31 protein-coding genes, 1 pseudogene and 2 CRISPR repeat arrays (1 of these 34 cut by a window edge) are annotated in these 40515 nt (G+C 70.0%); of the genes and pseudogenes, 29 read left to right on the top strand and 3 right to left on the bottom strand.

The genetic code is table 11. The features are described 5' to 3' along the window. Nucleotides 1-162 precede the first annotated feature (162 nt). The 14 genes and pseudogenes from ACIP98_RS29190 (at nt 163) to ACIP98_RS29125 (ending at nt 11889) form a co-directional block, all read left to right on the top strand. Nucleotides 163-1077, top strand: a complete 915-nt coding sequence (locus ACIP98_RS29190; protein WP_401978792.1) for a hypothetical protein — start codon at nt 163-165, stop codon at nt 1075-1077. Between the two features lie 19 nt (nt 1078-1096). Beyond that, the gene (locus tag ACIP98_RS29185) at nt 1097-1360 is read left to right on the top strand and encodes a hypothetical protein (RefSeq protein WP_401978791.1); all 264 of its coding nucleotides are present in this window, start codon (nt 1097-1099) and stop codon (nt 1358-1360) included. Nucleotides 1361-1474: 114 nt separating this feature from the next. Beyond that, nucleotides 1475-2488, top strand: coding sequence for a hypothetical protein (locus ACIP98_RS29180; protein ID WP_401978790.1), 1014 nt, complete (start codon nt 1475-1477; stop codon nt 2486-2488). Nucleotides 2489-2571: 83 nt separating this feature from the next. Beyond that, nucleotides 2572-3090, top strand: coding sequence for a hypothetical protein (locus ACIP98_RS29175; RefSeq protein ID WP_401978788.1), 519 nt, complete (start codon nt 2572-2574; stop codon nt 3088-3090). A 136-nt stretch (nt 3091-3226) separates the two neighbouring features. Beyond that, nucleotides 3227-3634: a hypothetical protein gene (locus ACIP98_RS29170; protein ID WP_401978787.1), complete on the top strand. Its 408-nt coding sequence runs from the start codon at nt 3227-3229 to the stop codon at nt 3632-3634. Between the two features lie 109 nt (nt 3635-3743). Next, nucleotides 3744-4505 (top strand): hypothetical protein, encoded by a 762-nt coding sequence (locus ACIP98_RS29165; protein ID WP_401978785.1) that lies wholly within the window; start codon nt 3744-3746, stop codon nt 4503-4505. 207 nt (nt 4506-4712) lie between these two features. Beyond that, on the top strand, nt 4713-5660 hold the full coding sequence (locus tag ACIP98_RS29160) for a phosphoadenosine phosphosulfate reductase (protein ID WP_401978784.1): 948 nt from the start codon (nt 4713-4715) through the stop codon (nt 5658-5660). Between the two features lie 142 nt (nt 5661-5802). After that, nucleotides 5803-6447 (top strand): hypothetical protein, encoded by a 645-nt coding sequence (locus tag ACIP98_RS29155; RefSeq protein ID WP_401978783.1) that lies wholly within the window; start codon nt 5803-5805, stop codon nt 6445-6447. A gap of 96 nt (nt 6448-6543) precedes the next feature. Continuing rightward, nucleotides 6544-7113 carry a hypothetical protein gene (locus ACIP98_RS29150; protein ID WP_401978781.1) on the top strand — a complete coding sequence of 190 codons (570 nt, stop codon included), beginning with the start codon at nt 6544-6546 and terminating at the stop codon, nt 7111-7113. 110 nt (nt 7114-7223) lie between these two features. Continuing rightward, nucleotides 7224-7868 (top strand): hypothetical protein, encoded by a 645-nt coding sequence (locus tag ACIP98_RS29145; protein ID WP_401978780.1) that lies wholly within the window; start codon nt 7224-7226, stop codon nt 7866-7868. Nucleotides 7869-8041: 173 nt separating this feature from the next. Next, nucleotides 8042-9170, top strand: a pseudogene (locus ACIP98_RS29140) (tyrosine-type recombinase/integrase). Further along, entirely contained in the window at nt 9167-9514 is a 348-nt protein-coding gene (locus ACIP98_RS29135; protein ID WP_401978778.1) for a helix-turn-helix domain-containing protein, read from the top strand. Before ACIP98_RS29140 ends, ACIP98_RS29135 begins: the two are co-directional and overlap by 4 nt. 200 nt (nt 9515-9714) lie before the next feature. Then, on the top strand, nt 9715-11178 hold the full coding sequence (locus ACIP98_RS29130; RefSeq protein WP_401978776.1) for a hypothetical protein: 1464 nt from the start codon (nt 9715-9717) through the stop codon (nt 11176-11178). A gap of 192 nt (nt 11179-11370) precedes the next feature. Further along, complete coding sequence (locus ACIP98_RS29125) at nt 11371-11889, top strand: hypothetical protein (protein ID WP_401978775.1); 519 nt, start codon at nt 11371-11373, stop codon at nt 11887-11889. Nucleotides 11890-12256: 367 nt separating this feature from the next. Here ACIP98_RS29125 and ACIP98_RS29120 read toward each other — a convergent pair whose 3' ends face one another. Further along, nucleotides 12257-16726 (bottom strand): AAA family ATPase, encoded by a 4470-nt coding sequence (locus ACIP98_RS29120; protein ID WP_401978773.1) that lies wholly within the window; start codon nt 16724-16726, stop codon nt 12257-12259. A gap of 74 nt (nt 16727-16800) precedes the next feature. After that, entirely contained in the window at nt 16801-17685 is an 885-nt protein-coding gene (locus ACIP98_RS29115; protein ID WP_401978772.1) for a hypothetical protein, read from the bottom strand. Between the two features lie 1142 nt (nt 17686-18827). Between ACIP98_RS29115 and ACIP98_RS29110 the strand changes: the two genes are divergently transcribed. The 13 genes from ACIP98_RS29110 to ACIP98_RS29050 all read left to right on the top strand — a co-directional run bounded on the left by ACIP98_RS29110 (nt 18828) and on the right by ACIP98_RS29050 (nt 34968). Continuing rightward, a complete protein-coding gene (locus tag ACIP98_RS29110) occupies nt 18828-19370 on the top strand; it encodes a hypothetical protein (RefSeq protein ID WP_401978770.1) in 543 nt (180 codons plus the stop codon). Between the two features lie 61 nt (nt 19371-19431). After that, nucleotides 19432-19704, top strand: a complete 273-nt coding sequence (locus ACIP98_RS29105; protein ID WP_401978768.1) for a hypothetical protein — start codon at nt 19432-19434, stop codon at nt 19702-19704. Between the two features lie 20 nt (nt 19705-19724). Next, the gene (locus ACIP98_RS29100) at nt 19725-20624 is read left to right on the top strand and encodes a hypothetical protein (RefSeq protein WP_401978767.1); all 900 of its coding nucleotides are present in this window, start codon (nt 19725-19727) and stop codon (nt 20622-20624) included. A gap of 275 nt (nt 20625-20899) precedes the next feature. Then, the gene (locus ACIP98_RS29095) at nt 20900-21601 is read left to right on the top strand and encodes a hypothetical protein (RefSeq protein ID WP_401978765.1); all 702 of its coding nucleotides are present in this window, start codon (nt 20900-20902) and stop codon (nt 21599-21601) included. 887 nt (nt 21602-22488) lie between these two features. After that, entirely contained in the window at nt 22489-23310 is an 822-nt protein-coding gene (locus ACIP98_RS29090) for a conjugal transfer protein (protein WP_401978764.1), read from the top strand. Continuing rightward, nucleotides 23307-23648 carry a hypothetical protein gene (locus ACIP98_RS29085; protein ID WP_401978763.1) on the top strand — a complete coding sequence of 114 codons (342 nt, stop codon included), beginning with the start codon at nt 23307-23309 and terminating at the stop codon, nt 23646-23648. The genes ACIP98_RS29090 and ACIP98_RS29085 overlap by 4 nt, the downstream gene beginning before the upstream one ends. Beyond that, nucleotides 23645-24166 (top strand): hypothetical protein, encoded by a 522-nt coding sequence (locus tag ACIP98_RS29080; protein ID WP_401978762.1) that lies wholly within the window; start codon nt 23645-23647, stop codon nt 24164-24166. The genes ACIP98_RS29085 and ACIP98_RS29080 overlap by 4 nt, the downstream gene beginning before the upstream one ends. Continuing rightward, nucleotides 24166-26796 (top strand): ATP-binding protein, encoded by a 2631-nt coding sequence (locus tag ACIP98_RS29075; protein WP_401978760.1) that lies wholly within the window; start codon nt 24166-24168, stop codon nt 26794-26796. The genes ACIP98_RS29080 and ACIP98_RS29075 overlap by 1 nt, the downstream gene beginning before the upstream one ends. Before the next feature lie 424 nt (nt 26797-27220). Then, complete coding sequence (locus ACIP98_RS29070) at nt 27221-29596, top strand: hypothetical protein (protein WP_401978758.1); 2376 nt, start codon at nt 27221-27223, stop codon at nt 29594-29596. Continuing rightward, complete coding sequence (locus tag ACIP98_RS29065) at nt 29566-30726, top strand: NlpC/P60 family protein (protein ID WP_401978756.1); 1161 nt, start codon at nt 29566-29568, stop codon at nt 30724-30726. Before ACIP98_RS29070 ends, ACIP98_RS29065 begins: the two co-directional genes overlap by 31 nt. After that, nucleotides 30723-31403: a hypothetical protein gene (locus tag ACIP98_RS29060; protein WP_401978755.1), complete on the top strand. Its 681-nt coding sequence runs from the start codon at nt 30723-30725 to the stop codon at nt 31401-31403. Before ACIP98_RS29065 ends, ACIP98_RS29060 begins: the two co-directional genes overlap by 4 nt. After that, nucleotides 31385-34021, top strand: coding sequence for an ATP/GTP-binding protein (locus ACIP98_RS29055; protein ID WP_401978753.1), 2637 nt, complete (start codon nt 31385-31387; stop codon nt 34019-34021). Before ACIP98_RS29060 ends, ACIP98_RS29055 begins: the two co-directional genes overlap by 19 nt. After that, nucleotides 34018-34968, top strand: a complete 951-nt coding sequence (locus ACIP98_RS29050) for a replication-relaxation family protein (protein ID WP_401978751.1) — start codon at nt 34018-34020, stop codon at nt 34966-34968. Before ACIP98_RS29055 ends, ACIP98_RS29050 begins: the two co-directional genes overlap by 4 nt. 124 nt (nt 34969-35092) lie before the next feature. Here the strand turns inward: ACIP98_RS29050 and ACIP98_RS29045 are convergent, their stop codons facing one another. Beyond that, nucleotides 35093-36337, bottom strand: coding sequence for an RNA-guided endonuclease InsQ/TnpB family protein (locus ACIP98_RS29045; RefSeq protein WP_401978750.1), 1245 nt, complete (start codon nt 36335-36337; stop codon nt 35093-35095). A 407-nt stretch (nt 36338-36744) separates the two neighbouring features. After that, nucleotides 36745-39230: direct repeats of the CRISPR family, unit length 29 nt; unit sequence GTCCTTCCCGCGCGAGCGGGGGTGGTCCG. An 80-nt stretch (nt 39231-39310) separates the two neighbouring features. Between ACIP98_RS29045 and ACIP98_RS29040 the strand changes: the two genes are divergently transcribed. Beyond that, the gene (locus tag ACIP98_RS29040) at nt 39311-39610 is read left to right on the top strand and encodes a hypothetical protein (RefSeq protein ID WP_401978749.1); all 300 of its coding nucleotides are present in this window, start codon (nt 39311-39313) and stop codon (nt 39608-39610) included. Beyond that, on the top strand, nt 39607-39996 hold the full coding sequence (locus tag ACIP98_RS29035; RefSeq protein WP_401978748.1) for a fic family toxin-antitoxin system, toxin component: 390 nt from the start codon (nt 39607-39609) through the stop codon (nt 39994-39996). Before ACIP98_RS29040 ends, ACIP98_RS29035 begins: the two co-directional genes overlap by 4 nt. Before the next feature lie 203 nt (nt 39997-40199). After that, nucleotides 40200-40515: a CRISPR direct-repeat array (repeat unit 26 nt; unit sequence CTTCCCGCGCGAGCGGGGGTGGTCCG); it runs 1053 nt beyond the window's last position.

The following is a 40515-nucleotide window of genomic DNA, read 5'->3' as shown; positions in this document are numbered from 1 at the left end:
ATGGGGCGGGGGCGCCCTAACCCCGCCGCGCCACACCCCCCCCCCGCCGCCCGCCCCGGGCCAACGCGCCACCCCCCCGCCGGGGCCCCCCCGGGGGGCGGGGGGGGGCCCCCCCCCGCCGGCCACCCCACCCCACCTCGCCGTATCTGTCAGGAGCCTGCCATGCTCGCCGCACTTGCCTGCGCCCCGATCGCCGAACTCGCCGACGCCGTCAGCGAGCACACCATCTTCGGCCGCCACACCAGCCGCTACGACCTGCCCGGCGGGCTCGGCCTGTCGCTGCGCACCACCGCCGCCGGGATGCTCACCGCCGCCCTGTTCGCGCCCACGCCGCGCGGCCCGGCCCGCGTCGCCGTCGCGCACTTCCGGGGCGCCTTCACCGGCGTCGTCCCCGCCCGCGTCCTGTCCCGCGTCCTGCGCTGGGCGCCGGCCCGACCGGACATGCCCGCCGCCCGCCCTCGCCCGGAAGCCGTCGCGTCCACCATGCTGCTCGGCGAACGCACCACCGCGAACCCCGACCTGCCCGGCCTCACCGCCACGTACGGCCCGGCGAGCCTGTGGCTGGACGGGAACCGCCTCAGCATCCTCACCGGAGCAGGGAACAGCATCACGCTGGTCCTGGAAGGCCCCTGGGACTTCCACGCCACCGCCGCCCTGGCCGACGCGACGCTGCGCGAGGCAACGTGGCTGCACCGCATCGACACCGGCGCCCTCACCGCCGCCCTCCCCCAGGAGCCTGCGGTCCGCGTCCACGAGGACATATGGCATCCGGCCGCCGCCGTGCTGATGCTCGCCGCACCGGTCGACCTCACCACTGACGGCCTCGGCCGGGCCGCATCCCGCCAGTACGGCGCCATCGCCGCCCACCTCACCGAACACCACGGCGGTGAGTTCGCCGTGCAGAAGCTGTACTCAAACGAGCGGTCCATCGTCGCGCTGCGCGTTCACCGCGCCGACACCGACGACGTCGTCCCTCTGTACGGCTACATCACCCACGTCACGCCGAAGAGCCCGTGGGCGCGCCCCGACGAGGGGCCGCCCCTGATCGTCACCGAGTACCGACCCCGCCGCCACTGACCTGCCCAGGAGTTCCCCGATGCTGCCCGTCTCCAACCGGCTTCGTGACCGCCTCCACCGCACCGCCCGCTGGTTCCCCTCCCGCCGCACCAGCGACGGCTGGACCCGACCCTGCCTGCTGCTCGCCGGAATCGACATCACCGCCGGCCTCAGCCCCGACGGCACCGAACTGTCCATCAGCATCGGCCTCGACACCGCCCACCGCGCCCTCCTGAACGACGACCCCGAACGAACCGTCCCCCTGCGCATCATCGTGGAGGGAAGGACCGTATTCCGTGGCTGACCAGCAACGTTACCCAGAAACGGAGTTGACACTTTCCCATTATCGAGTATGATTAAGACTGTTGGACAGCGGCAACCGGCCAACATCCGCCCACCAGAAACAGAGGAAGTGACCATGGGCCCTCTGCCCATCGACCAGGCCGCGCACAAGCTGCGCATGCTGCACGACGTCCAGGCCCCAGGATTCACCGGCCGGGTCTTCCGCGTCTGCTCCATCCCGAGCCCGCGCGGAGAACTCACCCAAGCCGAGTACGCGCCGTACCTGGCCGCAGCCGACGGCAAGCACGACTCGTACATGCGCCACGGGGCGCCCTGGGCGCCCGGTGACCTCGCCTATGAAGTCACCGTCAAGAACACCATGGTGGCCTGGCTCCCCTACGACGGGAAGCCCCGTTTCATCACCCGCGACTTCGACGACCGGGTCATGAACCAGGCCCGGGACCTGGCCATCCTGCACCTGGGCAACGACCCCGCCACGCAGCAGGAACTCGCCGACGAGCGCGGCGACATCGAGCGGCTGTCCTTCAACGGCTTCCGTCGTGTGATCTTCGAGCACCTGGAGCGCGCCGCCGGCGGCAGCAGGTACAACGACTTCCCCACCGGCATGAGCGTGCGCGCGTGGTTCGCCATGCGGCAGGAGGAAGAGCGGGCCAAGGAGCAGGCGCGGCCGGAGCAGTCGTGGCGAGCGAAGCAGGGCTATCCCCCGTACGTGCCGAACCCGACGGTGGACTACACCGACGAGCAGCGCCGCGGCTGGGCCCTGGAGGCGGCGCACTACCTCGCCGCGTTCCGTGACCGGTACCCGCAGGAGTACACGGCGTGGACGACCGATCAGCACTGGATGTCCCACGGCCACGGCAGGCCCGGCCCGCTCCAGGTCGCGCCCGGGGACCGGATCGGCATCAGCGATCACCGCGAATTGCTCCCCGCCGTCGTCCTGACCGCCCAGCCGTGCGAGGACCACCAGCGCGGCACAGTGCGCACGGAGACCAAGGTCATCACCAACCAGTGCATGCACCGTCGGAACACCGCCCCGGAGAACACGCTGCTCCCCGAGACCCGCGCCTTGTGGGCGCCGGTCTGGGACCAGCTGGCCGCGGCCGAACGTGACACGGCGCTGACCGTCTGACCTGACCACCCCCCGTTCCCGGCCGGGCGCGGCAACGCCCGGCCGGGAACCCCCAGCCCACCCACCGCAGGAAGAGAACCGCTGTGAGCACCACCGAACAGCCGACGGTCCCGGCCGCCTCCCAGGGCACCGACCGCACCGTGTATCTGGCCGAACACCTGGCCCCCACCCCGCGCAACATCGCCTCCGCGACCGCCGCCCTGGCCGTCATCACCGCCGCAGGCTGGCAGCCGGTGACCGGCTACCCCGGCGCCGATACGCACTGGAAGGTGCGCTGCCTGCTCTGCGGCTGGGAAGGGCTGCGGTTCTACAGCCACCTACGCCGCGGCCGCCCCGTCTTCCGTCATGACGGCTGCCTCCCCCTGGCAGATCAGACCGCCAAGCTGACCGAACTCACCGCCCAGCCCGCACCCACCACGTGCACGTGCGTCATCGCGCACCCCACCACGCCCGAACGGGCCGAGCAGGTCCTCAAGGCACTCGCCGAGGCGGCCCGGCAGGCCGGGGACCCCGTCGGCATCACGCTCGGCTTGGCCCAGCTGCTCAGCCCGTGCCCGGCCTACGCCGCCCGCCGCGCCGCACTGGACAAGACCACCGCGTAACCGCCGCCGACGCGGGCCGCATCCGCGGCGCGCGCTCCGGCCGCACTCTCTCCCAACCGGTGCGGCCGGAGCACCCGCCCGACTAATCCGGCAGGCCGGCACCCGCCCGACCACCACACCGACCGGGAGCTCCCCCGTGCAGCGCACCGTGCACCACCCGTCCGTCACCGCGCCCCTGCTGATCACCGACCGGCCCGAAGACGGCGGCTACACCCCGCTCCCCGGTGGGCTCACCGTCGACCAGGCCCACGTGGTGCTGGCCCACGAGGTGCGGGCAGGCGATCTGTGGATCGCCGACTTTCCCGAGGCCACAACCGAAGTCGACGTTCGGGAAGCCGACCACTTCGAGATCCCCGTCACCGCGCAGCCCCGTCCCTACGGCTCCTACTGCGACCGGAGTTGCAAAGGCTGCGAGGACGAGACCGGCGATGTGACGGACGCGGCCGTCCGGTACGTGATCCTCGGCCGCGACGAAAGCGGGACGTGCCTGGACGCGTTCCGCAACGAACCCGTCCTGATCATCCGTGCCGCCGAGAGCCCCTGACCCGGCGGCCCCCTTCCCCCCGAGGGCGGGCGCGGCAACGCCCGTCCCCGGGACCAGCCCACCACCGCCCGGCGCGCCCGCGCCGGCAGCACACCCGGAAGGCAATTTCATGCACCACCCGAAAATTGACATCACCACTCCCGAAGGCGAACGCATCGCCGCACTGCACACCCGGATCCGCGAGGAATTCGGTGAAAGCGACGGCTGGAACGGGGGCGACCTCGTAGAAATCGTCGAGGAGTGGTTCGGCGGTATGGGCATCGACCCCGACAGCGACGCCCCGATCCCGCCGCGCGACAACCTGCGCGAACTCGCGGCCGCTGCCCCGGACATCGCGCCCGATGCGACGCCGGTCGTGGACCGCACCGGCCTGTCCTGCGGCTCGTTCTATCTGGGCGGCCCCAACGGCCGCGGCGGCAGCTTCACCACGCCCGGGGCGGGGCGGCTGTACACGGCGCGGCCGGACGGGCACGGCAACTTCGTGATCCTCCAATGCGGGACTCCGGTCAGCAACGAGGACACCGCCGCACTGCTGGACTACCTCACCGGACCTCGCCGGGTCGTGGTCAGCATCTGGCGGCGCGGCACGACCGCACACGACGACCAGCAGATCACCGAGCACACCACCGTGGTCACCGACGGCCCCCACCCCGACGACTACAAGGCCTGGACCGGGTGGCTGACCGAGCACACCGCGATGTGGCTGGCCGAACACAGCGCCGAGCCCGGCCACTACCGGGTGTGCGCGGCGGACGCCCGCGCGGCCCAGTGCTCCGGCTGGCGAGGACTGTGGCCGCTCGGTCGCTCCATCGGCATCACGCGCGTCACCTCGACCGCGAGGCGCCCCCAGGACCACGACACCACCTCCTGACCTGCCCACGGCCTGGCCCGGGCGCGGCAACGCCCGGGTCAGGCCACCCGACCCACACAAGGAGCCCCGCCATGGAGATGCAGCCGGGCCTGTTCACCGCAGCTCCGCCCACTCCGCCCGGGACGGTGACCCGGGCGCCTCGGCCGGACCTCGCCGAGTACGACGTGATCGCCGTCAGCGACTCCGGCGGCAAGGACGTTCGCCGCTATGGCCACCACCGTCAGCGAAGCGCGCGCCGCCGGCGCGGCAGACTGCGTGTTCACCTTCCACGCCTCGCTGGGTCCGCTGGAGTGGCCGTCCGTCGACTTCGGCGGTCGCCGGTACCCGAGCACCGGTGAGCTCGCGGCCCTGCACAGTGCCGGCTACGGCATCCCGGCCGAGCGGCACATCGAGGTCCAGCGCACCGCGCGGGACGCCGCCGGTGAGCTCGTGCCCTATCACCTGCTAACGTTCGTGGCCGAACGCGGGATGTGGCCGGTGCGCAGTGATGCCCAGTTCTGCACCGGGGACTGGAAGACCAAGCGGATCTTTGCCGCCTGGACCCCGATCGTCCGTCAACTGCGGCCGCAACTGGGTCGCCCGGTGCGCATACTGAACGTGCTCGGACTGCGCGCCGAGGAGAGCCCCGACCGCGCCAAGCGCCCCGCCTACCGCAACGTGCTCACCAACAGCCAGCGCCACGTCGACGAATGGCTGCCGATCCGTCCCTGGACCACGAAGGCCGTGCGGGCGTTGTGCGACGACTCCGGCATCGCCCACCACTGGAGCTACGACTCGGTGCCCGGCGCGGGTGACTGGCGTGGTTCCACCCGGTGCAGCTGCTCGATCTGCATCATGGCCAATCGTGCGGACCTCATCCTCAACGCCCGCCGACGTCCCCGGCTGACCGCCCTGTATGCGGAGGTCGAGCAGGTACGCGGGCACCGGTTCCGTCAGGACCTGTCCATCGCCGAGCTGATCGCACTGGCCAAACGCCCAGGCGGGCCGGCACCCGGCGTCGTCCTGTCCGACGACGGGCCCGAGTTCGCGTCCATGGCCGCCGCGGTCAGGGCAGCGCTCACCGAGCCGCCACGGCGGAAGCTGGAAGCCGACCCCAACGCCCCCCAGCAGCTCAACCTCCTTGGCCTCGGTAACTGCGGAGCCTGCGGACCGTAGGGCATAACGCCTGGTCAGGTCCCGTCCGGCCAATGGGCCGGGTTGACTCCCACACATAAGGCGAGTATGATTAATACTGTTGATTCCGGACGGCAATCCGGTCCCAGCCCACCACCCCGTGCCCCCGAAGGAGAACCGCTCCATGTCCCAGGACCCCGGCCGCCCCGAGCTGTGCGTCGTCCAGGCGACCATCAACCGTCCCGAAGGGGACGGTGCCAGCCTGATCGCCTTCAGCACCAGCACCAGCCCCGACGCGCCGCCCAGCCCGTTCGCCCGCGCGCCGTGGCAGTTGTCCCTGATGGCCGGATACATCGCCAGCCTGCGCCGTGACGCGGTCCCAGCCGACGTGGAGTCCTTCAGCCGGTACCTCACCGGACGCGACAGCACCGCCGTTCCTGCGGCCGCCACGCCCTACACCTACGCACCGCTGCACGACCGCCGCGTCACCTGCCTGATCGATCTCGCCTTCACCCCCGGCGCGGGGACAACCGGTTGGCCGGGGGTCTCCCTGGTGGTCCTGGAGCAGGACGGGGACGGGCCGAACACCTGGGGTCGTGTCCAGCGCCGGCGCGGCTACCTCGGCGTCGTCTCCTACGCCCTTCTGGAGATCACCGCCGAGCAGCAGCACTTGGCCGACCTGATGCGCGGCGGTGACGAGGAGGCCGCGCGGTTGCACTCCCTGGCCGGTGAGGTGAGGACCTGGGTCGCCAAGATCCGCAAGGCGGCGAAGGCCGACGACACCCTCGCCCAGGCCGCCACCGTCCGCAGCGGTATCCGCCGCGCGTGACTCACCGACGCCGGTCCGGGGCCACGCTCCGGACCGGCAGTCCCTCAGCCGCATTCACCGCGCGGCACCGGTCGCGCGCGGGAGGACTCACCGCCCATGTATCCCTACGTCTCCGACCGGGACGCCCGGTATCTCCGCGCAGCTCACCGCGGCCACTTGACCGTCCTCACCGAGTTCGACGCCGTACGCGGCCTGGTCGACCGCTGCGACCCGATCCCTTCGTACTTCGCGCCGGCACCTGCCGCCCTGCTGGACAACGGATGGCTGACCTACCGGGGCGAGCGTGTGGCCCTCACGGCCGCCGGCCGCCGCGCGCTGGGCGCGTACGACCGCCGCCTCGCCGAGCTCGCCGCCCAGCCGTCGGTGGTGACCCGCAACCCGCTGAGTGGTGAGCTCCACGACCCGGCCGAACCCCTCCGCCGCCTGCGGCACGCCCGTACCGGTGCCGAGATCCACCCCGGCGCCACGGTGCCGGACTCCAGCGGCCTGCCGGTCACCTACCTCGGACCCACGATGTCCAGCCGGGACAAGGGCAGGACCTGGGTTCCCGGGTTCAACGCCCACGTGAGCTACGCCGACCACGGGTCCTGGCTGCTCCCGCCGTCCGAGCTCCGCGCCGTCTACGACCCGGAGCCCCCCAGCGTCCTCGACGGCTCCTTCACCTGACCGGCCTGCTCCCGGCCTCAGGCTGGACCACCAGTCCGTAGCGGCAACTACGAACCGCCATCCCAACCCACCACCCTTGCCGCGGCCACGCCGCGCCGGAAGGACCAGTCATGTCCCCCACGTTCGAACAGCTCAGCCTGGACGGCCTGTCCCAGCGCTGGAGGCACCGCCGGCACAGCTGGCGGCACACCTCCGACGGCGGCTTCGATCCCGCTCGCTACCAGACTCGGCCCCTGCCCGCCGCGCCCGCCCGCGCCTTCGTGACCGAGCATCATTACAGTAGTTCGTGGCCTGCCACCCGGCTTGCGTTCGGCTTGTACGATCGCGCGACCGGCCCGCGCGGCGGCGCGCTGGTGGGCGTCCTGGCCCTCGGTGTCCCGATGCACGCCACAGTCTTGACCGGCGTGTTCCCGCAACTGGCCCCGTACCGGTCCGCGCTGGAGCTGAGCCGGCTGGTCCTGCTCGACTCCTGCGAAGCCAACTCGGAGAGCTTTTTCATCTCCAAGGCACTCCACATGGCAGCCGCCGTCGGGATCCGCGGGATTCTCGCGCACAGCGACCCGCACGTCCGGCAGCGCACCACTCCTTCCGGGAACACTGAGCAGTACCTGCCCGGGCATTGGGGTGGCTGCTACCAGGCCAGCAACATGTCGTACCTGGGCAAGACCCGGCCCCGGACGCTGGTCATGCTGCCCGACGGGACGATCCTGTATAGCGGAGTACGCGCGGGTTCCGGAGGAGTGCCGACAGCCTGAGAACGCGCATCTCAGCAGGTCGATGAGGGTATCGTGCGCCTCAATCCCTCGTGTGGAATTTCTGCAGTAACTTGCAAAATCTGCGAGTGATCCCAGTAATATGTGTTTCTGTGTCAGATTCTGAAAGTCGCGTGCTGGCTCTCGTGCGCCCGACTCCGGATCCGACGGCCGTGATGGATCCGGCCGACGTATCGGTGGAGACTGGGCTTGCGGAAGTGGTCACGCTGCAACGGCGGCGCCAGGCACGGATCTCGGTGCACGACGAGGAGAGTTTCTTCCTCGACACGCTGTCCGAGTACCAGTGGGCGCGCGACGCGGCGGGTCTGGCGCCGACGACGCTGGACGGGCTGATCAAGCCGATGATCGAGGTCTGCGAGTTCTACGGCACCGTTCCGTGGCAGCTGACCTCCCGCGAGGTCGACCGGTACTTCGCCGGACCGGGCAAGCGGGCCCAGTCGACCCTGCGCGGCAAGATCAACAAGATCGACGCGTACTTCGCGTTCCTAGAGCAGCGCTACGCCGGCGAGATCATGCGCCGCTTCGGTGCCGCCGTCGAATCGCCGATCGACCCGTTCAACCGGCCCCGGCACCGCGGGGACTTCGGGCTGCGTATCCCGCCCTCCCAGACGGCGATGAAGGACTTCTTCGGCCGGTGGCGCGAGGACCTGCCGAACGCGCGGAAGTACGCGGTCGCCTGCCGCGACTACGTGATGACGAAGGTCGCCTACCTCTCCGGAGTCCGGGCGGCGGAGCTGTGCGGGGTGTGCCTGGGCGACATCCCACTGGGAGCACGGCCAGTGGGGCCGCTTCGTCGTCCTGGGCAAGGGCGCCCGAGGCTCCGGTCCCCGCCCGCGGGAGGCGTACCTCTTCCAGGAGGGCCGTGCCCTTCTGTGGTGGTACATCGAGGAGATCCGGGGCGAGTTCGGCGACGATGCGGAGCACCCGCGGGCGCCGCTGTGGCCTTCGGAGCGCAAGTCGAAGGCGATCGCCGACCTGAACGTGCCGATCGCGCCGGCGATCGTGCCCTCGACGTTCCGCAAGGCGTTGCACACCGCGGCTGTGCACTACCTGACGGGCCCGGTCACCGACCTGTTTCCGCACCTGCTGCGGCATGCCTGCGCGACCCACAACTACGAGCGTGGGATGACACTTTGGGAGGTCCAGAAGGTCCTCGGACACGACTGGGCAACGACGACTCTTCGATATATGGCGACTGCGCACGCTGACCCGGAGCTCGCGAATCTGGCGGCCAGCTCTCGGGCGGCCCAGCGACTGGTGATGGACAGGGGGAATCTTCGGTGAAGTGGAATCTGCGGATGGTGGCCGCCCAGCGGGACCTGTGGCGGCCGACGGAGGTGCTCACTGCCTTTCAGCAGGTCGGGTTCAACCCGTCGCTCAGCAAGGTGGCCGCACTGTGGAGCGGCACGCCGGTCACTGTGCGCCTCGATGACCTGGACAAGATGTGCGCCGCGCTGAACTGCACGGTCGCCGACCTGCTCCAAGCCGAGCCGCTCGTGGCGGGCCAGGCCGCGCCGGAGTTCGGCCAGCGCGCGGTCGGCGCGGAGGAACGGCCGTCTGCGGCCCCGGTGCGGCCGGTGCCGCGCGGCCGTCGTGGTGCCGGTCCTCGCTCGCTTCCGCCGAGCTGAGGGCCCGGCCGGTGGCGGGGGATCGAGGGGAGGGGCTGGCGCGGAGCTGCCCGGTGTGCCTGGGGTGGCTGGTGGTGCACTGGTACCGGGTGTGCGACGGGTGCCGGCCCTGGGCAAGGAAGTACCCCGAGCGCGGGGTGTGCCCGCGGTGCCGACACGAGGCACACCTCAACACGGACGGGCTGTGCAAGCCGTGCCTCATGGCGATCAGACTCGATGAAGACGCCGAGTGGGCGCTGGGCCTGGAGGAGGCGCGGCCGCGGCCGGTCCAGCTCACGGTCGGCGGCACGTACGGCGACCGGTCGGTGTCGTCCCGACCGCTGCGCCGGCCCACCAAGAACGGTTCGAAGGTGGGGGTGGAGTGGTGGAGCAAGCTCCGGAAGCAGCAGGCCGCTCCCGCCGGCCCGCCGGTGCTTGAGGCACAGGTCCGCGGTCAGATCCCGCTCTTCACCGTGCCCCGAGTGCTGGGCGACGCCACGGTCAGTGCGATCGTCGGCCGGCCAGTCGACGGATGGGAGGAGGCCCGCCCGGTGATCGAGGCGATGGAGGCCGAGCACGGGATGACCGCGGCCTGGCGCCGCAAGATCGCCGAGATGGTCCGCCTCGCCCTGGCCGTGCGCGAGGCCGAGGGTGCCGAGCGGCTGCCCGAGGCGATGCTGCGGGACCTACCGGCCAATGGCGACGCGGTCCGCCTGGTCCTGCTGCGGGCCGGGCTCCTTGACGAGGCTGACAAGCCCATGCGGTTCTCCATCTCCGACCAGCCGACCCGCACTCCGTATATCTCCGCTCCGGCGCCGCTGCCGCCTCGGGCACCGCGCCACTGCGCGGACTGCTACGCCTGGATTCCCGCCGGTCGGCGGGCAGGTTTCGTCTGTGATCCGTGCCGTCACTGGCGGGAGCGGACCGGACGGGACTGGTGCTGCCGCTGCGGTCGCGACGGACTGGCCCTGCGCGACGACCGCTGCCGTAGCTGTCACCCCTACCGCCTCCTCGACAAAGCCCACCCCGCCTCACGGCGGTTCACACAGCTGGTGATCTCCCTGCCGACCGGGAAGGGCGGGCCGTTCGAGGCGTTCCCGGTGGGCGACACGGAGGTACCGGACTACGACGAGTGGCGACCTGCTCTGCATACGAGCCGCGGGCAGGTGCCGCTCTTCACCATCCGGCGTGACTGGGCCCCGGTGCTGGCCCGGCTGCGGAGCATGCCTGCGGGCGAGCTGCCACTGACCGAGACCGCCCGCCGCTTGATCGAGGAGTTCACCCGCGCTCGACCGGGGCAGCGGCCGGACTACCGGAAGAACACCCGCACGCTCACGATCCTGTTGTACTGGCTCGGCGCCCACACGGCGGTCTTCGAGCGCGACGTGTATGACCTCGCCCGGATCGACGTGAACCTCGCGGCCAAGCCCGTCTGCCAGTTCCTGCGCGCCCGCGGCCTGCTGGTGGAGGACCCCGCCCTGCACCGGGACGCGGATCAGGTGTGGATCGAGTCGGCCCTGGCCGCGCTGCCGGAGCCGGTCGCGAGCGAAGTACGCACCTGGGTGAAGGTCCTACGCGAGCAGGGGGCCCCCGCAAGGGCGAGCCGCGCGGGTACGACGGTATCCGCCGCTACCTCAGCAACCTCCAGCCCGCCCTCACCGCCTGGACCACGACCGCCGGCGTGACCTCGCTGAGGGAGATCACCAAGGACCAAGTGGAGAACGCCGTGGACGAGGTGACCGGCTACGCCCGCCGAGGGCTGGCCACGGCCATGCGCAGCCTGTTCCGCGCGCTGAAGCGTGAACACGTGATCTTCCGCAACCCCGCCCGGGACCTCCCGGTCGGCGATATCAAGGGCATCCCGAAGTCCATGCAGGGTGCCGACGTTCCCGTCCGACCTCCTGGTGGGGCTGCTCGACCAGGCGACGACACCGCTCGGCCGCCTCGTGGTGGCCTTCGCCGCCGTCCACGCGCTGCCCGGCAAGGAGATCCGGACCCTGCACACCACGGGCCTGGATCTTTCCCGGGGCACCCTCGAAGTTCGGCGCGGTCTGCTGCGGCACACCCTCTACCTGGAGGAGCTCACCCACCAACTCGCCGCCGACTGGACGACCTACCGGCACCAGCGCTGGCCGGCCTCGTCCAACCCCCACCTGCTAGTCAGCCAGAAGTCCGCGGTCGACCCCGACCACCCGGCCGTCAGTATCGGCACCCTGAGCGGAGCCCTTCCCCGCGGGCTGACGCTGAGCGGCCTGAGACAAGACCGCATCCTCAACGAGGCGTCTGAAAGCGCCGACCCGCTCAGGCTGATGCGCCTGTTCGGCATCACCGAGCAGACCGCCATGCGATACGTCACCGCCGCCCATCCCGAGCGCACGGCCAAGCTGCCCCGGTAGTCGGAGTGGCGAGCGGTGTCAGCAGCAGCTGCAGCCGGGCCAGCAGTCGCAGGCGTCCGACTCGGCGGCGGAGGCGGGGGTTGGCGACCAGTGCCTGCAGTTCCCGCTTGCCGAGGTAGGTCCCGAGTAGCGATTGGAGAACTCAGCGGCAGCGGTCGGCAGCCGGGCCGCTGACCTGCTCGCCGGAGGCGATGCGCTCGCTGGGCTCGGTGAGCGTCTCGGCCAGGGCCATCCTGGTCCAGGCCCTCGAGCATGTCGGCCTTGGAACGGCCTAACGGCGGAGTCGGGCATTGGAACTCTGGGAATAGCCGGCGTACGGCGGACGGTGTGAGCTACACCCGCACGAGGGAAGTCTCCATAACGCCTGTCAGCCCGAATTCGGTGTCGCTTCGTTCGAGGATGCACGCCACGTCAGGTGAGCGATGTCGCGTCCGTAGCCCACAAGGACACCCATCGGGGTCGCAGCGAGAGTCGGTGCTGGGGCCAGGGTCACCACAGCGTCGACGTGTTGCCCGGTGACTACATCCCAGATACGTACGTTCGCCCTTCTGTCTCCAGTGATGGCGACAGTACGGCCGTCAGGCAGCACCCCAGACGCGACCGAATATACGTCTTTAGCACGTCTCAGGAGGGCGGAGCGGTCCTGCTTTCCGGACACCAGATCCCAGACTCGAATCTCTCCCGATTCGTCGCTGGTGATGGCGACAGTACGGCCGTCAGGCAGCACCGCAGAGGCAACCTCACGCACCCTGGCATCGTGACCGGCGAGCGGGGAGTGGATCAGTTTACCGGTGGTCAGGTCCCAGACGAGCACGCTGCCGTTGCTGTCTCCGGTGATGGCGACAGATCGGCCGTCAGGCAGCACAGCAGACGCGATCGCCTTCACCCTCGCGATGCGGCGTCCTGGGCGCTGGCGGCGCTGCGTGGCCGGAGGCGGAGAGAGCTTCGAACCACCGGGCGAGGGATGGATCTGCTCTCCGGTGGCCAGGTCCCAAACGAAGACTGTCCCGTTCTTATCACTGGCGGCGGCAATGGTGCGGCAGTCATTCAAGACTTCCGTCACAACTGCCGGCGAATACACATACCCTGGATTCGAGTCATCAATGCCCATGTACAGGCGATGGATTTGATATCCGGTGGTCAGGTCCCAGATGATCAGCGTTCCGCTCCAGTCGCTGGTGATGGCGACGTCTCGGCCGTCGGCCAGTACCGCGGACGCGGCCCCTGCCACTGGCTTGCTGTGCCCCGTGAGCGGCGGGTGGATCTGCTCTCCGGTGGCCAAGTCCCGAAGGAGGACAGCTCCGCTCCTGTCACCGACGAGGGCGATGCCACGACCGTTTGCCAGCGTTCCGGTCGAAATCGCTGACAGCTCGCTGATGGAGTTGCCGACGGGCCGGGTCCTGCGCTTGACAGCGAGGTCCCAGACGATGACTTTGCCAGCTCGGTCACCGGTGACTGCGACGGTGCGCCCGTCAGGAAGAACCACCGACGCAGCGTCTGTCAACGACTCAGTATGACCAGTAAGTGGGGGGCCGATCTGCTGTCCGGTGGCCAGGTCCCAGAGGAGGACCGAATGTCCGACATGACCAGTGACTGCGACGACGCGCCCGTCGGGGAGAACTGCTGGCGCAACCGCGAACACTGCATCAGCGTGACTATCGAAGGGGGGGTACATCAGGTCCCCTGCGGCCAGGTCCCAAACAAAGACCCAACCGCCCATGTCACCCGTGATCGCTACTGTGCGGCCGTCCGGCAGAGCCGCCGACGAAATGTCGAGAACGGCTCGTGGTCCTCGACGCTTTCCCGGTTCGTGCTGAGCATGCTCAAGGGAACGGTGGATCAGCGTTCCCGTGGCCAAGTCCCAGACGAACAAGGTCCCGGGGTTATCACACGTAACAGCAACGGTGCGGCCGTCGCTCAGTGCAGACGCCGCTACGAACACCCAATCCGTGTGGCCTGACAGTGGGGGATGGATTAGCTCCCCGGTGTCCAAGTCCCAGACAAGGACCTTACCGCTCCTGTCACCAGTGATGGCGACGGAGCGCCCGTCAGGAAGTACTGCCGACGCGGCCGAGGACACCGTTGCGGTGTGGCGGGTGAACGGTGGGCGGATTTGCTGACCGGTAACCAAGTCCCAAATGCGGACGATGCCATACGAATGGCCTGCGACGGCCACGCTGCGGCCGTCAGGCATCACCGCAGAGGTAACCGCACCTACCGTGGCATCGTGGCCGACGAGTGGGGGATGGATCGGCTCTCCGGTGGCCAAGTTCCAAACCCGGAGTTCACCGTTGTTATGGCCCGTGATGGCCACCGCGCGACCGTCGGGCAGCGTCGCCGTGGACGTGGAAACATCGCCTGTGTGATCCGCGAGTGTATGGAGGCGGGCCGGGTCAGTCGTGTGTCCGATGGCCCATTGGGGCGCGAGCCGAGCAGGCTGGTGGTTGAGCGGGGCTTCGGCGAGTGTGGAAGCCAGATGTGTGTTGCGCCAGGCGGCAGCGTCCAGGGCGAGCAGGTCTCGCCGGACGCTCGGCTCGTGGCGGCGAGGGTGGTGTGCGATCACGTTCCGGTAGATGCGGCTGTGCTGGGCGGCCTGGGGTTCGCGCGCAGAGGCGAGGTAGGGGGCTAGGTGGTCAGGGTGCGCATGAAGGAGGAAGAACGGGTCGGCAAGGAGCGCGTCGAGGGCCTTCCTGCTTACGGCGGCGGCGTGCGCCGCGGCATGACGTTGGAGGTAGGGCTGGGCGCGCTCCCAGTCCGGCCGACCTTCGGCACGTTCGGGGATGTCATGGAACAGAGCGCGGTAGATGGTTCGCGGGTCCACGGTGGAGGCAGCGCTGTCGGTGAGCGCCTGATGGAAGTAGCGGTAGAGCAGACGCTGGTCCTCGTCGGGAGTACTACGCAGGTAGAAGGCCACCTGCGTGAGAGCGTCGCGGGTCTCCTGCAAGTCGGGGGGTACCGGGCGGTCGCGGAACTCCGGTGCGATGCGCAGGGCAGCGGTGTGGAGGAGGTCCAGTGGCATGCCTTGGCCTCGGGCGTGGCCCAGCACGGCGAGTAGGGGCCGAATCCATGGGTTTGCTTGAACCAGGGCGGTCGTGTGGAGGTCGAACATCTGGGTGATGCTGTAGGGGAGTTTGGCGGCAATCTCATCGTCGCTGAGAGCACGACCGGAGTGAGCCTCCCGTCGGAGGTGGTCGCCGAAGATGGCAGCAATGAGGAAGGCACCGTGCTCGGCGTGGTGAGCGAGCTCGTGGGCGATGCTGTCGGTAGTGGCCCTCGAGTAGAGGCCATAGAGCAGGAGGTCCAGGTAGGCGGCGAGATCCTGGGCGAGGTCGTCACGGGCATGGGCGTCGAGGTCGAGGAGCACCTCCGGCCGTTCGGTAACCGCCTCCTGCAGGTTATGAAAAGTCTCCCACCATGGCCGGGTGCCGATCACGACGCGGCACTCGGGCGCGGGGTCGTATGGGGAGTGGCCAGAGAGAGGCAGGACCAAATCGCGCAGGACGGCGCCAGGATTGATCGCCTCGTCGAGTGCGTCGAGGATGACCACGGTCGGGCCAGCCTGTTGGAGCGCCTCTTTCAGGGCCCATGTGCCGTCCCCTGCCTCGGAACCGCGCCTGGCATGTGGTGCGCGTTGCTGGGTGAGCTGGCTCAGAAGGGAGTCAGCGATCTGCTGGGTACTGAGCTGGCGGGCGTGGACGGCGATGACGCGCTTGCCCGAGGCTGGCCGGAAGCCGCCGATCGCAGCAAGGGCGTGCTGCCTGAGCGGTGCCAGTGCAGGATGAGTGACACACACCGTCACTCCGAGGAGTGCGGACTTTCCGCTGCCCGGGCCTCCGGTGACCACCAGTAGCCGACTCTGGTCCCCCGAGGTGTTGTCCAGCCAGGTGGAGATGGTGCGCAGTTGGGCCGTACGGCCGCGGAAAAGGAAGGCAGTGCTCTGCTGGTGGCCGGCGGTACGGCCAGCGGCACGAGTGATGAAGTGCAAGGGGTCGAGGCCAGGGTCGAGGTCGGTGGCGAACTGGCGCAGGTTGGCATCCTCGCGAGCCAGGAATCGCCCTGCCGCGTCGGGGGCGTATGAGGGGTTAAGGAGGAACGGCGGCGGATCAACATGAGCTTCCTCGCGCATGGTCCGCACGACGCTCTGTCGAAGCCCGACGGCGGTCTTGGCCGTGCGTGCGAGTTCGCGATCGACCTCGGCAGCAAGGGTGTCCAGTGGTACGTACTCCAGTGCCGGGGAGAGGTCCAGCTCATTCTTGACGAGGCGATCCAGAACAGCGGCGGCGGCCTTGGTGAACGTGGCACCGTGGGTGACCTCGTTAGCCTTGCACGCGGCGATCACCCACGCTTTACGTTCCCACCCGGAGAATTCCTGGGCGAGCTGAGTGGCCAGAGCCTGCCCTCCGCCGCAGACGTCCAGCAGGAACAGCACCGGAGCCGCAAAAGACTCCTCCACGTCTTCTAGGAGTCTGTCCACGCTGATGCAGGTCTCACGTACCCGTTCGGCCGTGGCTTCGCCATCCAACGGGGCAAGGTACAGCGGTTTGCCACGACTCCGTGCCCCGTGGCCACTGAAGTGCACGACCAGGGGGTGCTCGCCGTGTTCGTCTTGCATTCTCCTCCAGGCCGCTTTCACTTCCTCCCGCGTGGGGTCGATCAAGGGAGGAATGGCAGGCTGCACGCCCGCACGCTGCAGGGCTCTTGCCAGTTCCTCGACTGCTGGTCTCACGCTGTCCAGACGCGTGAAGGACTCCACACCCCGCGCGCGGTCCTCCTCCGAAAGGGCAGCCTGGGGGAAGCCGCCGACTCCGATCACCAGCGACCGTGTCTGCACGGACATCGTGCTCACTCTTCGCTCGCCCACCTCGCTCTGCCGCACTCCGGCTTGTACTCGAAGAGCCTGATGACAGAGTGTCAGGGTGAAAGGTACGGCGCGATCGCTGCAGCGGTCAGCCCGTCCGCCAGATACCCCTTCAAGCCATGGAAGCCCAGCACCCCGGTTTCGGTCACACCATGCGTGTCGACCGGAAACATGCCGCCGAGCTCGGGCGGCAACGCCACCAAGTCACCTGCATCCGCTATGTTCACCCACCGGCGCACGCCCGCCGGCCGCGTGCCCCGCCCGTGGCGCGGCTCCGGCTCCAGCTTCCGCGCGAGTCCTGGCAAGCCTAGCGGCGAGCCCAGCGTCACCAGCAACTCCACGCCCAGCTCCGGATAGGCGTGGAGCGCTTCCCAGGCGACTACCGACCCGAGCGAATGGGCCACCACCACCTGGGGCCGGTGTCGCTTGATAGCGTCCGCCACGACAGCGCGTGCCGCCCGTCGGCGCTCAGGACGAGAGGTATAGGCGTCCGTGTCCCGCAGGAAGGCCACGATCACCCGCTCGATGCGGTCCATAAGACTCTGACGCGCCCGCGACCCCACCCCGCTTCCTTGGCGCTCCCTTGCCAACCATCCCAGCCCCTGCCGCACCGGAGCCAGCCACCCGGCCTGCATCTCCGTGGGCTCAGGTACCCCCGCCAGAAGCAGCCACTCCCATGCTTCCAGAAGCTGCTCCTCCGACAAGTCTTCCAACCTGTCCGCACCTCGGCTGGCCTGCACCTCCAGAGGCTCGTTCGTCAACAAGTGCGCGTAATAGGCCATTGCGACTTCCGGTACCGGCACATGCGGCAGGCGTGCCCTCGCCAAGCCTCGCTCGAGGACCTCCTGATACTCCGCGCTCTTCGCCGCTGCCGCATCCTCAGGCGTCTTACCGGAAATTAGATTCCAGATGCCGTGCACCAGTACTACTGCAGCCAACAGTCCGCTCCCTTCGACACTGCCCGGGCCACCACCCGGCTCAACGCCATTCAGCTGTACCCAACTCTGCACCAGAACTTGGCATGCCGACCCCGGGTCACGATCTTCCCGTTGGCTCACATCGGCGGCGTAGGCGGCCCAGTCCCCGGCGGATGCCTGCCGCCCATTGGGCGGCGACCTTGATGTGGACGCCGAGCATGTGGGCGAGGATCGTGCCGGGGAGTTCGGTCGCGAGAGTGAATAGTGCGGTGGAGCGGTTCTGTCTGGGCCGGATCCCGATCTTGTGGAGACGGATGCCGATCTGGCTGTCGGCGAGGGGAGCCCTGAATGTCCGCCCGGGAACAGCCAGAGGACTCCTCCGGGGTTCCGATCTTGGCCTTGCCGCGGCGGGTCGCAACGAGCTCGCGGACCAGGCTGGCCAGCGGCGCGGGGAGGACGACCGGCGAGGTGCCTAACGTGATGGAGACCGGTGTCGTTGTTGAAGTGGACGTCACCGACGGCGAGTTGGCTGATGATGGCGATCTTCCGCGCGTAGAGGATCAGCACCAGCACCGCGGCGCGGCCCAGAGCCGGCAGGGTGTCGTCGTCGTTGAGGAGGGGCGGGCGTCGTCCCAGCGCTCCTCGCTGTCGACGGTGCTGAGCGGCCGGTCCAGCGGACGGTGCCGTGGGCCAGGCCGTTCGCATGCCGGTGAGGCCTACCTCGATCCGGCCTCAGAGGCCGGACGCAAACGCCTGGTACGGCAGCCCCGCCAAAGTCGGACGCGATGCCGCAGGCAACCCGCTCCCCGCAGCGGCTAGAACGGCGAACTGGCGCGCAGGTTCCGACCCCAGCACGCTCAGAAATCTGCGAATCCGCGCGCTTCCGACCGGGCGATCTCCAAGGTCCGCGCGCTGGAGTCCGGACACGCCGGTGTCGAGCGTCGCCTGGCCCAGCTCGGCGCCCGCCCCCGAGTTCCCCGCGAGCCCGGCAGCCAGTGGATAGCCGAGGCCCTGGCCACCATCGGAGCCACCCGGCTGCGGCACTCCGGCAACCACCGCTACGCCCTGGCCATCGGCCCGCGCACCCAGCGCACCCAGCGCCCTGAGATCCGCGGCACCGTGCTGCCGTACCCGAAGCCCTACGCCGAGGCCTTCACGGGCCGGTGAAGTTCTTCCTGGGCAGCCACATGCCGCACTGGCTCGGTGAGCTGGACGTGTCGCTGTGCATCAACCGCAACCGGCTGGTCAGGCGCAAAACCTTCCCGCGGGCCCGCGCCCCGTGGGCCCTAGACAGCGGCGCCTTCACCGAGTTGAAGGAGCACGGCCGCTGGCGCATCACCGCTGCCGAGAACGCCGCCGAAGTCCGCCGCTACCGCGACGCCATCGGGCAGCTGGTGTGGGCCGGTCCGCAGGACTGGATGTGCGAGCCGTGGGTGATCTTCGGAAGGAACCGCCACCTGGCGCCTGGGCACCGCGACCGGTTCGAGGGCACGCGCCTGGCGCGCGGCCTCGGACCGGACGACCCGGAGCAGGACCTCACCGCTGCGGTCCGCTTCCACCAGGAGCAGACCGTCGCGAACTTCCTGGAACTGAAGGAGATCGCTCCGGACCTGCCGATCATGCCGGTGGTCCAGGGGGTGGACCCTGGCCGACTACGAGCACTGCCTGCGCCTGTACCGGCAAGCCGGGATCGACCTGGCCGGTGAACCCATCGTCGGAGTCGGCTCGGTGTGCCGCCGGCAGGCCACGGCCGAAGTCGGCGCCATCATGACCACCCTCGCCGACCGCGGGCTGAGGCTCCACGGCTACGGCGTCAAAGCCCACGGCATCGCCGCCTACGGACACCTGCTCGTCTCCTCCGACTCCCTCGCATGGAGCACCGGAGCTCGGTACGGCAAACGGCTGCCCGGCTGCACCCACCGGGCCGCCAAATGCCAGAACTGCCCCCGCTACGCCCTCCAGTGGCGCAGCCGGATCGTCACCACTGACCCCGGCTGGCGCCAACTCGCCCTCACAGAGGCCCTCGACATACAGGCATGACCCCAGCAAGGAGACCCCCAATGCCCCAACGAGAGTGCCGCCGAGGCCGCTCGCGGCTGATCCCCTTCACGTGCCGCCGCGGCGTCGGCCACCGCGGACCCTGCAGTCCCTTCACCTATCCCCCGCAGCCGCCTGCCGATCCGACGGCGCACGCCGCGCTGCTCGCCATGAGCCGCAGCATCCCGCCGGCAGCTCAGCCCGACGACCACACGTCCGCCTATGCCGACCCTCACCACCACGGAGACGACATGCCCCGCCGCTGCACCCTTCCTCCCTCGGACTGTCAACTCGACACCGGCCACCCCGGTCCCTGCAGCCCCTTCCCCCAGCGCTCGTTCCTCGTCCCGCACGCTCCGCTGATCATTCACGTCTGGCTGCACCGGCCCACCGGCGCCGTCGGCGTCTCCCACATCTGGCGACTCCCCCAGGGCTGGCCCACGGCAGGACACGGAAGCCGGCTGATGGAGCCCACACACCCGCTGCCCTACCGGCGGGAGGATCCCTGGTCACCCCGCACCCCCGGCGACATCGAGGAGGTCCTGCAGGCCCTCGGGTGGATGACGATCTCCCGGGCCGCGGCCGCACGCACGCTGACCGGGAAGTTCACAGGGCCACGCCCCGAGTGGGGCGTGGGCATCATTCATTCCGCCGAGCCCGATGACGTCACCTGGCTCGTGTCTGAGTTCGAGGCGGTGGCCTTTGCTGTACGCCAGCCCACCCAGGGTTCCGCCCGCTCCGCTGCCACGCCGCACAGTGGACGTCCCCTGATCCGGCACACCAGCTACGGCCGCGTCCTGGTGCTATGCCCGGCCGGCCACCTGGTGCAGTCCGTGCGAGCCACGGATTGGACGGGATCCGCACTGTCCGCACGCTGTGCCGACCCGGACTTCACGGTCGACTGCGCCGGCGGCAGGACGTGACCGCGGCCGGGTGTTCACGTTGGCCGGTTCAGGTTCTGAAGTTGACACTCATCGCGGAAGCGTGCATCATTACAAGTGTCGGTCGCGGGAGCGGCAGACAAAATGATGGCCGGCAGGAACACCTCGAGAGGTGTCGGCCGCGGGCGGCAACCCCGACCGAACGTCCTACCGACCATCGGTACTCCAGCCCACCAAAGGAAGGAGTACCTCCAGTGTACGGGCCCTCGACCCGTGCCAGCAGCCCGTCCCACCAGACCCTGCGGAGGTCCCACGACATGGCCAAGCAGCCCAACCCCGAAACCCGCACCTTCAACGGCCGCGTCGTGGTCAACCGCGACTGGATGGCCGAGCAGACCGGTGCCAGCCGTGCCACGGTCAATCTCTGGTACACCAAGCGGGCCGAGCAGCCCGAGGAAGCGCGCCACCCGGAGAAGGCCGTGACGATCGAGCGCGTCGACTTCTATGACCAGGAGGAGTTCGAGCGGTTCTACGCGGCGCACCAGGAGCGCAAGAAGGCGAAGGTGCTGCCCAGCGACACGGCCCTGTACGAGGGCGACGTCGACGACGTGCTCTCCATCAACCAGGCTGCCGAGCTTCTCGGCTTCACCGACGCCGGCGCCATCCGCAAGTACCTGAGCATGGACACCGGGTACTTCCCCCAGCCCGTCGGGACCGTCGTCAGCCCCAGCGGCCGCCGACAGATCGCTGCCTTCCGCCGCGGCGACCTGCAGGACTTCGACCGCCGCCGGACCGGCGACGGCACCGGCGCAGCCGGCCGACCCACAGGACCTCAGCCGCGCGAGCGCAAGCCCGAGACCGTGGAGCGCGTCGAGACCGCCGTGGCCTACCTGCGGGAACACGGCTATCAGCGCGGCGTAGGCGCCAAGCTCGCTGTCATCCACGGTGAGCCGGCCTGGAAGTGGGAGCGCATCGTCAAGGAGGCTCGTCAGCACCTGGAGTCCGGAACCGAGTCCTGATCCCGCAAGGCGACACCAGGACTCGGTGCGGCACCCCGATCTGTCACCCAGTGGCCCGCAGACTGCCTGCGGGCCACTTGCCTTTGCACACGCCGCCGGTACTGCCTCCCGGCTTTGCGCACTCCGCTGATCTGACTGCGCAGCGCCCTGTGTGTTCCTGCGCAGTGGGCGGTGCGCAGCGACGTCCCCCGTGCCGATACCGACGGCGGGACCTGCGCGTCCGAGCGATTGCGCAATCACTCGGTGAGTGTGCTGTGCATCGCCGGTGAGCAGCTTTCTGGGCCCGGTGCCGAACGGCTCGGCAGTGTCGGCACTTCTGCACTGAAGACGCGGTGCCCGGCTCGCCAGTGATGCTCCGGGCTCTTCGGGTCCTCGAAAAAAGACCCGGTGCTGCCGGCGATGGCGGCCGGACAGTCCCACACCGGATCCACAACTGCCCGGCCGTTGGAACACGGTGAGTGGCCGCGCAGCCCTTGTGACCTGCAGTGGTGAGCAAAGTCGTCGCAGCTCACCGGCTATTCGGCGCTACTCACCGACTACTCACCGAAACGACTGATGCCGAACTGTAATTTTTGACCCCCCAATTCGGTGAGCGAATCGGTGAGTGGTCCCGGGCTTCATGGAGGACGTCCCCCCGTCTCCACCATGGGAGCCCTCGCATGACCACAGACGTCCGACAGCCGCCACCGTCCACCGCCGCGTCCGCAGCCCTACATACGCCACGCCTGTCGTTGTGCAGCTTGCGCACCACCCGCCGGGGGGTGTCGCTGGCCCGGATCGGGGTGTGGGCGGCCCTGGCCGCCGGCCCACTGGCCCTCCTGACGAACTGCGCAACGCCCCACACGAGCAGAGCAGTTGCGCAGCCGAAGGCCCCCGTCCCGTCTGCGGTGCGCATCGCTGATCCGGGCGGTGTGGCCGCCCTGTTCACGGATCTGTGGCTGCGCAGCGGCAGCACCGATGACCAGAGCGGCACTGCGCAGGCGGTGCGTGCGCTCGCGCCCACCGTTGCTCTCCCGCAGCGGTCCGGCAAACCGGCCGGGCTGGTGCTGCAGCGCACGGTGGCGGTGCGCAGTGTCGAACTCGGTGGCGACAGCTGGTCCGTGGTCGTGGCCGCGCAGTTCGCCTCCGCTGGTGCTCAGAGAGCGTCGACAACGCCGGCCGTGCGGCTGAGTTCGGTGCGGTACTTCGCCGTGCCTGTTCTGTCGGCCGACCGCAGCGACGGGGCGGGCGCGTTCACGGTGACCGCGCCGCCGGCGGAAGTCGCCGGACCCGCGTCGGCTCCGGTGCCGGAGTCGACTCTTTCCCGTCCGCTGCCGACCAGCGGGCCGGTCGCACGCTCGCTGGCGGAGTTCTTCGCCGCCTACCTGACCGGCGTCGGTGAAGTCGACCGGTACCTGTCGCCAGGGACAGCGCTGGCCGCCGTACGCGGCACCGGGTACCGGTCGGTGACTGTCGACCAGGTCGACGCGGACAGCGACAGCGCTGACGGCGTTGTCCCGAAGGCCGGCCGGCGTGTGACGGTGCGGGCGCAGGTCACCGCGACGGATCCGGCCGGAGATCAGTGGCCGCTGTCGTACGTGCTGTCCCTGACCGCCCGCGGCGGACGGTGGGAGGTCACCGCCCTGGAGGCCGGAGCACCGCCCAAGGCGACGCACGTGCAGACGACGTCCGGCGCAGGTACGACCGCGACCGGCGGTGAGGGCCGATGACCACCACGGGCACGCTGATGGCGGGGAAGTTCGCCGACGTCGGTAACTCGCTGATCAATCTGGTGGGCAGTTGGGCCGAGCGGTCCTTGCCGATCGTCCTCACTGTCATCGTCGTGGTCACTGCCGCCCGGAAGTTCTCCGTGAAGGCCGCGGTCGGCGCGCTGATCGGGCTGGCGCTGTGCATGGGCCTGTACGCCTCTCGTGACGTGCTGTCCGATGCGTTCACCGACGAGATCAACAACCCGTCCAAGGGTGTTGGCGTCATCGAGCGGACCGTCACCGACCTGCCCGCACCGCCGCCCTCCGGGGCGGCGGGTGTGACGGGCGGGGTGCTGTGAGCGCCGCGGCGGAGCGGGACCAGGTCGCCCGTGTCTACACCTCGGCGCGGCGGCATCCGTGGGTGCTGGGCAAGTTGGGCGACTTCACCTTGCCGTTCGGCCCCTATACGCCGGCGCAGCTGGCGGTCATGGCCGGCGGCGCGCTCGTGCTGATCAGGACGTTCTCCTGGTGGTCGTGGCTCGGGCCGCTGCCGGTCGTGGCGTGGGGCGTGGCGATCTGGGCGGCCCGGGGGACGAAGATCGCGGGTCGGTCTCCGGTGGCGGCCGCCGTGGGCTGGCTGATGCTGCTGGCCGCGCCCGCGGCCGGGCGGATCGGCGGTCGTGCTGCGCGCGACCGTGGCCCTCACCGCCTGAGCGGGGCGTTCGTCATCGAGGACGCGCCCACTGCGTCAGCCGGGCCTCGCCGTCGGGCGAAGCGCCGCCGGTCCGCCTTTTCCGCAAGCCCCGCTCCGGCCCGCCCGGTCAGCGGCCTGGCCCAACTGCTCCACGACACCAACCCGACGCTCGGAGGCATGTGATGAGGATTCCGTTCCGGCACATCGCCGGGCACCTGGTGTGGTCCACCTCCGGCGCGGTCTGGGCGGTCTGGCGGGTGGGGCCGATGGGTGGCCGTTATGTGCCGGCTCGTGTGCGGGACGAGGTGCTGGGGCGGGTGACGGGGCTGGTGCGGTCGCTGGCCGGGTCCCCGCGGCTGTTCGGCCTGGCGGCACAAGTCGATCCGGGGGAGATCGCCGAGCAGATGGTGAGCGGTCTGGACTGGCAGCGCCTCCCGGCGTGGCGGGAGACCGCGGCTGCGTCGCTGGAGCTGCTGGCCGGGCAGGAGATGCACCGCCGCACCTTGTGGTTGGCGGTCCCGCTGTCTGCGCCGGGCCGGACGTATGACCTGTCGGCGACGGTCCAGGCGATGTGGTCCGAGCTCGCGACCGTGAGCGGTCTGCCTCCGGCGCCGGTCCCGGAGGCTGAGGTCACCGAGTACACCGAGCAGGCCGGCCGGGTGCAGGCCGCTCTCGGTGGCGGCCTGTCGCTGCGGCCCGCGTCGCCGGCGGAGATCGTGTGGATGGTTCAGCACGCTCTGCACCGCGGCCTGGACGAACCGCTGCTCGCCGACGCCGAGGCCTCCGTGCTGTACGGCGGTTCGGTGCGGGACGGGCGGCTTCGTTCCCCGTCCTACGCCGACCTCGGGCAGGTCCGTCTCGCCGAAGGCGGCCGTCCCTCACTGAGCGAGTCCGCCGACGGCGCGAACAAGGCCTCCCGTCGGAACGAGGGGACCGGGGGACGCCCGTGGTGGAAGCGTGACGAGGCCGCGTCCCCGTTGGTACGGCGGTGGCTGCAGGTCGAGTGCGAGGCCGGCACCGGTTATCAGGCCCACCTCGCGCTCGCTGAGCTGCCACCCAGCCGCGCGGTCGACACCTCGGATGTCCTGGCCCAGTTGGAAGGTCTGGACTTCCCCGTCGACTTCATCGTCGACCTGCAGATCGTGCCCGCCGACAAGGCCCGGCAGCAGGTACAGCGCAAGAAGCGCGAGCTGCTGGACCAAGCCGAGCAGTACGGCGCGCAGCCCACCGGAATGCCGCACTCTCTGCCGCACGCGGCCGGTGACCTGGCCGAGGAGGACGCCCGGCTCTCGCGCAGCGGTGTCGAGGTCGAGGTGCAGTCGGTCACGGTGCTGACCGTGTGGAGCGAGGATGCGGTGGTGTGCGACGCCCGCGCCCGCGCGCTGGCGGCGGTGCTGTCGGGGGCGGACTACCGGGCGATCCGCCCGCACGGCATGCAGGAGAACCTGTTCACCCTCGGGCTGCCCGGCGCGGCCCGGCCTGCGGTGGTGCGGGAATTCACCCAGCACCAGCTGTCGCAGGACTGGGCTGCTGCCGGTGCCTTCACGTCGATGTCCGTGGGCGATCCGACAGGACTGATGGTTGGCGTCGATCTGGACTGCGGAACGATCCGGCCGGTGCTGCTCAACATCGCCGACGCACCGCAGCGCAACGCCAGTGCCTCCCTGGGCATTGTCGGCGACCTGGGCGCCGGCAAGAGCGTCGTGGAAAAGCTCCTCACCTCGTCCGTGGTGGACCGGGGCGGGCGGGCGATCGTCATCGACCGGACCCCGGTCCGCGAGTGGGCCGGCTTCGGCCGGTCCGCCGCCGGGGATCGCTGCCAGGTCATCGACGCGGCGAAGGCGGAGTTGTCGATCGACCCGTTGCGGGTGTTCGGCGGCCGGACCGGCGCACACTACGCCCTCAGCTATCTCACCCTGCAGCTGGGGGTGGGTCCGATGACCGCGGCCGGCGCCGTCCTCCACCACGCCGTCGAGCAGGCCGCCGCCAACCGGAAGCCGTCCATGAGCCGTGTCCTGGACGTCCTCACCTCCCTGGCCGGCGACGACCAGGTGCCCGGCACCCGGCGGGACGCGGCCGCCACCGTGGCCGACCTGGTCGGCATCGTCGCGGGCAACCCCCTCGCCGCGATGGTGTTCGACTCGGGCCTGCCGCCGGTATCCCTCGATGGCGACCTCGGCTCCGACATGGTCGTGGTCACCACCGCCGGGCTCACGCTCCCCCCGAAAGAGGCCTTCGGCAGCATCGACGTACTGCGGCAGCAGCCCTTGGAGGCCCTGATCGGCCGGGCAGTGCTGTATCTGATCGCCGCTCTGGCCCGGCAGGCCGCGTTCACCGACCCGGGCCGGTTCTGCACGGTGGCCCTGGACGAGTGCTACTGGCTCACCTCGAGCGCGGAGGGCTCCGCGCTGGTCTCCGAGATCCTCCACGACGGCCGCAAGCACGGCGCCGGCGTCATCCTCGGCGCCCACGACGTCGACGAGCTCGGCCCCGACGCAGGCCTGCTCGCCTACAAACTGCTCGCCCGCACCAGCGACCACGCCCGGGCCGCCAAGGGCCTGACGTTCCTCGGCCTCGACCACGAGTCCGAGGACCTGATCCGGCTGGTCACCACCGGCCTGTCGCCGGTCGGACAGCCCGGCCGGGAGGGCGAGATGCTGCTGCGCGACCCGCGCATGAACGTCGGACGCATCAAAGTCCACGTACCGCCGGTGCCACGGATCCAGGAGGCCATCTTCACCACCCCGGGAGCCCATCAGGGCGAGACAGCACGCGTCGGAAGCGTGCCCACGTTCAAGGGGGCGTCCGTATGAGCCTGCGCACTCGTGGAGACCTGCGCCTGGTTCTGTGCGCCGTGACCGGCCTCGCACTCGCGCTCTGCATCGCAGTCGCCTGGGTGCTGCCCCGGTCGGTGACAGCTTCGGCTACCGGCCCGGCGCCGGGGTCGACACCCTCAGCCGCGGCAACCGCCGACAGCAGCCCGTGCGACCTGATCGTCGGACCCGCCCGCGCCTACTGCGCTACTCCTGGGCGGGAGGCCACTGATCCCGCTGCGCTGGCCGACCGGGTGTCGAGTCGGGCTCAGGGGTTGTGGCTGGTCGGGTTCTCCACGGCCGCGCTCACGGCCGCCATCGGTCTGATCGTCACCGCCGGCGGGAGGGGACGATGAAGCGTTGGGATCGTGGCACGCTCCGTTCAGCCGGGTTTGTGGCCTTGCTGGTCGTGGTGTTCCTGACGGTGAACACATCCGTTGCCTCGGCCGCCGACCACGCGGCAACCGCCGGCGGTGGTCTGCTGGCGCCGCTGGACGTGACGACCTCAGAGGGCGCGCCCTTGAGTGCCTATGAGTTGCGGGCCGACGGCGGCGACATCACCGACGTCACCAGCCAGTTCCAGACCCTCATCCTGGGTGGGCTGTTCTCCCTGGTGAGGCTGCTGGTGGGGCTGGCGTGCTGGCTGATCGGCGTCGCGTTCCAGTTCCCGCTGCTGACTGCGATGCTCCGGCCCGCCCAGGCCGTCTCCGACGCGTATGCCACCCATGTGGTCGGGGCGATCGGTCTGGAAGGCGTGCTGCTGTCGTGGGCGTTCGTGTTCGGGCTGGTCCTGGTCGCGCGCGGCAAGGTCGGGCGGGGCCTGGGAGAGATCGTCCTGACGCTGGTGATCGCTGCGCTGGCCGCGTCCGCGTTCGTGCGGCCGGACTACCTCCTGGCCAAGGACGGCCCGTTGGATGAAACCCATCAGGCCGCCGTCGAGCTCGCGGCCATCACCAGCAACTCCTACTTCGGCAACACCCCTGCCAGCGGGCCGGGCAGCCCCGCGTGCGACCGCGTGGACCGCCCCGCACCGGCCAGCTGTGCCGGCCCGGCAGTCGGCGACGGAGATGACGTGGCGAAGTCGGTGCAGGACGCGCTGACGAACGCCCTGGTCGTCAAGCCGTATGAGCTGCTCCAGTACGGGCGGCTGCTCGACGACGGCAAGCCGGAGAACAAGGCCGCCTACGCCGCCCACCTGACGATGGTCAAAGGTGCCGGCGAGGCCGACAAGAACGAGACCAGCCCCTGCGACACCATCCCGGGGCCGGCCAAGGACTACTGCAACGGGACCGCGACCTCACCGCTGGACCCGGGACCCTCGGATCCGAAGTTCGCCGCGCTCCTGGACGACCTGGATGCGGCCGGTGACGTCGGCAAGCAGGCCGCGGACTACGCCCGGACACCGTCCTGGGACCGGATCGGCGGGGTCCTGCTGCTGGGCGTCGCTGCGGTGGTCGTCACGGCCATGGCGGCTTCGCTCGCGCTGATCCTGCTGGGCACCCAGGCCGCCGATGTCGCTGCCGCCGCTGTCGGTGCGGTCACGTTCATCTGGGGCATGCTGCCCGGCCCGTCCCGTATGGCCGTGTGGCGGTGGATCGGCACGTTCCTGGCCTCGGTGATGGTCATGTTCACCACCGCCATGACCATCCCCTTGTTCGGTATCGGCATCGACGCCCTGCTCACCTCCAGCAACAGCACCTCCATAATCGAACGGCTCCTGCTGCTCGACGCGTTCGCGATCGCTGCCCTGCTCTTCCACCGACGGGTGCAGTCCGCCACCGCCCAGTTCGGTCAGCGCCTCGCCCTGCGGATGCGGTACTCCAAGGTCGGCGGCACCCACCTGCCCGGCGACAGCTCCGAGCTCGGCGCCGCGATCGGCGCCCACCTGTCCAGCAACAGCGGAGGCGGGCTGCGTCTCGGGAACGGTGGCGGGCTGTCCGGCGCCCACGGCGCACTTCTGCTGCGCCAACGATTCCTGTCCAACGCCCTGGCGATGACGGACACCACGGGCACGCCCGTCGACGGCAGCCGAATGACCACCGACGCACTGGCCGAGGCCCGCCGCGGGCTGGCCCCGATCGGCATGGCCGTCACCGCGGCCACGCTCGGTCTGCGCGGCGCCTACACCACGCTCGTCGGCCGCCGCCCCGACGACGAAGCACTGCAGCGAATGCGGCGTCCCGTCGGGCCCGACGTGCAGGACGGCGAAGGGAACACGATCCAGCCGGGCGAAGCCCCGGTGGTCAACCGGCACACCGGGGAGCTCTTCCACGACCCGGACACGGACCGGACGCTGCTGAGCACCCGCGTCCACAACCGGGCGGTCCGCTTCCGCGGCTACCGCATCGCCCGACGCGGTGCGCTCATCGCCCATGGAGCGACCCTCGGCCTCCCGCGCAGTGTCTCCGAAGGCCGCCGGCACGCCACCGACTTCACACGCGACGCGATGCACCAGCTGCAGGTGACCCGGGGACGTGTCAGCGAGAGCGCCGATGACTGGACAGCCGTGAGACGCGACGTCCAGCGGGGAACCGCGCACCTCGGGCAACGCCTGGCCACCGCCATCGACGTCCACGACCCGGCAACCCGAGCCCAGGCCTTCGTCCGCGACGCCGCCGTCGGCGGCTGGCTCCTCGGCGCCGGCAGCGAGCGCCGAGCGGCGGATCCACGGGAGCCTGGGCCGACCGTGTCCCACCCGGACCATGGGCCGGGAGCGGACCGGCGCCGGGTGTTCGACGCCCTGATGGAGGCTCAGCGCACCGACTGGCAATGGGACCGCGACCACGGCAGTGCATCGTGAAGGGCGTACGGCGGTGCTGCTGGCTGATCGCGTTGATGATGGCGGCCGCGGTGTGCTGCGCCGGGCCGGTCGGCGCGACCCTGGCTGCCGGGATCAGTCAGACGGCCGTGTCCGGTGGCATCGCCGCGGTGACGGGCATCCCGGCCCGGATGCTCACCGCGATCGTCCAGGGGGCCGTGTCGGTGCACGAGACGTCGCCCGGGTGCCGGGGGATGCGCTGGCAGATCCTGGCCGGCGTCGCCACCATCGAGTCGGACAACGCCGCCGGCCACACCATCAGCCCGGGCGGGGACATCACCCCGCGCATCCTGGGGCCGCGCCTGGACGGCTCCGGCGCGGGCGGCAACACCACCGCGATCCGCGACACCGACCACGGCCGGTGGGACGGCGACGCCCAGTTCGACCGGGCCGTGGGTCCGTTCCAGTTTCTGCCCGCCACCTTCGCCACGGTCGGACGGGACGGCAACGGCGACGGGCGCATCGACCCGCACAACGCCGGCGACGCTTCGCTCGCGGCCGCAACGTACCTGTGCGGGAACGGCCGCGACCTCACAGACGAGGACCAGCTGCGGGCGGCAGTGTTCTCCTACAACCACTCCACCGCCTACGTCACCGACGTCCTGGGCGCGATCCGCCGCTACGACGCCACTGGCTCCACAGCCGGCACCGGGCTCGGGCCCGGAGCGACCGGGGACGCCCGAACCGTTATCGCATCCGCCCTCCGGCAACAGGGCGTCCGGTACTCATGGGGCGGCGGCAACGCGGGCGGCCCCTCCCCCGGCATCTGCTGCTCCCCCGGCCAGCGCCAGGACGGCCGCCAGGTCATCGGCTTCGACTGCTCCGGGCTGACCTTGTACGCCTACGCACAGGTCGGAGTGCGCCTGCCACGCCTCGCCCAGGACCAGGCCTCGGTGGGCCGCCGCATCCCGGCCTCCGCCGGATACGCCGCCCTGCGACCGGGCGACCTCGTCTTCTACGGCCCCGACCCGAACAGCAACGCCGGCATCCACCACGTCGGGATCTACCTCGGCAACGGACAAATGATCAACGCCCCGAAACCAGGAACCAAGGTCCGGATCGACCCGCTCACCGCCCTGCCCGACTACGCCGGAGGAGCCCGAATACTATGACCGCTCCTTTATGGCACCGGCTGTCGGGATCCGCTCTGCTCGCCATCGCAGTGGTCCTGGCCGCCAGCGGCACCAGCATGATCCTCCTTGCGCTGCCCGAGGAAACGGAGCCGCCCTCCGCAGGGTCCTCACCGAGCCCCACCCCGGCTGCTGCCGACAGCGCCGTCCATCGTGAGAGCTCCGCTCCGGGCCCCAGTCGACGCGTCAACCCCGGCCGCCTGGCCACCGCCACGGCCGCCGCGGTCGGACCCCGGGCACGGTTGCCGACCGGCGGGCTGGTCACCGCGACGCCCACCACGATGGACGCGCCGCCGCTTGGCGCGGGACCGGCCGCGGACCACCTCATACAGGAGGGCTTGGACCAGGCCGAACCCTCTGGCCTCAGCCTGCCCGCCGACACAGCAGCCCGCGCGGTCGCGATCGGCCGGGCGGTGTGGACCGCTGATGCCACCGGTGTCGGCCGCGAACGGTGGCCGGACTACTTCACCGACTCCGCCCCGGCCGCCGCCTACACCCGCTTCCGCATCCAGGCCGCCGCCGCACACCGCGATCGCTCCCAGGGCGTCGTGGTGCGGCTGGTGTGGGCCGGCGCCGACCCGGCCGGAACCTTCCTCGAACAGCGCACCGCCACCGTCCGCCTCATCCGGAAAGGAACGTCATGGACCCCCGCACAGTAAATCTCGCCTCCAGCCCTTGGTGGAGCATCGCCTTCGCACTGATCATCTGGACCTGGCACGCAGGGGTGTGGCTGGTGGACAACGCGTGGTGGCTGGCACTGATCGCCGCCCTGGTGTGGGCCGGTTGGGAGGCGGTACGGCATCACTTGGCCGAAGCCGCGCTCAAGCAGCGGATGTTCGTCGAGCTGGTGCCCTCGGGACAGTTCGAGACGAACGAGGAGGAGATCCTGCGGTTCGGCGCCCAGCTGATCCGGGCTGCCTCTGCCGGCAAGTGGTGGGCCCCCCGCCACGCCCGCACCGTACGGATCCGGCTGCGGGCCGACGGCAGCAAACCGCTCACCTACCGGGTGGAAGGCCCGGCCTCAGCTCAACACCTGCTGCAGCAGACCCCCTACACCCGGGTACAGGCCGAGCCGGCTCGGCCGGTGGCGTACAAGAAGAGCAAGCACACCGTGCGGGCGGTGTTCGCCCTGCACGGCACGGCGAGCTCGAAGCTGCGGGAGGTCCCGCTCCAGCCGGATCCGCTGCAACCGCTGATAGACGCAGTCGCCGATCTAAGGTCCGACCTCGGGGACCTCGCCGAGGTGTGCCTGGACCTGTCACCCGCCTCGAAGTGGGGAATCAAGAGCCGCCGCTGGCACGTGGTCCACGCGTCCCGGCAGCGGGCGCGGCAGGAGGCCCAGCGCGAGGCGCGATGGATGGCCCAGGACTCCGCTGCGTTGGAGGACTCGTGGGGCTGGCAGCTGACCCAACTGCTGACCCCGCCTGATCAACGCGGCAACCGACGACTCATGCGGATGCCGCGACCACCGCGAATCGACCGGGAAAAGGCACTCGGCAAGCTGATGGAGGACACCGGCCTGGTCCGGGTGCAGTTGCTGGTGCGGTGCTCCTCGGACCAAACCGGCCGTGCCGAGCGGCGGCTACGGCACATCGAGGCCGCGCTGGATGTGTTCGCGGCCCGGACCAGGTTGTCGTCAGTGGGCTGGTCGTGGGGACCGGTGCGGTTCGGTCCGGACTCCTGGCCGTGGCGGCCGCGGTTCGACCGCCGCTGGGCCAGCGGCCTGATCCGGCCCGGCCGGGACTCCTGGGTTCGCATCGAGGAACTCGCCGGTCTCCTCAAGCCCCCGACGATGCACACACGGCTGCCGCTGATGGCCGGTGACATCCCCACGTACGTAACGCATTCGTCGCTGCTGCCCCAGGGCTGGCACCGGGGCCCGGACGGCACATCGCGGCTGCTGGCCACCCGGGAGTCGGACACGCTGTTCGAGGTACAGGTCGGCAAGGCCGGCTGGGGCAAAACCACCAGGGCCCTGGTCCAGGCCGTCGCCGTCGCCCACAGCGGGGGCGGGCTGGCGTTCATCGACCCGCACCGCGACTCCTGGGCCACCGTCGCCCCCTACCTCGCCCACGACACGATCATGGAACGGACGTGGCTGTTCGACCTCACCGTCCGCGAGCCCACGGACCGGCTGGCGTCCTGGAACCCGCTCAGCATGACCAGCGGCGCTGTGACACACGAAGTGACGGCTGCCGTCGTCGACGCCTTCGCCACCAGTCTCGGGTGGGGCGATGCCAACGCCCCGCGCGCCATCACCATCCTGACCAAGGCAGTGGAAGCACTGGTCGCGGTCAACGCCAAGGCCGTCGCCGAAAGCAAGGCAGGCTGCCAGGCCACCGTGTTCCAGATCCGCACCCTGCTGACGGACGCCACCTTCCGGGCTCTGGTGCTCGCCCGCCTCGACAAGGACGCCCAGCAGTGGTGGACCACCTCGTTCCCCGCGATCCCCGCCGACGCCCTACCCACCGTCCTCAACCCCATCGACCGCCTCGCCGCCTCCCCCGTCATCAAAGCGTTCCTCGGCTCCCCGACCGGCAGCTACGACATGCGCCGCGCCATGGACCAATCCAAGGTCGTGTGGATCTGCCCCACCGGTACTGGCCCGACCGACCGACTGCTGACCTCCATGATCGTCCGTGACATGCTCCGGGCCGGCCTGTCCCGCCGCGACCTGCCGGAAAAGCAACGCACCCCGTTCCGGCTGTACCTGGACGAACTGATCTCCCTGGACGGCTCCGCCTCCACATCACTGGCAGAAATCACCGAACAGCTCCGCAAGTTCGGGATCCGGATGCACGGCATGACCCAACTCCTGCACCGCATCAGCCCCGACGTACGGACCGCGCTCCTGCAGAACGCCTCGACGCTGTCGACCACCGCCGGATCGACAGAGGCCGTCCGCCACATCACCGATGAGTGGGGCGACCAGGTCAGCCCCGCCGACGCCGCCGAGCTCGGCCGATACCAGCACTGGGCGTCCTTCACCGTCGGCGGCACACGAGTCGGACCGCTGCGAATCCGCGGCCCCGAACTCAGCGAAGTCTTCGGTGACCTGGCACAAGGAAACGGGACCGAGTCCCTCCAGAACTCCGCCGACGCCAACACCAAGGCCAAGCCACTCCCGGAACTCACCACCGTCGCCTCGACCCATGAAGACGCCATCCGCGCGTTCCTCACCCTTCCCGGCACGGCCCCCGAGCCAGGAACGAACACCGGTCAATCCTCCCCCTCCCAGCCGACTGCCGGCGCAACCCGAGAAGGACAATTCGCATGACCACCGACGCCGACCTCTACACCGACCCGCCCCTCCAGGAAGAAGCCGAAGCGGACTTCCAACCCAATGCGGAAGACTCCCCGGCCCATCGAACCCTGGCTCTGCTGGCCCAGCACCGCCTGGCCACCACCTCGCAACTGCACCAACTGGTGATGCCCAACGGGACCCGCCAGGCCGCCTCCCAGGTACTGAACTCACTACGGGAAGAAAAGCTGATCTCGTTCAGCGTGCTGCCCCGCAGCAGCGGCTCCCGCGCCTGGTACCTCACCACACGCGGAGCTCGCGTGGTCACCGGGTGGCCAGAGCTGCGCGGCCGCACCGTCCAGCCGCCCTCGAACGGGACCGAGGCCAATCTGCGGGCTGCACACACCCTCACCGCTCTACGTACACACCTGGCATTCCTCACCGATGCCCGAGTACGTGGGGACGAGTACGGTCCGCTGGACTGGGTTCCCGAAGTCGCACACCGGCTGCCGGACACCGGCGGCGAGGACAAGCTGATCGCCGACTCTGTCATGCACTACACCGCGACGGCCCCCAGGCGCCTGCAGTACCGCGCCTTCATCGAGGTCGACCGGGCCACCATGAGCAGCGAGCGCCTCTCGCGAAAGCTGATCTCCTACGCCCGGTTCCACGACTACACCCCAATGGCTCCCGGACGCCGGGGCACAGTCGCCGACCAGACAACGATGCTGGCGTGGCAACGGTTCTATCCCCGCTTCCCGCGGGTGCTGTTCGTCCTCACCGGCGCCGCACCGGACATCCTGCAACGGCGGATCAACGACCTGCGCGCAATGGTCGCAGTGCACTCCTTGGTCACGCAGCTCGCCTCCCAAGTCCCATTGGGAGCCGCAGTGCTGGAGGACCTCGAACAGTACGGGGCATCGGGGCCGGTGTGGACACCACTGGCGGGGCCGGCCGACCGCCGGTCGTGGATGGAGCTGTGAGCCCCGCGCAGGGAGCAGTTCACCTAATTCACTTCAGATGCGGGAAGCACGTCCGCCCAGCGTCGGCAGAGGCATTCACAGTCACTCGCCTCTGACAGACTGACCCATTGACATCCTCCCCGCCCTAATGGGCTGGGATTTCTGGCTCACGTTGGCTGGGGACCAGCGGTCCGTCAGCTCTTACACGATCGGCACCAGCCGGGTTGAGACCAGCCCGGACCAGCATCACGCGCGCGGAGTTCTTGTCCCTGGAGGACACGACTTTGCACGCGGTGCAGGTGTAGGTACGTTCCGAAAGAGGCAGTGCGTGCTTGGTTCTCGCTCCGCACGACGCGCAGTCCATGGTGGTGTGCGCGGGATGCACCAGGCGGACGTCCCGCCCGTGCTTGCGGCCCATCTCGACCAGCGCCGCCTTCGTGGCCCCGATCGCGGCATCAGCCGCCTTACGGGCCATGCCGGACTTCGCCAGGAACTTCGGCCGGAAGTCCTCGACCGCAATCGCATCGTGGTCACGGACGACGCGCTTGGCCCACTTGCGGCCATTGTCCTGCCGTTGCCTGGCGATCTTCTTGGACACCTTCGCCGCGGCCCGGCGGGCCCTGCGATAACCGCCGCTGTCGGGCTTGCCCTTCGGGGTACGCCGACGAGCCATCATCTTCTGGTAGCGGGCAAGTTTCGCCGCGGCACTCTTCCCGTGCTGGGCGTGGGGCAGGTCGTGGACGTCGCTGGTCGTGGTCGCAGTCTCACGCACGCCCCAGTCGATACCGATCACCGCGCCGGTAGCAGGCAGCGGCTCCAGGGCAGTGGCCACGACGAAGGAGGCGTACCAGTGGCCGAGGCTGTCCCGGTACACCCGCACCGACGTCGGGGCGGCAGGCAGGTCACGCGACCACACCACCGTCAGCACGATGCCGCCCGCCAGATGCAGGCGCCCGTTCTTGAGCCTAAAACCCCGGGTCGTGTAGTTCAGCGACGGAGCCGCATCGCGCTTGCGCTTGACGCGGGGCATCCCCGCCCGCTGCCCCATCGGCAGCCGCGCCGCGATGTCCTTCAACGCCTTGGCACGAGCCTTGCCGAAGTCCCGGATCGTCTGCTGCTGCGCAACCGAACTGCCGCCCCGCAGCCACGCCATCGACCGCCGCGCCCCGGTCAGCATCCTGTCCAGCTGTGCGGGGCCGCACGTGACCTTCCGCCCGGAGGCCCGGTTCAGGGCGTGGACCTTGCGGGACACCGCCACGCACTCGTTCCACACCCACCGGCACCGCGCCCACTCCGCCTCCAGACCGGCCCGCGCCGTGGACGACACCCGCAGCCGAAAGGTGTACCGGGCATGCCCGGACCCCTCCTCTGACACGGCTGTCGTCGTCATGCCACGGAACGTAACAGCCCCCACTGACAACGAAAGAGAGCGCAGGTCAGAACAGATACGCAAACCACTCCGCCGCTTCGCGGCTCCGATCCGAGGACCCATTCCTCCCCGGCCTGAAGGCCGGGGCCTCCTGGGAGAAATCAGGTGAACTGGGGCAGCGACCGGCCACACAAACCCGGTCTTGGGACCATCCCTGCAGGTGCAGGCAGCAGTTCACATAGTTCGCCACGGACACAAGGAGCAAGTCAGCCCATCGGCCACACGCCTGTGCACGGACGCCTGTCCTCTCCAGTTGCTCCAGACAGACCGGAGACATTCAGACACTCACCTCTGACAGACTGGCCTGATGAACCAGCGACACCTAAGTCAAGGAATTGCAAAGCGACTCCAAACCCGCAGGTGACAAAGTTCTTCCCGCGCAGGCGGGGGTGGTCCGGACGCGGGGTGCACCGGCAGCGATGCCGAGGTGTTCTTCCCGCGCAGGCGGGGGTGGTCCGCCCACGAAGTACATCAAGCTGCCGCGCGACTAGTTCTTCCCGCGCAGGCGGGGGTGGTCCACCACTTCGCCGTTCGCATCTCGGCCGTGGGTCGTTCTTCCCGCGCAGGCGGGGGTGGTCCGCGGACGCGAGTGGGAACGCGGTCGCGGAAACCGTTCTTCCCGCGCAGGCGGGGGTGGTCCGCCCTTCGGGGCGTCCCGCAGCGCGTAGACCCGGTTCTTCCCGCGCAGGCGGGGGTGGTCCGTAGCCCAGGGCCGCGCCAATCAGCAGCGTGGAGTCCTTCCCGCGCGAGCGGGGGTGGTCCGCTGGTGGGGAGGATCCGGGGGGCGATCGTGCGGTCCTTCCCGCGCGAGCGGGGCTGGTCCGGCCCTGTCCGGGGTCACAGGGAGGGCCTGGGAGTCCTTCCCGCGCGAGCGGGGCTGGTCCGGCCGGGAACGTTTTGCCGATCCAGCGGATTCCGTCCTTCCCGCGCGAGCGGGGGTGGTCCGAGGTTGTAGATCTGTCCCGGCACGCCCCGGATGTCCTTCCCGGGCGAGCGGGGGTGGTCCGGCCGGAGACTGGTGGCGCGGACAGAACTTCGGGTCCTTCCCGCGCGAGCGGGGGTGGTCCGTTCCGTCAGGCGTACGGCCTCACCCTCGACGCGTCCTTCCCGCGCGAGCGGGGGTGGTCCGTGGGACGTGTCCGAGAAGGACGCGTGGACGCCGTCCTTCCCGCGCGAGCGGGGGTGGTCCGTGTTCACGCCGCTCGCCTTGGGTAGCCAAACCGTTCTTCCCGCGCAGGCGGGGGTGGTCCGGACGCTGTTGGTCCGCCGAGCGATGACTGGGGGTTCTTCCCGCGCAGGCGGGGGTGGTCCGATCCCGGGCTCCGACCAGGCCGCGGACTCCACGTTCTTCCCGCGCAGGCGGCGGTGGTCCGTAACCGCGTCGGTCGCCTTGATGGCCTCAATGGTTCTTCTCGCGCAGGCGGGGGTGGTCCGGTGTTCAAGGGTGCCGGCTTCGGCAAGGTCTAGTTCTTCCCGCGCAGGCGGGGGTGGTCCGGCGATGTTGAAGACGATGTTCGCCACGGTGCCGTTCTTCCCGCGCAGGCGGGGGTGGTCCGAAGGGCCTGTCCGCGGACCTGATCTCCCAGATGTTCTTCCCGCGCGAGCGGGGGTGGTCCGTTCCTCCCGGGAGCCTGACCGTGTTCCTCCCCGTCCTTCCCGCGCGAGCGGGGGTGGTCCGTAGCCGCACTGGGCCGGCTGCTCCCCGGTGCGGTCCTTCCCGCGCGAGCGGGGGTGGTCCGCGCCGCAGCAGCCTGATGGCGTCATCGCGGAGTCCTTCCCGCGCGAGCGGGGGTGGTCCGCATGAGCCGGCGGCGTCCTTCCATCGGTACAGGTTCTTCCCCCGCAGGCGGGGGTGGTCCGGCGGTTCTGACGGCTCTGCAGGCCGCCGGGGAGTTCTTCCCACGCAGGCGGGGGTGGTCCGGCTGATGAGCTACGCGCCCGACGTAACAAGCGGTTCTTCCCGCGCAGGCGGGGGTGGTCCGCAGCTGTTGCTGCTGGACGACTCACCGAGCGAGTCCTTCCCGCGCGAGCGGGGGTGGTCCGATCGGCGGCGAGCTGCGTGACCAGTACCTCGGGTCCTTCCCGCGCAAGCGGGGGTGGTCCGGCGCGCAGGCGGGGGTGGTCCGGCGCCTACTGCTACGAGCAGGGCATCCCGCACGTTCTTCCCGCGCAGGCGGGGGTGGTCCGTTCGCCACGGCACAGATCATCGCCGCGCAGCTGTTCTTCCCGCGCAGGCGGGGGTGGCCCGGCTCTCGGACTCAACGCCACACAGATGGCCGTGTTCTTCCCGCGCAGGCGGGGGGTGGTCCGCGGTCTGTCGCACGGAGGGCTGCCCCAACAAGGTTCTTCCCGCGCAGGCGGGGGTGGTCCGACCCAGGACGTCGATCACGTGTGGGAGTTGTCGTTCTTCCCGCGCCAGCGGGGGGTGGCCCGTACGGCGTTCTCACCGCCGGAGCCGGGTACGAGTCCTTCCCGCGCGAGCGGGGGTGGCCCGGGCCTGGACCTGTACGGCGCGAAGGTGATCCGGTCCTTCCCGCGCGAGCGGGGGTGGTCCGGCGGCACCGAGCTGCACCTTGCTGTTGGTGGCGTCCTCCCCGCGCGAGCGGGGGTGGCCCGCAGCTCCTGCGCTGCCGGTTCCAGGTGTTCAAGTACTTCCCGCGCGAGCGGGGGTGGTCCGCGGTGTCCGTCGCTGATGAGCGCGGCCGGACGGTACTTCCCGCGCGAGCGGGGGTGGTCCGACCGAGGCCGCGTACCGGGACGTGAAGACCAGGCTGTTCCCGCGCAGGCGGGGGTGCCGACGTGGTCGTTTGCCAGGCGGGTGGTGGTGTTGTTCTTCCCGCGAAGACGGGGGTGGTGCGCTTCCCGAATCTCCTCCCTCGGCGGCGAGCCCGGTCCCCTCGCCCCTTGCGTGGCACCAATGGTACCGTTGGTGCCATGAAGTCGATGAACCTGCGCTTCCCTGATGAAGCGACCTACGAGGCGATCAAGACGGCCGCGAGCGTCGCAGGCGTCAGCATGCAGCAGTACGTCGCCGACGCAGCCGCAGACCGGGCCCTGGCCAAGCAGAAGGCGTTCGTGGAGGCCGCCCTGGAGCACCGGGACACGATCGCAGCCGCGTTCGCCGACGTCGACCCCGACGACGCCGACCCGACGTCCCTTCGGAACATGGTGAGCACGGCCACCGACACCCACATGGCCGCTGAGGCCGACGACGCGCAGGGGAACGCAGCGTGAGCGAGTCCGCATCCGAGCCGCTCCACCTGGAAGTACCGTGGCTGCTGCAGCTCGCCGAGCAGCTCCACGGCGACCCGCAGGCCAACGACATCGGCCCGCTGTTCGCAGCCGTCTCCCGACACAGCGCCGTCGCGATGGGCCGAGACGTGTACGGCTCCCTGTGGCTCAAGGCCGGCGCACTGTTGGAGACGCTGTCCCGGCTACGGGCCCTCGAGCACTCCAACCGCCAATTCGCACTCATGGCCGCAGTCGCATTCCTCCAGGTGAACGGCCACACCGTGAATTTCCCTCCAAAGGACGCCGCAGCCTTGGTCCACGACGTCGCCGAAGGTACCAAAGGCGTTGTAGACGCCGCCCGACAGCTCCGCACCTGGACCACATCCTGAGCAGACCCCATTCCACAGACCCCGCCGGCGCGCTTACCCGCGCAGGCTGGGATGGTCCGCTGGCCGAGGCGCACCGCAGGCCCATGGCCTGTCGGGAAGGACTCTCGCATCAGGTAGTTGATCAGCCCGGTGTCCGGATCACCCCCGCCTGTGCACGAGCGGGGTGATCCGAGCGCGTCCCCGGGCACCGTCAACTTCAACAAGTCCTACCTGTGCAAGCGGGGGTGGTCCGGATGGTGGGAGTTCGGCGAGGACGGCGACGCCGTCCTTCCCGCGCAAGCGGGGGTGGTCCGCCGGACGGCGTGTTCGTCTTGCACTGGCTCGAGTCCTTCCCGCGCAAGCGGGGTGGTCCGTACGTGGCGCCGGGCGAGGCCTGCCGGGAGTGGTCCTTCCCGCGCGAGCGGGGGTGGTCCGGTCTCCGGCAAGCCCTCCCTCTCCTGACCAGCGTCCTTCCCGCGCGAGCGGGGGTGGTCCGGAACCCGCGACACAGGGGGAGGAGCCGGTCCGGTCCTTCCCGCG

This window comes from Streptomyces sp. NPDC088354 (assembly GCF_044753585.1).
In the GTDB taxonomy this organism is placed as follows: Bacteria; Actinomycetota; Actinomycetes; order Streptomycetales; family Streptomycetaceae; genus Actinacidiphila.
Note: the sequence above shows the minus strand (reverse complement) of the source record. Positions and strands in the feature narration are given on the sequence as shown.

What these genes read in the sequence shown, in the direction of transcription:
- ACIP98_RS29190 (WP_401978792.1), top strand. Translation starts at nt 163, where the DNA reads ATGCTCGCCGCACTTGCCTGCGCCCCGATCGCCGAACTCGCCGACGCC.
- ACIP98_RS29185 (WP_401978791.1), top strand. Translation starts at nt 1,097, where the DNA reads ATGCTGCCCGTCTCCAACCGGCTTCGTGACCGCCTCCACCGCACCGCC.
- ACIP98_RS29180 (WP_401978790.1), top strand. Translation starts at nt 1,475, where the DNA reads ATGGGCCCTCTGCCCATCGACCAGGCCGCGCACAAGCTGCGCATGCTG.
- ACIP98_RS29165 (WP_401978785.1), top strand. Translation starts at nt 3,744, where the DNA reads ATGCACCACCCGAAAATTGACATCACCACTCCCGAAGGCGAACGCATC.
- ACIP98_RS29160 (WP_401978784.1), top strand. Translation starts at nt 4,713, where the DNA reads ATGGCCACCACCGTCAGCGAAGCGCGCGCCGCCGGCGCGGCAGACTGC.
- ACIP98_RS29155 (WP_401978783.1), top strand. Translation starts at nt 5,803, where the DNA reads ATGTCCCAGGACCCCGGCCGCCCCGAGCTGTGCGTCGTCCAGGCGACC.
- ACIP98_RS29150 (WP_401978781.1), top strand. Translation starts at nt 6,544, where the DNA reads ATGTATCCCTACGTCTCCGACCGGGACGCCCGGTATCTCCGCGCAGCT.
- ACIP98_RS29145 (WP_401978780.1), top strand. Translation starts at nt 7,224, where the DNA reads ATGTCCCCCACGTTCGAACAGCTCAGCCTGGACGGCCTGTCCCAGCGC.
- ACIP98_RS29130 (WP_401978776.1), top strand. Translation starts at nt 9,715, where the DNA reads ATGGCGATCAGACTCGATGAAGACGCCGAGTGGGCGCTGGGCCTGGAG.
- ACIP98_RS29120 (WP_401978773.1), bottom strand. Translation starts at nt 16,726, where the DNA reads ATGTCCGTGCAGACACGGTCGCTGGTGATCGGAGTCGGCGGCTTCCCC.
- ACIP98_RS29105 (WP_401978768.1), top strand. Translation starts at nt 19,432, where the DNA reads ATGACCACCCTCGCCGACCGCGGGCTGAGGCTCCACGGCTACGGCGTC.
- ACIP98_RS29100 (WP_401978767.1), top strand. Translation starts at nt 19,725, where the DNA reads ATGCCCCAACGAGAGTGCCGCCGAGGCCGCTCGCGGCTGATCCCCTTC.
- ACIP98_RS29095 (WP_401978765.1), top strand. Translation starts at nt 20,900, where the DNA reads ATGGCCAAGCAGCCCAACCCCGAAACCCGCACCTTCAACGGCCGCGTC.
- ACIP98_RS29085 (WP_401978763.1), top strand. Translation starts at nt 23,307, where the DNA reads ATGACCACCACGGGCACGCTGATGGCGGGGAAGTTCGCCGACGTCGGT.
- ACIP98_RS29075 (WP_401978760.1), top strand. Translation starts at nt 24,166, where the DNA reads ATGAGGATTCCGTTCCGGCACATCGCCGGGCACCTGGTGTGGTCCACC.
- ACIP98_RS29065 (WP_401978756.1), top strand. Translation starts at nt 29,566, where the DNA reads ATGGGACCGCGACCACGGCAGTGCATCGTGAAGGGCGTACGGCGGTGC.
- ACIP98_RS29060 (WP_401978755.1), top strand. Translation starts at nt 30,723, where the DNA reads ATGACCGCTCCTTTATGGCACCGGCTGTCGGGATCCGCTCTGCTCGCC.
- ACIP98_RS29055 (WP_401978753.1), top strand. Translation starts at nt 31,385, where the DNA reads ATGGACCCCCGCACAGTAAATCTCGCCTCCAGCCCTTGGTGGAGCATC.
- ACIP98_RS29050 (WP_401978751.1), top strand. Translation starts at nt 34,018, where the DNA reads ATGACCACCGACGCCGACCTCTACACCGACCCGCCCCTCCAGGAAGAA.
- ACIP98_RS29045 (WP_401978750.1), bottom strand. Translation starts at nt 36,337, where the DNA reads ATGACGACGACAGCCGTGTCAGAGGAGGGGTCCGGGCATGCCCGGTAC.
- ACIP98_RS29040 (WP_401978749.1), top strand. Translation starts at nt 39,311, where the DNA reads ATGAAGTCGATGAACCTGCGCTTCCCTGATGAAGCGACCTACGAGGCG.